This window comes from Bacteroides sp. 224, from assembly GCF_010500995.1.
Taxonomy (GTDB): domain Bacteria; phylum Bacteroidota; class Bacteroidia; order Bacteroidales; family Bacteroidaceae; genus Bacteroides.
The window spans coordinates 1-53,391 of sequence record NZ_QVMK01000040.1; the positions used below are offsets into that span (position 1 = coordinate 1).

Annotated in this window: 42 protein-coding genes and 1 tRNA gene; 22 read left to right on the forward strand and 21 right to left on the reverse strand. The window is 39.3% G+C overall.

The annotated features are described in order from the left end of the window. Window positions 1-337 precede the first annotated feature (337 nt). On the forward strand, window positions 338-2,566 hold the full coding sequence (gene pflB, locus D0T60_RS15690; RefSeq protein ID WP_163219080.1) for a formate C-acetyltransferase: 2,229 nt from the start codon (window positions 338-340) through the stop codon (window positions 2,564-2,566). A 9-nt stretch (window positions 2,567-2,575) separates the two neighbouring features. Next, a complete protein-coding gene (pflA, locus tag D0T60_RS15695) occupies window positions 2,576-3,304 on the forward strand; it encodes a pyruvate formate-lyase-activating protein (protein WP_163219081.1) in 729 nt (242 codons plus the stop codon). Here the strand turns inward: pflA and D0T60_RS15700 are convergent. After that, window positions 3,301-3,627, reverse strand: coding sequence for an RNA polymerase sigma factor (locus D0T60_RS15700; protein ID WP_239059584.1), 327 nt, complete (start codon window positions 3,625-3,627; stop codon window positions 3,301-3,303). The genes pflA and D0T60_RS15700 overlap by 4 nt on opposite strands. Before the next feature lie 222 nt (window positions 3,628-3,849). Here D0T60_RS15700 and D0T60_RS15705 point away from each other — a divergent pair, with 222 nt between their 5' ends. Then, the gene (locus D0T60_RS15705) at window positions 3,850-4,353 is read left to right on the forward strand and encodes a DUF4251 domain-containing protein (protein ID WP_163219083.1); all 504 of its coding nucleotides are present in this window, start codon (window positions 3,850-3,852) and stop codon (window positions 4,351-4,353) included. 24 nt (window positions 4,354-4,377) lie between these two features. On the opposite strand, the gene D0T60_RS15710 is transcribed toward D0T60_RS15705, so the two are convergent. Then, the gene (locus tag D0T60_RS15710) at window positions 4,378-4,986 is read right to left on the reverse strand and encodes a trimeric intracellular cation channel family protein (protein WP_163219084.1); all 609 of its coding nucleotides are present in this window, start codon (window positions 4,984-4,986) and stop codon (window positions 4,378-4,380) included. An 86-nt stretch (window positions 4,987-5,072) separates the two neighbouring features. Between D0T60_RS15710 and D0T60_RS15715 the strand changes: the two genes are divergently transcribed. The 4 genes from D0T60_RS15715 (at window position 5,073) to D0T60_RS15730 (ending at window position 11,073) form a co-directional block, all read left to right on the forward strand. Continuing rightward, window positions 5,073-6,170, forward strand: coding sequence for a UDP-N-acetyl glucosamine 2-epimerase (locus tag D0T60_RS15715; RefSeq protein WP_163219085.1), 1,098 nt, complete (start codon window positions 5,073-5,075; stop codon window positions 6,168-6,170). A 96-nt stretch (window positions 6,171-6,266) separates the two neighbouring features. Then, on the forward strand, window positions 6,267-8,831 hold the full coding sequence (locus D0T60_RS15720; protein WP_163219086.1) for a DUF5686 and carboxypeptidase-like regulatory domain-containing protein: 2,565 nt from the start codon (window positions 6,267-6,269) through the stop codon (window positions 8,829-8,831). A gap of 26 nt (window positions 8,832-8,857) precedes the next feature. Continuing rightward, window positions 8,858-10,120, forward strand: coding sequence for a replication-associated recombination protein A (locus tag D0T60_RS15725; RefSeq protein ID WP_163219087.1), 1,263 nt, complete (start codon window positions 8,858-8,860; stop codon window positions 10,118-10,120). Further along, window positions 10,117-11,073, forward strand: a complete 957-nt coding sequence (locus tag D0T60_RS15730; RefSeq protein ID WP_163219125.1) for a D-2-hydroxyacid dehydrogenase — start codon at window positions 10,117-10,119, stop codon at window positions 11,071-11,073. Before D0T60_RS15725 ends, D0T60_RS15730 begins: the two co-directional genes overlap by 4 nt. Before the next feature lie 67 nt (window positions 11,074-11,140). Here the strand turns inward: D0T60_RS15730 and cydB are convergent, their stop codons facing one another. The 3 genes from cydB to D0T60_RS15745 all read right to left on the reverse strand — a co-directional run bounded on the left by cydB (window position 11,141) and on the right by D0T60_RS15745 (window position 14,194). After that, a complete protein-coding gene (gene cydB, locus D0T60_RS15735; protein ID WP_163219088.1) occupies window positions 11,141-12,286 on the reverse strand; it encodes a cytochrome d ubiquinol oxidase subunit II in 1,146 nt (381 codons plus the stop codon). Between the two features lie 93 nt (window positions 12,287-12,379). After that, window positions 12,380-13,933, reverse strand: a complete 1,554-nt coding sequence (locus tag D0T60_RS15740; RefSeq protein ID WP_163219089.1) for a cytochrome ubiquinol oxidase subunit I — start codon at window positions 13,931-13,933, stop codon at window positions 12,380-12,382. 21 nt (window positions 13,934-13,954) lie between these two features. Then, the gene (locus tag D0T60_RS15745; protein ID WP_163219090.1) at window positions 13,955-14,194 is read right to left on the reverse strand and encodes a DUF4492 domain-containing protein; all 240 of its coding nucleotides are present in this window, start codon (window positions 14,192-14,194) and stop codon (window positions 13,955-13,957) included. A gap of 233 nt (window positions 14,195-14,427) precedes the next feature. On the opposite strand from D0T60_RS15745, the gene D0T60_RS15750 reads away from it, so the two are divergent. Genes D0T60_RS15750 through D0T60_RS15775 form a run of 6 tightly spaced genes read left to right on the forward strand, consistent with a single transcriptional unit; the run spans window position 14,428 to window position 20,810 of the window. Continuing rightward, entirely contained in the window at window positions 14,428-15,768 is a 1,341-nt protein-coding gene (locus tag D0T60_RS15750; RefSeq protein ID WP_163219091.1) for a TolC family protein, read from the forward strand. Between the two features lie 36 nt (window positions 15,769-15,804). Further along, on the forward strand, window positions 15,805-16,998 hold the full coding sequence (locus tag D0T60_RS15755) for an efflux RND transporter periplasmic adaptor subunit (RefSeq protein WP_163219092.1): 1,194 nt from the start codon (window positions 15,805-15,807) through the stop codon (window positions 16,996-16,998). Window positions 16,999-17,027: 29 nt separating this feature from the next. Continuing rightward, entirely contained in the window at window positions 17,028-17,774 is a 747-nt protein-coding gene (locus tag D0T60_RS15760) for an ABC transporter ATP-binding protein (RefSeq protein ID WP_163219093.1), read from the forward strand. Window positions 17,775-17,792: 18 nt separating this feature from the next. Further along, the gene (locus D0T60_RS15765; protein WP_163219094.1) at window positions 17,793-19,013 is read left to right on the forward strand and encodes an ABC transporter permease; all 1,221 of its coding nucleotides are present in this window, start codon (window positions 17,793-17,795) and stop codon (window positions 19,011-19,013) included. An 18-nt stretch (window positions 19,014-19,031) separates the two neighbouring features. After that, the gene (locus D0T60_RS15770; RefSeq protein WP_163219095.1) at window positions 19,032-20,093 is read left to right on the forward strand and encodes a sensor histidine kinase; all 1,062 of its coding nucleotides are present in this window, start codon (window positions 19,032-19,034) and stop codon (window positions 20,091-20,093) included. Window positions 20,094-20,111: 18 nt separating this feature from the next. After that, window positions 20,112-20,810: a LytTR family DNA-binding domain-containing protein gene (locus D0T60_RS15775; RefSeq protein WP_163219096.1), complete on the forward strand. Its 699-nt coding sequence runs from the start codon at window positions 20,112-20,114 to the stop codon at window positions 20,808-20,810. A 185-nt stretch (window positions 20,811-20,995) separates the two neighbouring features. Here the strand turns inward: D0T60_RS15775 and pgl are convergent, their stop codons facing one another. Genes pgl through gnd form a run of 3 tightly spaced genes read right to left on the reverse strand, consistent with a single transcriptional unit; the run spans window position 20,996 to window position 24,733 of the window. After that, on the reverse strand, window positions 20,996-21,721 hold the full coding sequence (gene pgl / locus D0T60_RS15780) for a 6-phosphogluconolactonase (RefSeq protein ID WP_163219097.1): 726 nt from the start codon (window positions 21,719-21,721) through the stop codon (window positions 20,996-20,998). Beyond that, window positions 21,718-23,232 (reverse strand): glucose-6-phosphate dehydrogenase, encoded by a 1,515-nt coding sequence (gene zwf, locus D0T60_RS15785; protein WP_163219098.1) that lies wholly within the window; start codon window positions 23,230-23,232, stop codon window positions 21,718-21,720. Before zwf ends, pgl begins: the two co-directional genes overlap by 4 nt. A 28-nt stretch (window positions 23,233-23,260) precedes the next feature. Next, window positions 23,261-24,733, reverse strand: coding sequence for a decarboxylating NADP(+)-dependent phosphogluconate dehydrogenase (gene gnd, locus D0T60_RS15790; protein ID WP_163219099.1), 1,473 nt, complete (start codon window positions 24,731-24,733; stop codon window positions 23,261-23,263). Between the two features lie 290 nt (window positions 24,734-25,023). Here gnd and D0T60_RS15795 point away from each other — a divergent pair, with 290 nt between their 5' ends. Together D0T60_RS15795 and D0T60_RS15800 are read left to right on the forward strand one after the other, a co-directional pair. Next, the gene (locus D0T60_RS15795; RefSeq protein WP_163219100.1) at window positions 25,024-26,190 is read left to right on the forward strand and encodes a dicarboxylate/amino acid:cation symporter; all 1,167 of its coding nucleotides are present in this window, start codon (window positions 25,024-25,026) and stop codon (window positions 26,188-26,190) included. 25 nt (window positions 26,191-26,215) lie between these two features. Beyond that, window positions 26,216-26,953 (forward strand): prohibitin family protein, encoded by a 738-nt coding sequence (locus tag D0T60_RS15800; RefSeq protein WP_163219101.1) that lies wholly within the window; start codon window positions 26,216-26,218, stop codon window positions 26,951-26,953. Window positions 26,954-27,031: 78 nt separating this feature from the next. Here D0T60_RS15800 and ettA read toward each other — a convergent pair whose 3' ends face one another. Then, the gene (gene ettA, locus D0T60_RS15805) at window positions 27,032-28,717 is read right to left on the reverse strand and encodes an energy-dependent translational throttle protein EttA (protein WP_163219102.1); all 1,686 of its coding nucleotides are present in this window, start codon (window positions 28,715-28,717) and stop codon (window positions 27,032-27,034) included. A 113-nt stretch (window positions 28,718-28,830) separates the two neighbouring features. On the opposite strand from ettA, the gene D0T60_RS15810 reads away from it, so the two are divergent. The 3 genes from D0T60_RS15810 (at window position 28,831) to D0T60_RS15820 (ending at window position 32,995) form a co-directional block, all read left to right on the forward strand. Next, window positions 28,831-28,903: transfer RNA gene (locus tag D0T60_RS15810), tRNA-Lys, on the forward strand. 190 nt (window positions 28,904-29,093) lie between these two features. Continuing rightward, window positions 29,094-32,486: an AsmA-like C-terminal region-containing protein gene (locus tag D0T60_RS15815; protein ID WP_163219103.1), complete on the forward strand. Its 3,393-nt coding sequence runs from the start codon at window positions 29,094-29,096 to the stop codon at window positions 32,484-32,486. Between the two features lie 68 nt (window positions 32,487-32,554). Continuing rightward, a complete protein-coding gene (locus D0T60_RS15820; protein WP_163219104.1) occupies window positions 32,555-32,995 on the forward strand; it encodes a DUF937 domain-containing protein in 441 nt (146 codons plus the stop codon). Window positions 32,996-33,092: 97 nt separating this feature from the next. On the opposite strand, the gene D0T60_RS15825 is transcribed toward D0T60_RS15820, so the two are convergent. Together D0T60_RS15825 and D0T60_RS15830 are read right to left on the reverse strand one after the other, a co-directional pair. After that, window positions 33,093-36,194, reverse strand: a complete 3,102-nt coding sequence (locus tag D0T60_RS15825; RefSeq protein WP_163219105.1) for a glycoside hydrolase family 2 TIM barrel-domain containing protein — start codon at window positions 36,192-36,194, stop codon at window positions 33,093-33,095. 146 nt (window positions 36,195-36,340) lie between these two features. Then, window positions 36,341-36,607 carry a GNAT family N-acetyltransferase gene (locus D0T60_RS15830; protein WP_163219106.1) on the reverse strand — a complete coding sequence of 89 codons (267 nt, stop codon included), beginning with the start codon at window positions 36,605-36,607 and terminating at the stop codon, window positions 36,341-36,343. Between the two features lie 149 nt (window positions 36,608-36,756). Between D0T60_RS15830 and D0T60_RS15835 the strand changes: the two genes are divergently transcribed. After that, window positions 36,757-37,740 (forward strand): lytic transglycosylase domain-containing protein, encoded by a 984-nt coding sequence (locus tag D0T60_RS15835; protein ID WP_163219107.1) that lies wholly within the window; start codon window positions 36,757-36,759, stop codon window positions 37,738-37,740. On the opposite strand, the gene D0T60_RS15840 is transcribed toward D0T60_RS15835, so the two are convergent. Beyond that, window positions 37,737-38,504, reverse strand: a complete 768-nt coding sequence (locus D0T60_RS15840) for a TIGR03915 family putative DNA repair protein (protein ID WP_163219108.1) — start codon at window positions 38,502-38,504, stop codon at window positions 37,737-37,739. The two genes, D0T60_RS15835 and D0T60_RS15840, sit on opposite strands and share 4 nt — an antisense overlap. Further along, a complete protein-coding gene (locus D0T60_RS15845) occupies window positions 38,501-39,766 on the reverse strand; it encodes a putative DNA modification/repair radical SAM protein (RefSeq protein WP_163219109.1) in 1,266 nt (421 codons plus the stop codon). Before D0T60_RS15845 ends, D0T60_RS15840 begins: the two co-directional genes overlap by 4 nt. 243 nt (window positions 39,767-40,009) lie before the next feature. Here D0T60_RS15845 and D0T60_RS15850 point away from each other — a divergent pair, with 243 nt between their 5' ends. Both D0T60_RS15850 and D0T60_RS15855 read left to right on the forward strand, forming a co-directional pair. Continuing rightward, window positions 40,010-42,697 carry a YkgJ family cysteine cluster protein gene (locus tag D0T60_RS15850; protein WP_163219110.1) on the forward strand — a complete coding sequence of 896 codons (2,688 nt, stop codon included), beginning with the start codon at window positions 40,010-40,012 and terminating at the stop codon, window positions 42,695-42,697. A 12-nt stretch (window positions 42,698-42,709) separates the two neighbouring features. Then, window positions 42,710-43,414 carry a hypothetical protein gene (locus tag D0T60_RS15855; protein ID WP_163219111.1) on the forward strand — a complete coding sequence of 235 codons (705 nt, stop codon included), beginning with the start codon at window positions 42,710-42,712 and terminating at the stop codon, window positions 43,412-43,414. Window positions 43,415-43,479: 65 nt separating this feature from the next. On the opposite strand, the gene D0T60_RS15860 is transcribed toward D0T60_RS15855, so the two are convergent. The 7 genes from D0T60_RS15860 to D0T60_RS15885 form a co-directional block, all read right to left on the reverse strand. Then, entirely contained in the window at window positions 43,480-45,036 is a 1,557-nt protein-coding gene (locus tag D0T60_RS15860) for a sodium:solute symporter (RefSeq protein WP_163219112.1), read from the reverse strand. Further along, the gene (locus D0T60_RS18865) at window positions 45,036-45,158 is read right to left on the reverse strand and encodes a symporter small accessory protein (RefSeq protein WP_239059585.1); all 123 of its coding nucleotides are present in this window, start codon (window positions 45,156-45,158) and stop codon (window positions 45,036-45,038) included. The genes D0T60_RS15860 and D0T60_RS18865 overlap by 1 nt, the downstream gene beginning before the upstream one ends. 132 nt (window positions 45,159-45,290) lie before the next feature. Continuing rightward, the gene (metH, locus tag D0T60_RS15865; protein WP_163219113.1) at window positions 45,291-48,026 is read right to left on the reverse strand and encodes a methionine synthase; all 2,736 of its coding nucleotides are present in this window, start codon (window positions 48,024-48,026) and stop codon (window positions 45,291-45,293) included. Window positions 48,027-48,328: 302 nt separating this feature from the next. Then, on the reverse strand, window positions 48,329-48,787 hold the full coding sequence (gene smpB / locus D0T60_RS15870) for an SsrA-binding protein (RefSeq protein WP_163219114.1): 459 nt from the start codon (window positions 48,785-48,787) through the stop codon (window positions 48,329-48,331). 16 nt (window positions 48,788-48,803) lie between these two features. Further along, window positions 48,804-49,379 (reverse strand): Yip1 family protein, encoded by a 576-nt coding sequence (locus D0T60_RS15875; protein WP_163219115.1) that lies wholly within the window; start codon window positions 49,377-49,379, stop codon window positions 48,804-48,806. Between the two features lie 3 nt (window positions 49,380-49,382). Next, the gene (locus D0T60_RS15880; RefSeq protein ID WP_163219116.1) at window positions 49,383-50,099 is read right to left on the reverse strand and encodes a NigD-like C-terminal domain-containing protein; all 717 of its coding nucleotides are present in this window, start codon (window positions 50,097-50,099) and stop codon (window positions 49,383-49,385) included. Between the two features lie 79 nt (window positions 50,100-50,178). Next, window positions 50,179-50,679: a DMP19 family protein gene (locus D0T60_RS15885; RefSeq protein WP_163219117.1), complete on the reverse strand. Its 501-nt coding sequence runs from the start codon at window positions 50,677-50,679 to the stop codon at window positions 50,179-50,181. An 823-nt stretch (window positions 50,680-51,502) separates the two neighbouring features. Between D0T60_RS15885 and D0T60_RS15890 the strand changes: the two genes are divergently transcribed. Further along, a complete protein-coding gene (locus D0T60_RS15890; RefSeq protein ID WP_163219118.1) occupies window positions 51,503-52,537 on the forward strand; it encodes a site-specific integrase in 1,035 nt (344 codons plus the stop codon). A 304-nt stretch (window positions 52,538-52,841) separates the two neighbouring features. Here the strand turns inward: D0T60_RS15890 and D0T60_RS15895 are convergent, their stop codons facing one another. After that, on the reverse strand, window positions 52,842-53,084 hold the full coding sequence (locus D0T60_RS15895; RefSeq protein ID WP_163219119.1) for a DUF4248 domain-containing protein: 243 nt from the start codon (window positions 53,082-53,084) through the stop codon (window positions 52,842-52,844). Between the last annotated feature and the right edge of the window lie 307 nt (window positions 53,085-53,391).

Below are 53,391 nucleotides of genomic sequence, written 5' to 3' on the forward strand. Positions count from 1 at the left end.
AAAAAGGTCAACCTAGTTTATAACTAAGTATAAACCGAGGCAACCAATTCTATTAATAAGACTGAAAGTAGTCAACTAAAAACGTTAACATACAGATTGTATAGTTGTGCCACGCCTGTGGCACAAGCGTGCCATGCCTGTGGCACAACTGTGCCATGCCCGTGGCACTGTTGTGACACAAGCGTGACACTGTTGTGACACAAGACTAAAGCCCATACATACGAACAAGTATTTTATGTTTTAAAACATGAAATATTGGTAATTTATGACTGTTATATGGAAAAAAGACAGTAATTTTGCAGTGCAAATGAGATAACTAACCCAAAAAATAAACATTATGGAATTAAATCAAGCCTTTAAAGATGGCCTTTGGAGTAAAGAGATTAACGTCAGAGATTTTGTAAGCAACAATATAACCCCTTATGACGGAGATGCTTCTTTCTTACAAGGACCAACTGAAAGAACAAAGAAGATCTGGGACATCTGTTTGAAAGCCATCGAAGAAGAAAGAGCTAACAACGGAGTAAGATCATTAGATAACAAAACCGTTTCAACCATCACCTCACACAAAGCCGGATACATTGATAAAGAAAACGAACTAATCGTAGGTTTGCAGACCGACGAATTGCTTCGTCGTGCCATTAAACCTTTTGGTGGAATCAACGTAGTGGCTCGCGCTTGTAGCGAAGCAGGCGTAGAACTCGACGAAAGAGTAGTAGATATTTTCAAAAACTACCGCAAAACTCACAATGATGGTGTTTTTGATGCTTATACCGACGAAATTCGTTCTTTCCGCTCATTAGGATTTATCACCGGATTGCCCGACAATTACGCTCGTGGACGTATCATTGGTGACTATCGCCGTTTGGCTCTTTATGGAACAGACAGATTGATTCAAGCTAAAAAAGAAGATTTAAAAACTCTTACAGGTCCTATGACTGATGCTCGCATCCGTCTTCGCGAAGAAGTAACAGAGCAAATCAAAGCCTTGAACGAAATCAAAACAATGGGCGAATATTACGGAATAGATTTAAGTCGTCCTGCATATACCGCTCAAGAAGCTGTTCAATGGGTATATATGGCCTATCTGGCTGCTGTAAAAGAACAAGACGGTGCTGCTATGTCATTGGGTAATGTTTCTTCATTCCTCGATATCTATATTCAATATGAATTAGAAAAAGGAACAATCGATGAAGTTTTTGCTCAGGAATTGATCGACCAGTTTGTTATTAAACTACGTATGGTACGCCACCTGCGCATGCAAACATACAACGACATCTTTGCCGGAGACCCAACATGGGTAACCGAAGCAATTGGTGGACGTTTCAATGATGGTCGTCATAAAGTAACCAAAACTTCATTCCGTTTCTTACAGACATTATATAACCTTGGTGCTTCTCCGGAACCAAATATGACTGTACTTTGGTCGCCCGAACTTCCTGAAGGATTCAAAGACTTCTGCGCTAAAGTTTCTATCGACACCTCTTCTATTCAATACGAAAACGATACACTGATGCGCGAAGTTCGTAATTCAGATGATTACGGTATTGCTTGCTGTGTGTCTTACCAAGATATAGGTCGTCAGATACAGTTCTTCGGAGCCCGTGCCAACTTGGCAAAAGCTTTATTGCTTGCCATCAACGGTGGACGTTGCGAAAACACCGGTACTGTAATGGTTAAAGACATCCCGGTACTTAGCGGCGACGAACTGAAGTTTGAAGAAGTGATGGATAACTACAAGAAGGTATTAGTGGAAATTGCTCGCGTATACAACGAAGCGATGAACGTTATCCACTATATGCACGATAAGTATTATTACGAAAAAGCTCAAATGGCTCTAATCGATACCGATCCTCGCATTAACCTTGCTTATGGTGTAGCCGGACTTTCTATTGCTATCGACTCTTTATCGGCTATTCAATATGCTAAAGTAAAAGCTCGCCGCAACGACATCGGTTTGACCGAAGGTTTCGATATCGAAGGCGAATTCCCTTGCTTCGGTAACGACATCGACAAAGTAGATAAATTGGGTATCGACCTTGTATACTTCTTCAACGAAGAACTTAAGAAATTACCTGTTTATAAGAATGCTCGTCCTACATTATCTCTTCTTACCATTACATCGAACGTAATGTATGGTAAAAAGACCGGTGCTACTCCCGACGGACGCGCCAAAGGTGTGGCCTTTGCTCCGGGTGCAAACCCAATGCATGGTCGTGATAAGAACGGTGCTATTGCTTCACTTAACTCAGTAGCTAAATTGCGTTACCGCGACTCTCAAGATGGTATCAGTAATACATTCTCTATCGTTCCTAAGTCATTAGGCCCTACTGCCGAAGATCGCGTAGAGAACTTAGTAACAATGATGGATGGTTACTTCACCAAAGGAGCTCACCACCTGAACGTGAACGTATTGAACCGCGAAATGCTTGAAGATGCCATGGAACATCCTGAAAAGTATCCGCAGTTAACCATCCGTGTATCGGGATATGCTGTAAACTTTGTTAAATTAAGTCGTGAGCATCAGCTTGAGGTTCTCAGCCGTAGCTTCCACGAAAAATTCTAAATCATATAAATGGATATCAGAGTACACTCTTACGAATCCATGGGAACATTCGACGGGCCGGGTCTTCGGCTCGTCGTTTTCCTTCAAGGATGCAATTTCCGTTGTTTATATTGTGCTAATCCGGATACGATTGCCATTAAAGAGGGCAACATTACCCAACCGGATGAAATAGTGCGCATGGCCGTTAATCAGAAAGCTTTCTTTGGTAAACGAGGAGGAATCACATTCTCGGGAGGAGAACCGACAATGCAGGCAAAGGCCTTGATCCCTCTATTCAAAGAGCTAAAAGAGAATGGTATACATATTTGTGTAGACACCAACGGAAGCATCTGGAACGATGACGTAAAAGAACTCTTTCAACTTACAGACCTTGTATTGCTTGATGTTAAGGAGTTTAATAACCAGCACCATCAAGAGCTAACCAAACACAACAATCAGCAAACGCTGCTCACAGCCGAATGGTTGGAAAAACAACAAAAGCCTTTCTGGATACGTTATGTATTAGTGCCCGGATACAGCGACTTCGAAGAAGACATACAAGCTATGGGAGAACACTTCCGGAACTACCAAATGATAGAACGAGTAGAGATACTTCCTTATCATTCTTTGGGAGTTCACAAATACGAAGCCATGGGACAGGAATATTTATTGAAAGGAGTAAAAGAAAACACGCCCGAACAATTAGAGCAAGCAGCCCAATTATTCAGACGTTATTTCAAAACCGTTTATATTAACTAAGAAGTTTGCAAATAACTTTTAGCAAAAGAAATACGAATCTTTACTATGCGTAACGGCAAATTGAGTTTCCGTGCTATTTCTTTATAGTCGAATCCGGCTATATGCATAGAATAAAGTTCTTTGTAGGCCGAAGGTAATGTATTTACCTTCCTACGTATTTCTGTAATATCCTCTGTATAAGTATAATCTACATAAGCTTGTTCTTGAACAGCACTAAAGAAGTTGTTGATAAATAGAATACGCATAATGGAATATACCCAACCTTTGATGTTAAGGTCAACCGCCATTGAATTATTCTTCTCGAAACTTACACTTGTTTTCATAATCATTCTTCTTTTAGTTTATATGCCGTTTTACTTTCTCTTCACTAATCACATTGCAATATTAAGGCTTATTCCGAAAGTAGATGGGGCAATAACCGTCAGATAAAGGGGTAAAAACCATCAATTGACAGTTTTTAGGTGCTTTTTGACAGTTTTTGGGTGTTCTAACTTTGTAGTAAATAAAAGAATAACTACATTTATAAAAATAAGGAGGACATTATTATGAAACTAAACAAACGTACCCTGCTCTTAGGTATATTTGCTTTCGTAGGCATTTGTACCATTTCTGCTCAAACCAAGAAAGAAAAGGAAGAACAGCAGAAACAACAATTAAAAGAAATTATTAATTCCGGAGATTATACCATCGACGTGAATATGGCACATCCGCAAAGTGGAAAAACCATTAATCTTACTTCGCGCTATTCGGTAAAGGTGAAAAACGATTCTGTGTTTTCCTATCTTCCCTACTTTGGGAGAGCTTACTCTATTCCAATTGGAAGTGGTAGCGGTAGCGCACTGATATTCGATTCCCCCATAAAAGAGTACAAAGTAGAATATATAAAGAAAGGTGCAGCCCGAATAAAGTTCTCTGCCCAAACCAGCGAAGATACATACAACTTTATACTGACTGTTCACCCTAACGGATCATCAAGTGTTGCCGTCAATATGAACAAAAGGCAATCTATTGACTTTATGGGAGAACTGAACAGAGAAGAAGAAGAATAAACTATCAACAGAAAGGGTGATTTTCTATTCACCCTTTAATATCGGTAAACAAATCTGGTACTTCACCGCCAAGAAGCGAACGATAAATACTACGCCTCCGCTTATCAGTTGAGTTATGATAAGAGTGAACCCGGCTAAATCGCAAAGCCAGTAAGCAATACCACCAATCACGCAGGCCATTGCATAAATCTCTTTGCGAAAGATCAAAGGAATCTCATTGATGAAAACATCACGAAGTACTCCGCCGGCTGCACCGGTGATTCCTCCCATAATAATAGCTACCCAAAATGGAAAGCCTAAACCAACAGTCTTCCCTACTCCCACCACAGTGAAGAGTGCCAAACCAATGCTGTCGAAAACGAAAAAGGTATTATTCAGATGGATAAGATATTTGCCAAAGAAAATAACCCAAAACAGAGCTAAACCGGAACAAACGAGGTAAATAGGATTCGTCATCCAAAAGGGAGTTACATCTAACAATAGATCCCGAATGGTACCTCCACCGATGGCTGTTACCAATCCTACCACATAAGCTCCAAACCAATCAAATTGTTTAGCCGAAGCCAGTCGAATACCACTAATTGCAAAGGCAAACGTACCAATAAACTCTATAATTTGCACAAATGTTGGCATAATGATTTTTATTTTTCTGCAAAGAAACAAATAAATTCTAAAAGAAACAGTACTTTTGTTATCTAAACCTCTATACAATGTAGCGTATGAAAATTACAATTGTTGCCGGTGCCCGTCCTAACTTCATGAAGATAGCACCCATTACCAGAGCCATCGAAAAAGCACGGAAAGAAGGAAAAAACATCTCCTATAGATTAATATATACAGGAAAGCAAGATGACAGTAGCCTGGATGCATCTCTCTTTTCAGATCTGGATATGAAAGCTCCTGATGTTTACCTGAATATAGATGATAAAAACCCTATAAAAACGGCAGCACAGATAATGATGGCTTTCGATGATGAGTTATCTGCTAACCCCGCACAGATTGTTTTAGTGGTAGATGATTTAACGCCCACTATGGCTTGTACTATTGTAGCCAAGAAACGCCACATCAAAGTAGCCCATTTAGTGGCCGGTACCCGTTCTTTCGATATAGATATGCCCAAAGAAGCCAACGTGATTATTGCAGATGGTTTGTCTGACTATTTATTCACCGCCGGCATGGTGGCCAACCGTAATCTCAATCAATCAGGAACAGAAAGCGAACATGTATACCATGTGGGGAACATATTGATTGACACCATACGGTATAATCGCAGTCGTTTAATTCAGCCTGTTTGGTTTTCCATACTTGGTTTAAAGGAGAAAGAATATATACTGCTAACTCTTAACAGACGTTCATTGCTTAATGACGAAAAGAATCTTCGTGAATTGATAAATGTAATCATCAAAAGTTCTCGGGGAATGCCGATTATTGTGCCCGTTCATACTTATGTGCGCGAGGCCATCAAATCCCTGAATATACAAGCAGATAACCTTCATATATTGCCTACACAAAGTTATTTATCTTTCGGTTATCTAATGAATAAAGCTCAGGCAGTAATAACCGATTCCGGTAACATAGCCGAAGAAGCTACCTTTTTAGGAATTCCCTGTATTACGCTTAATACATACGCCGAACACCCCGAAACCTACCGGATTGGTACCAATGAGCTTGTAGGCGAAGACCCGGCATTATTACTGGAAGCCATGCAAACTCTAATGGATGGAAAATGGAAAAAAGGTGAATTGCCAGACAGGTGGGATGGAAAAACAGCAGAAAGGATTGTGCAAATACTATTGGAAGGGAATTCTGATAAGTAAACAACCTCAGAGAAACAGTCTCTTAGATTAGGTTATGTTAAATTAGCAATTTATATGACAGTTATTTGCTAAATTTGCGCTCTTATATATAGCAAAATGGATAGACTCTATAAAAGACTAATTATAGTATTGCTGCTAATTTTCACTGTTCCTCAGGTATTTGCGCAAATCAGAGGACTTATAACCGACTCCCTGACCAATGAACCACTCATGTATATTTCTGTATATTATGAAGGTAAAGGAGTAGGAACCACTTCCAGCGAAAAGGGAGAATATAGCGTGGAAGTTCGTTCCGGATGGAATGAACTAACATTCTCTGCTATCGGATACAATACCAAAGTAGTAAAAATAAAACCAGGTACAAGGAGACTTGACGTTAAATTATCCTCCTCTGATGTTTTGTTGAGTGAGGTAGTTGTGAAACCGGGAAGAGAAAGATATTCCCGAAAGAATAACCCCGCAGTAGACTTCATGCGGAAAGTGATAGAAAACAAGTCCACCTTCAAACTGGAAGAAAATGATTTCTATCAAAATGATAAGTATCAGAAAATTAAAATGTCGTTGAACGACATGACTCCGGAAAAGGCCAAAGAAGGTATCTACAAGAAGATTCCATTTTTAGAAAAACAACTCGAACCCTCTCCTAACTCAGATAAGTTCATTCTTCCTATATCTGTACAGGAAACCGCATCTCAAACCATTTACCGGAAAGATCCTAAAAGCGAGAAAACAATTATCCGGGGAATGACTTCCAATGGAATAGAGGACTTTCTCTCCACAGGAGATATGGTAGGAACCGTTCTGAAAGATATTTTCTCCGATATTAATATCTACGATAATGACATTCGTTTACTTCAGGAACGCTTTGTGAGTCCTATTTCAAATTCAGCCATTTCTTTCTATAAGTTCTACCTGATGGACACAATTATGGTCGATAAGCATCAGTGCGTTCATTTATCCTTTGTTCCGCAAAACTCGCAGGACTTTGGATTTACCGGTCACCTTTATGTAGTCAATGATTCCAGCTATGCCGTTAAGAAATGTACTATGAATCTTCCTAAAAAGACAGGAGTCAACTTTGTGGAGAACATGGATATTGTGCAGGAATTTACTCAGCTGCCCGACGGAAACTGGGTACTTACGGATGATGATATGATTGTAGATTTGTATGCAATTAAGGCATTACAGGGGCTTCAGGTGCAGCGTACAACCAAATACAGCAATTACTCTTTCAATTCCATTGAGAGTCCTTTATTCCGGGCAAAAGGAAGTGTCATCAAGGAAACAGACATGTTGATTAAAAGCGATGAGTTTTGGGCAGATGTACGACAGGTTCCACTTACCAAAACGGAAAGCAACATGGATTTGTTTGTGAATCAGTTGGCGCAGATACCCGGCTTTAAGTATGTAATTTTCGTTGCGAAAGCGTTTATTGAAAACCATGTGGAAACAGGTGGTCCCAACAATCCAAGCAAATTCGATTTAGGTCCTATCAATACCATTATCACAAGTAATTATGTAGATGGGTTGCGTCTTCGTGCAAGTGGACGTACTACAGGTAAATTACATCCCCAATGGTTTCTTAGCGGATATGGAGCTTACGGATTTAAAGACAAGAAGTTTAAATATGAAGGAACAGTTACCCACGCTTTTAAAAAGAAAGAGTTCTTTCCCTGGGAGTTCCCTAAACACAACATTTCGGCTTCGTACAAATATGATGTTATGTCTCCGATGGATAAGTTTCTTACTACCGACAAAGACAATGTGTTTGTTTCGTGGAAAATTACTACTGTAGACCAAATGTCGTATGTAAAAGATGCGACCTTAAAATATGAATTAGAAACCATGAATGGGCTTGGCTTCACTGTTACAGCTAAGCACCGCAATGACGAACCAACGGGCAACCTACATTATTTTAAGAATGATGCAAACGCTACTCTCATTAAAGATATGACTACTGCCGAAGTGGGAATAACTATGGAGTATGCCCCCGGAAGAACGTATGTAAATACCAAGCAGCGTCGTATAGCCGTATCCAGAGATATGCCGGTATATACTTTATCTCACACCACCGGTTTTAAGGGTGTTTTAGGAGGAGATTATGATTTTAACTTCACCGAGGCAAGTATCTGGAAACGTTTCTGGTTATCCTCTTGGGGAAATATGGACATGACTGTGAAAGCCGGAGCTCAATGGAATAAAGTTCCTTTCCCGCTATTAATTTTGCCCGCAGCCAATTTATCGTATATCACTCAACAGGAAACATTTACATTGATTAATAACATGGAGTTTTTCAATGATAGATATGCCTCGCTGGCGCTCACTTATGAGATGAACGGAAAATTATTCAACCGTATTCCGCTCATTAAGAAACTGAAATGGAGAGAAGCTTTTCGTTTCCGTATGCTTTGGGGAGACTTAACAGATAAGAACAATCCATATCTAAATCCGGATGATACCGACTTATTTAGATTTCCCACCCGCAATGGCGAATATACCAGCTTTACTATGGACCCCAAAGTTCCCTACATGGAACTTAGCGTCGGCGTATACAATATATTCAAGCTTCTCCATGTAGAATATGTGCGTCGTTTAAACTATCTTGATAATCCGAATGTCAAGAAACATGGTATTCGCTTCATGATTTTAATGAGATTCTAAACTGAGAATCTAAACAAGGTATTATTATGGCACAACCTTTAGCAGAAAGATTACGTCCTAAAACGTTGGATGAATACATTGGACAAAAACATTTGGTAGGTCCGAATGCAGTATTACGCAAGATGATTGATTCCGGACGCATCTCTTCTTTTATTCTTTGGGGACCTCCGGGAGTAGGAAAAACCACACTGGCACAAATTATCGCCAATAAATTGGAAACTCCGTTTTATTCTTTAAGTGCCGTAACTTCCGGTGTGAAGGATGTTCGGGACGTGATTGAACGTGCGCAGAGTAATCGTTTCTTTTCTCAATCGAGCCCTATACTTTTTATAGATGAAATTCATCGGTTTAGTAAATCCCAACAAGATTCACTATTGGGAGCAGTAGAGAAAGGCATTGTAACACTTATCGGAGCCACTACCGAGAATCCTTCTTTTGAAGTGATCCGTCCTCTCCTATCCCGCAGTCAGCTATATGTGCTTAAATCTCTTGAAAAAGACGATTTGCTGGAATTACTGCAAAGAGCCATCACCACAGATGTAATCCTGAAAGAGCGTAAAATAGAATTAAAAGAAACAACCGCTCTACTCCGCTTTTCGGGGGGAGATGCCCGCAAGCTATTGAATATACTGGAGCTGGTAGTAGAATCCGAATCGGAAGATAAGGTTATTATTACAGACGCAATGGTAACGGAACGTCTGCAAGAAAACCCGCTGGCTTATGATAAAGACGGCGAAATGCATTATGACATTATCTCTGCTTTCATCAAATCCATTCGTGGAAGCGATCCGGATGGAGCCATATATTGGCTGGCACGTATGGTAGAAGGTGGCGAAGATCCTGCATTTATTGCCCGGCGATTAGTAATTTCTGCTGCCGAAGATATCGGTTTAGCCAATCCCAATGCTTTACTACTGGCTAATGCATGTTTTGACGGACTTATGAAAATAGGTTGGCCCGAGGGAAGAATACTACTGGCAGAAGCAACCGTATATTTGGCCACCAGTCCGAAGAGTAACTCAGCCTACATGTCTATTGATAACGCCGTAGCTGCGGTTCGGGAAACAGGCAATTTACCGGTTCCTCTACACTTGCGTAATTCTCCCACCAAACTGATGAAACAACTGGGATACGGACAGGATTATAAATACGCTCACAGTTACGAAGGAAATTTCGTTCAGCAGCAATATCTACCGGATGAATTAAAAGATCGTCATTTCTGGGAGGCTCAAAACAATCCGGCAGAGAATTCAATCAAAGAAAGAATGAACAAATTATGGAAAAAATGAAAATAATAGTATTAGACGGCTACACGCTGAATCCCGGTGATCTTTCCTGGGAGGGTTTAAAGGAATTAGGAGAATGTACCATCTATGATCGTACTACTCCCGAACAAGTACTTGAACGATCTGCTCATGCGGAAATACTGCTAACGAACAAAACGGTTATCACCGCCGAACATATAAATGCACTTCCGGAATTAAAATACATCGGAGTATTAGCTACCGGATATAATGTGGTAGATATTGAAGCAGCCAAAGAACGTGGTGTCATTGTTACTAATATACCTGCATACAGCACTACTTCCGTTGCTCAAATGGTATTTGCTCATATTCTGAACATTAGCTCTCAGGTTCAACACCATTCGGAAGAGGTTAGAAAAGGAAAGTGGACAAACAGTAAGGATTTCTGCTTTGCAGATACACCACTGATAGAATTATTAGGAAAAAAGATCGGTTTAATAGGTTTAGGTGCTACCGGTTATACAACAGCCCGTATTGCACTGGGCTTCGGAATGAAAGTATGGGCACACACCTCCAAATCACGTTTGCAACTTCCTCCCGAAATTAAAAAGATGGAGTTAGATCAGATATTCAAAGAGTGTGATATTGTAAGTCTTCATTGTCCGCTAACAGAGGCAACCAGAGGAATGGTAAATGCAGAGCGTCTTGCTATGATGAAACCAACCTCTATCTTAATCAATACCAGCCGTGGTCCCATTATAGATGAGCAGGCATTAGCCGATGCTTTAAATAAGGAACAAATTTATGCGGCAGGATTGGATGTATTAAGTAGTGAGCCTCCTCATGCTGATAATCCGCTGTTAACTGCTCGTAATTGTTATATTACTCCGCACATTGCCTGGGCTACTTTGGCAGCACGTCAAAGATTAATGAGTATTATGATTGAGAACATACGTGCGTTTCAAACGGGGAAGCCGGAAAATAATGTGGCAAAATAGTAATACAGGCTTGAATTACCTATCTTCTGTGGTAGGAAGACATGTAATTCAAGTCTACATTACCTGATTAATAGGCATGCTTATCTTCACTAATCTCTTTTGAATCAATAGGTTTCCTGTCAATGCTCCGCCATGCATAAAATATATAGGCTATAACAAAAGGAACCAACAATGATACATACGCCATCACTTTCAGAGTAAACTCACTGGAGCAACTATTAGCCAATGTTAACGAGCTTTGTAAATCCAGATTTGAAGGATAATATGCAGTATGGTTATATCCGGCCACCAATAATAAAGCCAACACTGTTAATACGGTTCCGAAACCGGCAAACCAAATACCTTTCTTATATGTATTTCTAAAAATAGTAGCTCCAATTCCAAACAACACAAAAACCACTCCTATTAAAAATACAATCAACACTACAGGCATTTCTTTAAAATTGATAAAGTATTTATAGGGTTGCTTGAATACTTCCAGCGTATCCGGATTCACAGCAAAACCATCGGCCAATAATGTACGAATAACAAACGCCAGAAAGAATAGCAAAAATAGAATAGTATAAACAGGCAATGCTTTACGACATCTGGAAATCAAAGTATCATCATTGATATTATTAATAAAATAAAGGATACCTAATATACGTGCCAAAAGAAATACGGCCAACCCCAATACCACGTTCCAAATATCGGCCAATGCATCCAAACCATGCCAGTTATTTCCCCAACTACTGATAACAGGCATAGCCATATCCATCATATTTTCTTTATTAATCAGGAAGTTAGATCCTGTAAAGAATGTAGCTACTGCTCCTCCTAAAAGTACAGGACCAACCACACCATTGATGACCAAAAACGTTTGATATGTTTTTTTTCCTAACAAGTTACCTGCTTTACTCTGAAATTCATAACTTACAGCTTGTAGTACAAAACTAAAGAGAATAATCATCCATAACCAATATGCACCTCCAAAACTGGTACTGTAAAAGAGAGGAAATGAAGCAAAAAAAGCACCTCCAAAAGTCACTAAGGTGGTAAACGTAAACTCCCATTTTCGCCCGGTTGAATTCACCATCATTTTACGCTCTTCATCTGTTTTTCCCAACGTGAATAAAAGCGAGTTCCCTCCTTGCACAAAAAGCAGAAAAACCAGGATAGCTGCCAGCAATGATACTACCAACCACCAATATTGTTGTAAGAATTCGTATGTCATAACTCTTTTAATTTAGAATTTTGAATTAATAATTAAGATCAGATGTTTATGTTATGCACTCTGGGCTAACTCTCAATTATTAATTCTCAATTATTAATTGTTTATCATTGGACCTTTCTTTATCTCGCGCAATAGTATACTAACCTCCGCAACAAGCATCACTGTAAACAAAACTACAAAGATAAAGAAGGTGGTTTGTACAGAGCCAGTCTGCAAACGGGATATGGCTGCATTAACCGGCAATAAATCCTGAATAGCCCAAGGCTGACGACCACATTCGGCAACAATCCATCCGGCTTGCCCCGCAATATATCCTAACGGAATGGTTAATAACGCAATCCATTGCATCCACTTCATTTTAGTCAGATCTTTCTTATATATAAAGAAGATCATCAGCATAAAGAATAAGATAAAATACCCACCCAATATCACCATGACACGAAAAGCATAAAAATTGAGTGGCACATTAGGAACCAAATCATTTACATCATTGATATAACCATAACCAAAATACTTCACGTTTTCCATGAGAACCGTCAATGCTGCATCTGCTTCTTCACTTCTTCCTGCTTTTTTAGCTTCCCGGTAGATGCCTAACGAAGAAACCGCCAATTTGCCCATCTCCATCTTTTCTTGGGCAGAAAGCGCTTTAGTACCGTCTTCCAGCGTATATCCTCCTTCAATAATATCACTAATACCGGGCACAAAAGCATTTACATCTCGTTTGGCTAAAAAAGAAAGTGCGTAAGGTATTTCCATGCGAAAAATAAACGGATCTACTCCATCATTGTATGTTTTCTTAGAAGGATCCAGCATACCAATTGCTACTAATCCAGCTTCGTCACGTCCTTCATAAAAGCCTTCGACTGCGGCTAATTTCATGGGTTGGGTTTTTGCAACCAAATAGCCGGATTGGTCGCCCGTTACAGCTATTAATACAGAAGAAACCAGACCGAATATAGCTGCAATTTTAATACTTGCTAATGCAAATCTCTTTTCGCGGTTTTTCAGTAAGAACCAACAACTAACTCCTACCACAAAAATGGCTCCCAATACCCATCCTGAAAGAATGGAGTGAAAGAATTTCTGTACCGCCATTGGAGAAGTAGCAACCGCCCAGAAATCTACCATTTCATTACGCATAGTGTCAGGGTTAAACTCCATTCCTATTGGATATTGCATCCAACCATTTGCAACCAAAATCCACCAAGCCGATATGGTTGCTCCCAACCCGGTAAGCCAGGTAGAAGCCAGATGATAACCTTTGCTCACTTTATTCCAACCAAAAAACATCACAGCAATGAAAGTTGCCTCCATAAAGAACGCCAGAATACCTTCTATTGCCAACGGAGCACCGAATATATCACCCACAAACCATGAGTAGTTGCTCCAGTTTGTACCGAACTGAAATTCCAGAATCAATCCTGTAGCTACACCTACGGCAAAATTAATACCGAATAATTTCATCCAGAACTTAGCTGTATTTTTCCAAAACTCATCACCTGTTTTATAATAAAGAGTCTCCATGATCCCCATCACCACAGCCAATCCGAGGGTAAGAGGAACAAAAACCCAATGATACATGGCGGTCAAAGCAAATTGTGCCCTCGACCAATCAATTAAAGAGGAATCAATACTTTCTACCATAGTTTTTTTATATTAGTAAGGTTAACGATTATCTTCTGTTACTTTGTTTTGAGAACGTTGTAGCAATTCTCCTGCTACAAAGTCTTCTTTAGTAGTACCTTCCGGTCGGTTACTCAAGAAATTGGGGAAGAAAAACACTTTTAAAACGGCAAACATAATGAAAAGCTTTACGAGAATTATAAGCCACAGAGTGCGCCCAAGCGTCATACTCCGGAATCCCTCTGCATAAAAATTCCATATACGTGAAACGGGGTTTCTCATTGTAACATCTTAAAAATGATAATTATTACAAATCTATTAAAACAATTGAACGAATACAATGATTAGCATTATTTAATGAATAACACTTTCAGTTTGTATAAAGTTCACCTCTATAAATAATCGACAAATTCACCTTATTGGAAGATGAATAAAACGGAGTAGTCTATCTATTTTGCACACGAACTAAATAGGAAATACCTTTGTTTTAGTAAAATTAATAAAAGACAGATATTATGATACAGGTAAAAAGATGGATAACGATTACCTTATGTACAGCGGCGACTTGTGTTGGAAATAACTTATCGGCACAAGAACGACCCGCTGTATGGGACTTGGAATCCTGCATTAATTATGCAATGGAGCAAAACATTACCATTCGCCAGAACAAAATTGCAGCAGAAAGCGCTTATGTTGATGTAAAGACATCACAAGCTGCGCTATTCCCTAACCTTTCTTTTAGTACATCGCATAATTTCGCTAACAGGCCATGGCCACAGGGCAATAACAATTCTAAAAAGAATACATACAATGGCAATTACGGCCTAAATGCTTCCTGGACAGTATACAATGGCGGGAAAAACACCAAAACCATTGAACAACAAAAACTGAATAATCGCGTTTCCGAATTAAACGTAGAACAAAGCGAAGATGATATAGAAATAAGCATCACTCAGCTTTATGTACAAATACTATATGCAGATGAATCGGTAAAAATCAATCAAAACACGTTGGAAGTATCCGAAGCACAGGTGAACAGGGCAAAAGAACTACTGAAAGCCGGCTACATTGCACAAAGCGATTATGCACAGTTGGAAGCGCAATATAGTAACGATAAATACTCTTTGGTTAATTCTCAAGCCGCCTTACAAAACTATAAGCTCCAATTGAAACAGTTGCTCGAACTGGATGGAGAAGAAGAAATGAATCTTTTATTAGCCGAAATCAGTAATGAAAGTGTAGTTACCATACTTCCGGGGAAATCTGATGTTTACCGAACCGCTCTTTCCATACGTCCGGAAATAGAGGCAAGCAAACTGAATATTGAAGCTTCTGATTTAGGTATCAGCATAGCCAAAGCGGGATATATGCCTTCATTGAGTCTTACGGCAGGTATCGGAACCGGACATTCAAACAATTCGGGGAAAGATTTTACTTTCAATGAACAAATAAAAGACAGTTGGAGCAATAGCGTAGGAGTCACTTTATCTGTTCCTATCTTTAATAACAGACAAACTAAAAGTACTGTTCAAAAAGCCCGATTACAATACGAAAGCAGTAAGCTCAATATGATGAATGAAGAAAAAGCACTCTACAGCACCATTGAAAGCATCTGGTTGGATGCCAATACTGCCCAACAAAAATATGTAGCCGCCAGCGAAAAGCTACGTAGCTCACAAACCAGCTATGAGTTGGTAAGCGAACAATTCAATGTAGGTATGAAGAATACGGTAGAATTACTTACCGAAAAGAATAATCTGCTTTCTGCCCAACAAGAAGTAATTCAGGCTAAATACATGGCTGTGCTGAATATACAATTGTTACGTTTTTATCAAGGCGAAAATATTACCCTCTAAATTCAAATTCTCGAAACAAATCATAAAAACTAATATATGAACAAGAAGAAACTAATCATCATTGCTGTCATAGTACTTATTGCAGCAGTGGGTATATGGATGTTCAAAGGAGTAACTCCCAAACATAAAGTTACTTACGAAACAGCAAAGGTAGTTAAAGGAAATATAAGCAATTCTTTTACAGCCACCGGAACAGTAGAGCCTGTAACACAGGTAGAAGTAGGTACACAGGTATCGGGTATTGTAAGCAAACTGTATGTTGACTATAATAGCGAAGTAAAAAAAGGAGAGATTATAGCCGAACTCGACAAAACAAACTTATTGAATGAGTTAGCCAGTAAAAAAAGCTCTGTAGCCAATTCAAAAACAGAATATGAATATCAGCTCAAGAACTATACAAGAATTAAAACCTTGTTCGAAAAGAAACTAATAGCCGATACCGACTATGAAACCGCACTTTATAACTATGAAAAAGCTAAAAACTCGTATGATATCAGCAAGAACGATTTAGCCAAAGCAGAAACAAACTTAGGGTATGCCACCATCTATTCTCCTATCGACGGAGTAGTATTAAGCCGTGCCGTAGAAGAGGGACAAACTGTAGCAGCATCATTCAGTACTCCTACGCTTTTCACCATTGCCAACGACCTGACAGATATGCAGGTAATAGTTAATGTAGATGAAGCCGATATAGGTGATGTGCGCGATGGTTTACGCGCAAACTTTAAAGTAGATGCTCATCAGGGAGTAGTATTCGAAGGACATATAACCCAAGTGCGCCAGCAAGCTACCACCACCAATAATGTGGTAACATACGAAGTAGTTATTTCGGCACCTAACCCGGAACTCAAGTTAAAACCCGGATTAACAGCCGAAGTTACCATCTATACATTAGAAAAAAATAATGTACTATGTGTACCGACCAAAGCTTTTCGGTTTATTCCCGAAGTTCCTTTTATCGGGCCGGAAGATAAAGTAATCGATGCAGAAAGCAAAAACAAACTGTGGACTCGCGAAGGAACAACTTTCACCGCACATCCGGTTCAAAGAGGCATCAGCAACGGTGTTCTTACCGAAATCACAAGTGGTATTGAGGAAGGTGCTGTTATTATAACAGATGTTAGCATTGGACAAATGCCTGGAACTTCCGTACAAGGTCCCCCAAGTGGTGGACAGTCCGAATCATCTCCTTTCATGCCTCAACGTCCGGGTGGTAACAAAAAGAGATAATACATTCAACTAAAGGTAAAAGATGAACAATGAGTAAATCAATAATTGAAATTCAGAATCTCAAACGAGACTTTCAGGTTGGTGAAGAGACAGTACATGCGTTGCGAGGCATCTCCTTCACCATCAAGGAAGGAGAATTTGTAACCATCATGGGTACATCCGGTTCGGGGAAATCTACTTTACTCAACACTTTAGGTTGCCTCGATACACCTACCTCCGGAGAGTACATACTGGACGGCATTCCTGTAAAAAGTATGAGCAAGAGCGAACGGGCTGTATTACGCAATCGGAAGATCGGTTTTGTATTTCAAAGTTACAATTTGCTGGCAAAAACAACAGCGATAGAGAATGTAGAGCTTCCGCTAATGTATAATCCGTCTGTAGGGGCAGCAGAACGTAGGCAAAGAGCCATAGAGGCTTTACAAGCTGTAGGACTTGGAGATCGTTTAATGCACAAAAGCAACCAAATGAGTGGCGGACAGATGCAACGCGTTGCCATTGCCCGTGCATTGGTAAATAACCCGGCCGTTATACTTGCCGACGAGGCAACGGGTAATCTCGACAGTCGCACTTCTTTCGAAATCCTGGTTCTATTCCAGAAGTTACATGCAGAAGGCAGAACGATTATCTTTGTTACTCACAACCCCGAAATAGCTCAATACAGTAGCAGAAATATTATTTTAAGAGACGGACAGATAAAGGAGGATACGGTAAATAACAACATTCACTCTGCTGCCGAAGCATTAGCAGCTCTACCACCTCCAGAAGAACTTTAAGTAAGAAAGAAGAATGATATGAACGGAACTAATTTATTTAAAATAGCTTTGCGCGCTTTAGTCAATAATAAGATGCGGGCATTCCTAACCATGTTAGGAATTATCATTGGAGTTGCTTCGGTGATTACCATGCTTGCCATCGGCCAGGGCTCGAAGCGAAGCATCCAAAAGCAAGTATCCGAAATGGGGTCTAATATGATTATGATACATCCCGGAGCCGACATGAGGGGAGGCGTTCGACAAGACCCAAGTGCTATGCAGACGCTAAAACTTACCGATTACGCCAGCCTACAAGAAGAAACCCGTTATTTGTCGGCAGTTAGTCCGAATGTATCAAAATCGGGACAACTTATAAATGGTGCTAATAATTATCCGGCCAGTGTTAATGGCGTTTCCATAGATTATCTAACCATTCGCCAACTCAGTGTGGAAAGTGGGGAAATATTTACCGAAGCAGATATTCAGACCAGTGCCAAAGTATGCGTAATTGGTAAAACCATTGTAGACAATCTTTTCACAAACGGAGAAGATCCCGTAGGACGGGTAATTCGATTCGGAACAATCCCTTTTCGTGTAGTGGGTGTTCTTAAATCCAAAGGCTATAACTCTATGGGGCAAGACCAGGATGCTGTGGTATTAGCTCCCTATACCACGGTAATGAAACGTTTGTCGGCTGTTACATATCTTCAAAGTATTTTTGCTTCAGCACTTACCGAAGATATGACCGAAGAAGCAATGGAAGAGATAACCACCATACTCCGAAGCAATCATAAACTAAAAGAAGGAGATGACGACGATTTTAATATCCGTTCTCAACAGGAATTAAGCTCCATGTTAAGCTCCACAACAAACCTTATGACTACCCTTCTTGCTTGCATCGCAGGTATCAGCTTAATTGTTGGGGGTATTGGTATCATGAATATTATGTATGTAAGTGTTACCGAACGTACTCGCGAAATCGGTTTAAGAATGTCGGTAGGTGCACGAGGCATAGATATTTTAAGTCAATTCTTAATTGAAGCCGTACTTATAAGTATCACCGGAGGTATTATTGGGGTGCTTATTGGCGTAGGAGCCTCATTTGCAGTAAAGTCCATCGCAAACTGGCCGGTATATATACAATTGTGGAGTGTGATATTAAGTTTCCTTGTCTGTACCATTACAGGAATCTTTTTCGGATGGTATCCTGCCAAAAAAGCAGCAGATCTTGACCCAATAGAAGCAATTAGATACGAATAATTTGTTATATTTGTAATTATGAAGAAGTTACTTGCCAGACATCATAAGACATTGGAGGTATTGATACACGTTATCAGTTGGATCATTTTTTTCACCTTTCCGCTTCTGATGACCGATCGTACCAACGAAGACTTTAACTGGACAAAATATCTGCATCATACCATGGTGCCCATTACTTTCATTATTGTATTTTATATCAATTACTTCTTCTTAATTCCTCGCTATTTGTTTCGTGAGCGAACTTATACATACATTTTGTATAATTTGCTCTTGATAATCATAACGTCTTCGTTTCTACATTTATGGCATACTACCATGGCTCCTTCCTTTAAAGTGATTAACAATCCCGGACCTCGTTTTCCGGGATGGTTCTTCTTTGTACGGGATATTGTTAGCTTAGGATTTGCCATAGGCCTTAGTGCCATTATTCGTATAAGCCGAAGGTGGACCAAAATAGAAGCAGCACGGCGTGAGGCAGAAAAAAGCCGCACAGAAGCAGAGTTAAAGAATTTACGCAATCAGCTTAATCCGCACTTTCTGCTTAACACACTGAACAACATATATGCGCTTATCTCTTTCGACACGGATAAAGCGCAACAAGCTGTTCAGGAATTAAGCAAACTATTACGCTACATGCTTTATGATAATCAGCAGAACTATGTTCCTTTATCTAAAGAGGCAGATTTTATACGTAATTATATTGAATTAATGCGTATCCGGTTATCATCTAATGTAACGTTAAAGACTGAAATTGGTATCAACAAGAACAGTCGCACATTGGTGGCTCCGCTTTTATTCATTTCGCTTATAGAGAATGCATTTAAGCATGGTATCTCTCCCACAGAACCAAGTTATATACACATTTCCCTCTTTGAGGAAGGAGAGAAAGTGACCTGTGAGATTATAAACAGCAACTTCCCCAAAAGCTATCAGGATAAAAGCGGTTCGGGCATTGGTTTGCCACAGGTTAGCAAACGTTTGGAGTTATTATATCCCAATCAATACACTTGGGAGAAATATGTATCCGAGGAAGGAAAGAAATACATTTCAAGATTACAGATAAAAACAACAGATACTTAACCTCTAAAATATACTACTATGATACTACATTGCGCAATAGTAGATGATGAACCTTTAGCCCTTGACTTATTAGAGAGCTATGTAAACAAAACCCCGTTCTTACAACTGGAAGGAAAATACTCCAGTGCCGTACAAGCCATTAAAGAATTGCCTGATAAACAGATAGATCTGTTATTCCTGGACATACAAATGCCTGAACTTAACGGATTGGAATTCTCTAAAATGGTTTCTCCGCAAACTCGTATTGTTTTTACCACTGCTTTTGATCAGTATGCCATTGATGGTTACCGGGTAAACGCATTAGATTATTTATTAAAGCCTATCTCTTATGTAGAATTTCTGCAAGCAGCCAATAAAGCCGTACAATGGTTTGAACGTGGCAAAAAAACAGAAGAGATTGAAAGCATCTATGTAAAGAGCGATTATAAATTGGTACAGATAGAATTAAAAAAGATTCTGTATATAGAGGGTTTAAAAGATTATATCAAGATTTATTTAGAGGAGTTGCCTCGCCCCGTTTTATCGCTTATGAGTATGAAAGCTATGGAAGAGCTCCTACCGTCTATCCGATTTATGCGTGTACATAGATCATACATCGTACAAAAAGAAAAAATCAGAATTATAGACCGGGGACGTATTGTTTTCGATAAAGTGTACATTCCTGTTAGCGATAGCTATAAACAATCTTTTCAGGAATTTCTGGATGAACGAAGCTAAGAGCCTGTTTATCCATAAAAACAAGACTTTTGTCGATTCCGCTTGTTAGAATTGCATAATCTTTATATATTTGCATTGAACAGATAGAGAGTTGCGATAACTCTTTTTTTAGAATAGTTTAGTTAAGTCTAGTTTAGTTTTTGTGAAAGCACTCTCCGGCGGCGGTCGATCAGAGAGTGCTTTTTTTATTTAAATAGTGAATTATCTTTTTCGCCTGCTGCTGCCTCATCCAAAAAGAACTCCACATTATTGGCACGGTGAGCAATATAGGCAGCCGGATTTATATCGCCGGATAAATACAATTCGCAAACCACTTTTTGCTTTTCTGCTCCTGTTACAAAGAAGATGGTTTGTTCTGCATTAATAATAGAAGCACCAGTCAGCGCAACTCGTTTCTGCTTAGTAACAGGATGAGTACTCACTGCGTATATTTCAGGAGAAGAAAGTAACTCTTCCTGCCCAATGAAGATAGATGAAGTATGCCCATCTTCTCCTATTCCTAACAAAACCAAGTCAAAGAGCGGGCATTTATTTCTAATGGGTAAGAACTTTTTTACTAAATCAGAATAACGCTTAGCTTCTTTCTTCGGGTCATCTTCTCCATAAATCCGAAAGATGTGTTCTTCGGGAATACCTACCTGATCCAAAAGTACTCGTTTCATCTGTCCGTAATTACTTTCCGGACTGCGGGGCTCCACACAGCGTTCATCTACCCACCAAAATCTGATGCGCTCCCAAGGGGTAATGTCTGCATATTCATTAGCCCATAGATCGAACATTTTTAATGGTGTGCTTCCTCCACTAAAAGCTATATTAAAAACCTTCTCCGGAGCATCCGACAGTTTTTGAACAAGATAGCGAATCAACGCACGCGATGCTTCCATTGAGCACGGATAAATATTCATTTTCATAATTCACAATATAAGTCTTTGTTAGTTAAGTTTTTACATGGATTTGTCCAGGAAGCATTGTGTTCATTCATCATCGCTTCGCTTTCAAGGGGTCCCCAAGTGTCGGCCGGATATCCATGAAGTGGAGCAGCTGCATTGTTTTTCCAATATTTAAGTATCGGATCAAAGAAACGCCAAGAAGCCTCTACTGCATCGCCTCGGGTAAACAAAGTAGGGTCGCCTGCTATACAGTCCTCAATAAGGCGCGCATAAGCATCACCGAAGGGCAAGCCGCCTAACTTGTCGTAAGAGAAATCGAGATCGGTAAGTTTTACTTCAAAGCCCGAACCGGGCACTTTCATACTTACCCTCAACAAGACTCCCTCATTAGGTTGAATCCTTAATATCAAGGTATTGGCATGGGGACAATTTCCTTGGGCACAATGAAACATCTGATGGGGAGCCGCCTTAAAGTGCACCACAATCTCGGTTACTTTGGTAGGCATTTGCTTACCTGTCCGGATATAAAAAGGCACTCCACTCCATCGCCAGTTGCTAATGCCCAGCTTCATGGCTATGTATGTTTCAGTGCGTGAATCGGCCGGAACATTCTTTTCTTCCCGATATCCTTTTTTAGTTTCGGATGCCATGTATTGCCCACGAACAATATGTTCATCCAAATCGGTTTGATTTAAAGGAGATAAAGAGTTATAGACCTTCACTATTTCGTTTCTGAAATCAGTTTCGTTAAAAGCCAGAGGAGGTTCCATAGCCATCAGGGCGGTTAACTGAATCAGATGATTTTGCACCATATCGCGCAAAGCCCCCGAAGTATCGTAGTATCCTCCACGCTGCTCTATTCCAAGATTTTCTACCGCAGTAATTTCTACATAATCAATATAATTGCGGTTCCATAATGGTTCGAAGATGCCATTGGCAAAGCGAAATGCCAGAATATTCTGGGCTGTTTCCTTACCTAAGAAATGATCTATACGATATACTTGGTTTTCATCAAAAACAGAAGTATATACTTCATTCAATTTAAGTGCAGATTCCAGATCATAACCAAAAGGTTTTTCTACAATAATGCGTGTTTCCTTACCATTCAGGTTATACTTTTTTAGATGCAAAGGCACTACCCCATACAAAGAAGGAGGCGTAGCAAGATAATACAATAAATTTGACGGTTGCTCTTCGCCCGTCAATTCTTTTAAACGATTTAGCAAGGTTTCATAATCGCTCTCAACAGAAGGGTCCATAGAAAGATAATGAAGTTGGGACATGAATGAATCCATCCAATCTTTATCCTGATCTTCTTTGGCTACAAATTCCGCCAATTCCTTCTGCATATAAGAACGATAATTGCTGTCTGTATATTGAGTTCTGCCTATTCCAAGTATGAAAAAAGATTGTGTGATTCTTTTTCCTTTATACAAAGAATAAAGTGCCGGCATTAATTTTCGTTTTGTTAAGTCGCCCGAGGCACCAAATATTACGATTCCTAAAGGATGCTTAGTCTTATTATTTGCCATAAATATTTTCTTTCAAACTTTAGTTACGTTACACATTATAGGTGCCAGATTGGGTGTTTCCCCCATGTCCGGTCCAGTTCTCATGAAAGTATTTTCCTCGTGGCTGATCGGTTCTCTCGAAGGTATGAGCTCCGAAGTAATCGCGTTGCGCCTGAATAAGATTAGCAGGTAGCGTTTCGGATGTCAACGAGTAGAAATAATTCAACGCCGACGAGAATGCAGGTACAGGCATTCCTTCTTGTGCACAATGAGCTACCAATCGCTTCCAGCCAATAAACACTTGTTTAATTTCTGTTTTGAAGAAAGGAGCCAAAAGCAAATGTTTAGGTTTATCCGGAGCTTCATAAGCAGCAGCAATATCATTGAGGAAGACACTGCGAATAATGCAACCTGCCCTCCACATACGAGCTATGGAAGCCAGATTCAAATCCCATTTGAAAGCATCGGATGCCTGTTGCAATACCGCAAAACCTTGGGCATAAGAAATTATTTTTGAAGCATATAATGCCGAATGTACATCAATCACCAATTCCGGTTTATTAAATATCACTTGCCGTTCGCGATGATGATAATCCGAAGAAGCTTCTTTGCGTAGCTCTTTTTGAGCAGATAAACTACGTTCGAATACAGCCGTAGCAATCAATCCCAAAGGCATTCCAAGTTCCATGGCATTAATTACAGACCATTTTCCTGTGCCTTTTTGTCCGGCTGCATCCAGAATATGATCCACCAGATAGCCACTGTATTTATCTTTATGCTTTAATATTTTAGCAGTGATTTCAATCAGGTAACTTTTAAGGTTTCCTTCATTCCAATAAGCAAAGATGGTAGATAATTCTTCATTATTCACCTTCAATAGGTTTTTCATGGTCCAATATGCCTCAGCTATCAACTGCATATCACCATATTCAATGCCATTATGGATCATTTTCACAAAATGTCCCGAACCGCCGGGACCTACCCAATCGCAACAAGGTGTACCGTCACTGGCTTTTGCTGCAATACTCTGCAGAATTGGCTTCACTTCAGGCCATGCTGCTTCCGATCCTCCCGGCATAATAGATGCTCCATTTAAAGCACCTTCTTCGCCACCGGAAACTCCGGCTCCTACAAATAAAAACCCTTTTGATTCTGCCAGTTGTACACGACGATTGGTATCTTCGTAGTTGGAATTTCCACCATCTATCAAAATATCACCGGGAGAAAGATGAGGAAACAATTGCTCCATCAGTTCATCTACAGGGCTTCCGGCACGTACCATCATCATTATTTTTCGGGGCGCCGCAATTGAATCTACAAAAGCAGCAATATCTGTATATCCTTCAATATTCTTATTTTTACCTCTACCATTTACAAAACGTTCCACAACTCCTTCTTCAACACCCGGCACCGTACGATTATAAACCGATACCTTCCAATTGTTTTTTTCCATATTGAGGGCAAGGTTCTCTCCCATTACAGCAAGACCGATCAGCCCTACATTCGATTTATTCTGTTTCATCTTTTTCTCTTATTTATATATAGTTTATATCATTAGTAAATAACGATATAGACCTAACAATTGTTCTGTAAGCAACAACGCTGATGAAGGATTTGTTTTTTGCTACCGGCAATTGAAAAAAATGCTACCGGCAATTGAAGAAAGTGCTACTGGCAGTTCAGGTAAATGCTACTGGCAGTTGGTTGGTATGAATAATTCAAACTAAATAGAAGAACGAGCAAAATTTAAAGAGACTCTGATTTCTATCATCTATTTATTTGATTATTTTTGTCCTAACTAATAAATCGCTTATGAAAAAACTACGAATCGGGTTATTGGCCCGAATTATTATTGCTATTATAATAGGAGTATTATTAGGACAGGTTCTTCCTGCTCCTTTTGTTCGTGTATTTATAACTTTCAATTCGCTGTTTAGTGAGTTTCTAAATTTTGTTATTCCATTAATCATATTGGGTTTGGTTACTGTAGCTATTGCCAATATAGGCAACAAAGCCGGGAAGCTTCTTCTTATTACAGTGGCCATTGCATACGGTTCTACACTATTTGCCGGATTTCTATCTTATTTTACGGGAGCAAGCTTGTTTCCTTTAATGATAGAACCGGGAACTTCTCTGGAAGAAATAGCAGGTTCAGATAGTTTATTACCTTACTTTACAGTAAGCATTCCTCCATTAATGGGAGTAATGACCTCACTCGTACTCGCATTTATGTTGGGATTAGGGTTAGCCCATTTAAATGGGCAAACACTTAAAAAGGCAGCACAAGATTTTCAAGAGATTATTGTGAAAGTGATAGAGAAAGTTATTATCCCTGTTCTTCCTTTATATATTTTCGGCATTTTCTTAAATATGACTTATTCAGGACAGGCGTTTTCTATATTATTGGTCTTTATTCAAATTATAGGAGTTATATTTGGGATTCACTTATTTGTGTTGATTCTCCAATATTCCATTGCCGGTTTATTAGTGAAACAAAATCCGTTTAAACTCCTGGCTCGTATGCTACCGGCGTACTTCACGGCTTTAGGTACACAATCTTCTGCAGCTACTATTCCTGTTACTTTGGCACAAACAGTCAAAAACGGAGTTTCCCCACAAATTGCAGGTTTCGTTGTTCCTCTTTGTGCCACCATACATCTATCCGGCAGTACTTTAAAAATTGTGGCTTGTGCCCTCGCCTTAATGATTATGCAGGGAATGCCTTATGACTTTCCGCTCTTTGCAGGGTTTATTTGCCTGTTGGGCATTGCTATGGTTGCTGCTCCGGGTGTACCGGGCGGTGCTATAATGGCTTCTTTGGGAGTATTACAATCTGTTCTTGGATTTGGAGAAGATACCCAAGCACTTATGATAGCACTCTACATTGCTATGGATAGTTTTGGTACAGCTTGTAATGTAACAGGCGATGGGGCTATAGCTTTAGCAGTAGATCAGCTAACCAAACATTCCAGAAAATAAAATATCATCATTAAATAATAACTATATGAATATCAAATCATCACACATTGTCATTGGGTTAATAATCATTCTGTTGGCTATATTCTCTTTTGGAGCTTTCTATACTGTAAATACAGGCGAAAGAGGAGTCATTCTCCGATTTGGTCGATTAACCGGTATAGCCAGCGAAGGCTTGAACATGAAAATGCCTTTTGTAGATCAGGTTGAGCTTATGTCTGTTCGCGATTATAATCTTACCATGAAATCGGAAGTATCTTCCAGCGATATCCAAACAATTGCCGTAGAAGTGGGGCTTGTTTACTCCCTTGATCCTATGAAGGTTGATTACATTTACCAAACTTATGGAAAGAGTATTGAAAACACATTATTAAGACCCACTCTATCAGAAAAGATCAATGCAATCATAGCCGAATATCCTATTGAAGCGTTTGTAGAAAAACGAGCTGAAATTTCCAGTCGCATCAGCACTGCATTTTCCAACCAGGTAGGTGGAAGTGGCATTATTGTAAAAAGCTTACTGATTACCAATCATGATTTCAGCGATGAGTTCAACAAAGCAATTGAAGATAAGAAGATAGCCGAGCAAGGTGCTCTTGCTGCTAAATTTACATTGGAAAGAATGAAATTGGAAGCAGAAGCTCAGACAGTTAAACAAGCTTCATTATCGCCTATGGTGCTTCAGGAAATGGCTATTAATAAATGGGATGGAAAAATGCCACAATATTTTAGTGGAGATAAGTTGCCCTTTATTACGATAAAGTAGTAGTCAGTAGTTAAGAGCCAGTAGTTAGAATAAATGAAGTATCTATTTACCTAACTACTGGCTACCGACTATTAAATTTTATTCCATCAATTTTCTATATCTCACCCTCTTCGGTTCCACATCTCCCATTCGTTTCATCTTATTCTCTTCGTATTCCGAATAAGAACCTTCGAAATAGAATACATTCGAATCGCCTTCAAAAGCAAGGATATGTGTACAGATTCTATCTAAGAACCAACGGTCGTGCGAGATAACCACAGCACATCCGGCAAATTCTTCCAAACCTTCTTCCAACGCACGCAGGGTATTAACGTCGATATCATTGGTAGGCTCATCGAGCAACAATACGTTACCTTCTTCTTTCAGTGCCATTGCCAGATGCAGACGGTTGCGCTCACCACCGGAAAGCACTCCGCAAAGCTTTTCCTGATCACCACCGGAGAAGTTGAAACGAGATAAGTAAGCACGCGCATTTACATCGCGACCACCCATACGAATTAACTCGTTGCCACCGGAAATAACCTGATAAACGCTCTTATTAGGATCAATGTCACTATGTTGCTGATCTACATAAGCTACTTTCACAGTCTCTCCTACTTCGAATGTTCCATTGTCGGGTGTTTCCAATCCCATAATGAGACGGAATAAAGTGGTTTTACCAGCACCATTAGGTCCAATTACCCCCACAATACCATTGGGAGGAAGCATAAAGTTCAGATCATCAAATAATAATTTATCTCCATAAGCTTTTGCTACATGAATGGCTTCAATAACCTTGTTACCCAAACGAGGACCATTCGGGATGAAGATTTCCAGTTTCTCTTCCTTCGCTTTCACATCCTCATTCAACAGTTTATCGTAAGAGTTCAAACGAGCCTTTCCTTTTGCCTGACGCGCTTTCGGAGCCATACGAACCCATTCTAACTCGCGTTCCAATGTTTTACGACGCTTGCTGACTGTTTTCTCCTCCATTTCCATGCGCTTGGTTTTCTGTTCCAACCACGAAGAATAGTTTCCTTTCCATGGAATACCTTCACCACGATCCAGTTCAAGAATCCAACCTGCTACATGATCAAGGAAATAACGGTCGTGAGTTACGGCAATTACTGTACCTTCATATTGTTGTAGATGTTGTTCCAACCAGTCAATAGATTCTGCGTCCAAGTGGTTGGTAGGCTCATCGAGCAATAGTATATCCGGTTTTTGAAGCAACAAACGGCACAAAGCTACACGACGACGCTCTCCTCCGGAAAGGTTTTGCACCAACTGATCTTCGGGTGGACAACGAAGGGCATCCATAGCGCGTTCCAAAGTACTGTCCAGATTCCATGCATCTGTTGCATCGATAATATCCTGAAGTTCTGCCTGGCGGGCAAAGAGTTTATCCATTTTATCCGAATCTTCGTAGTATTCGGGTTCTCCAAATTTCAGGTTTATTTCTTCGTATTCGGTCAATGCATCCACAATAGGTTGCACACCTTCCATCACTACTTCTTTTACAGTCTTGGTATCATCCAGTTTAGGTTCTTGTTCCAAATATCCCACAGAATATCCGGGAGAAAACACAACCTCACCTTGATATGATTTTTCAAGTCCGGCGATAATTTTCATTAAGGTTGACTTACCGGAACCGTTTAAACCGATAATACCAATCTTTGCACCATAGAAGAAAGACAGATAGATATCTTTCAGTACATACTTATTCGGTTGGAATGCTTTACTTACACCAACCATCGAAAAAATAATTTTCTTATCGTCAGCCATATTAATAATGTATATATTGTTAATTGGCGCAAAGATAGGAAAAAGTGTGGAATATTTTTGGAGTTTAAGAAAATAGTTATACCTTTGCACCCGCTTAACCGCAATAAAGGATTGATTCGCTAGCTCAGCAGGTAGAGCACAACACTTTTAATGTTGGGGTCCTGGGTTCGAGCCCCAGGCGGATCACAGAAAGAAAACGCAAGTAGCTCATCATCAAGCTCTTGCGTTTTTTTCTTTTATAGATTTGCACCACTGTTACATAGTGGAAAAGTCTTTTTATAATCAATTAATCTTAAAATTAAAAGAAATGAAGAAGACTTGCTTTTCGGTTTGCTGCTTTTATTCTATACTTGCAAAAAATCTGATAAAGTAAAGCATGACGCAAGATATTTTGGAAAAAAGAAAGAAGAAAAGGATCCTGCTTAAAATTGGGATTGGAATTTTATCACTCATCATTTTAATTAATATTGCTATTGGTATCATTTTGAATACCATAGTTACTCCTCAAAAAATTACTCCTTTCATTTTAGGAGTAGCTCACGAATATATAGATGCTCAGGTAAATTGCGAATCCATTGATATTACCTTCTTCAGTACCTTTCCTAATTTAGGGGTCAAGCTTCAACAAGGGAGCGTCATTCATCATTCTCAAACAACAGCATCCACCGACAGTACATTACAAACATACGCATTACCCCAGGACACACTTATCACTTTCCAACATTGCATAGTTTCGCTAAACCCCATTGCTTTCCTTATAAAAAAACAGATTATCATTAATCAGCTGGAGATTAAGGATGCAGATATTTATGCTTTTGTAGATGTTGAAGGAAAGAAAAATTGGGATATCTTCACTGCTACTACTGAGGAAGAAAAGAAAGAAGAGAACAAAAAGACATCACAAGCTCCTGAGCTAAATATCAACAACATCCGCTTACAAAACATCAACCTTGTTTATGATGACTTGCAACAGGATCTTTTCTTAATGGTCGACAGCCTGCGTATGAGGTTAAACGGAAATCTCTCCAAAGCGAAAGCCGACTTGGATCTGAGGTTGCGAACCAGCGGATTTTCTTGCTATCACCAAGAGAAAACTTATGCCAAAAGTATTCCATTCAGCATCCAAACTCAACTGCATAGAGATCGAAAAGTGAAAAACCTATCAATAGAGAAAGGGTCTGTCTCAGTAGGCATCCTAAAGCTAAACATGAAAGGCATGCTTACAAGGGGAGAAGAACCTTTGACTACAGATGTAGATATTGACTTCGATCTGAATGCTTCGTCCTTAAACGATTTAATTCGTATGATTCCTGAACATATTTCAGACATACCTTCTAAACTGAAAGGAAATGGAAAGATACTTTCCAGCGGAAAGATCATCGGTAAGTTAGGAAAAGAGCAGTATCCGCCTGTTTCCGTATCTTTTAAATTAGCAGATGGCTCTTTGAGGTCGGTAAAGCACCCAGACAAGCCTTTGTTGGAGAAAATAGATATTGATTTTTATACACTACTGGATTTCTCTGATAAAGAAAAGTCTTCTCTTACACTGAACAACCTGTACCTCCAATCCAGCTCTTCACAGATAACTCTTAAAGGAGCATTCAACCATTTACTAACCAATCCGGTTATAGATGCACATGCAAAGGCAAATATCAATTTAACTCAATTGTCCAAAGACCTTCCTTTTACCAAAAACAAATTCAATATGGGCGGAACCATCAATTTTAATCTCTCCGGAAATTGCACGTTGGAAGATATACAGTCAACTAATTTAGGAAAGATAAACATCAATGGTAATACGCATATTAAGAATGTGACTTTCAACAGCGTGGAAGAGGATCTTTCTTTTTATGCTTCTTTGGCAAATATGGCTTTTGGAAGTAACACCTCCGATAGCATACGAGGCAGACTGCAAGAAAGTTTATTAAGAGGAAACATCACTTTAGATAGTTTAAACCTAAACTGGAAAAAGGAACTGATGGCCAATGCCGGAAAACTAACTACCAGATTTAGTACCTCCGAGCCACAAGATACAGGAAGCATTGCGCCAGTAATGGTTTACGCAAAAGCTGAAAACTTACGTCTTACCATGGGAGACTCTATCCGGATGCGAGCTTTTAAAACAAGTGCGGCCATCCGCATGTCATCCAACAAAGAGAATCCCCGACTGCCCGAAGTAAGCACCCGTCTTTCCTTAGACAGCCTGAGAGGAAGATTTCTGACCATGGGCGGTCGGATGAGTAATGCAGTTCTAACCCTTAAAGCAGTAAAAGCAGCACCTCGACAACCACGAACCAATATTGCCGGAAGGGATACTACCCTAACCCGTGTTCAAAGAGATTCTATCCGAAAAAGTCGTACTGATGTAGAAACAAACCTCTCTTTCAGATTGGAATCTAAAGAAACACGAGATCTTTTACGCAAATGGGAAGTATCCGGAAGTTTAATAAGCAAAGACATCAGTTTCCGAACCCCCTTATTTCCACTCCCGCTACGCATGAGTGAATCGGAAATGAGTTTCACTACCAATACCCTTTCATTGGCTAAGGCTCAGGTGAAGATTGGGGCATCTGATCTTTCTTTAAACGGAGAGATAGAAGGTATACGCGGTGCTTTACTATACAACGGAAAAGTAGCTGCCCGCTTAAATCTTCTTGCCGACTCTATCGATTTTAATCAATTAATAAAAGCAGCCATTGCCGGGGGCGAATATACCCGAAAGAACACACAGGAAAAAGATTCGATCTCCGAGAAGGTACTCGACGATAACAATTTGGTTACCACAGAGTTAGACACCATACAATCAGGCATCTTTGTCATTCCCAGAAACCTGAACATTGAGTTCAATTCTATTATTAAACATGCCAAATACTCCGACTTGAACCTGCAAAACATCCGGGGGAATATTATTCTACGCGATCAAGCCATACAGTTACCTCGCCTACACCTTAACTCGAATGTAGGAAGTGTCAACTTAAATATGGTTTATAAAGCACCCAACCGAAAAGGTGCTCATCTGGGATTGGATTTGAATATGGATAAGGTAGACGTAAAGGAGCTTATCAAAACTTTCCCGATGATGGACGATCTTACACCAATGCTGCGCTCCTTCGAAGGAGTAGTGAATTGTAAAATGACTGCGGTAACGGAACTTGATTCCTTAATGAATGTTCAACTCCCTCAAACCACTGCTTCTTGCGTGCTAAATGGTAAAAACATGATTCTGCTGGATGGGGAAACCTTTTCCGAGATTTCTAAAACACTGATGTTTAAAAACAAACACAAGAATATTATCGACAGTCTTTCTGTAGAAATGATTCTGGAAGAAGAAAAACTAATGATTTTCCCTTTCCAAATCTCCATAGACCGATATGAAGTAGCCGTAGGAGGTATTCAAAATCTTGATTTATCGTTCGACTATCATATTACTGTATTAAAATCGCCTGTTCCCTTTAAGTTAGGTCTTAACATTACAGGCAGTCCTGATAAAATGAAAATACGTTTGGCCAAGCCAAAATACAAAAACCTATTCACCACCACCCGGGAAGAAACGCTGAACAATACTACCATCAACCTCCGGCAAGAAATGGAGAATAAATTGCAGAGAAGTATTCAGGAAATTATCGGGGCAGACGCCTTACGACCTGTTCGTAGGCCAACAATAGCCCTGCCGGATAGTTTACGACAAACCTTCTTCTTGTTAGACACAACCTCTGTTTCGCAAGAAGCAGTGGAGCCGGATAGTATTATTTCTATGAAAACACCTTAGAAACATAAACATTCAAACCTGTCGATTGTTAATCTACAGGTCATTAACCACTAAAAACTATTATAATTATGTTAGACGGAATTTTGAATTTAGTAAAAGAGACTGTAATTAAATCTATCAGTAATAATGAAAATGTGCCCGAAGCTAAAAGAGCAGATGCAGTAAATGTAACCACAGAGGCAGTAACCAATGGATTGAAAGAAAACCTGACGTTAGGAAACCTTTCCAACATCACTGATCTGTTTAAGAAAGGTTCTTCTGCTACAAAAAACCCTATTACGAACAACATTATCGAAATGGTAACCAGTTCACTGATTCAGAAAATAGGCTTATCGCAGTCGGTAGCCAATATGATTTCTACTACAGTTGTTCCGATGGTAATGAAAGCCATTTCAGGCAAAGTAAACGATCCGAACGAAAAGGGATTCAGCATAGAATCTATCCTTGAAAGCGTTTCCGGAGGTAAAGCTGATGGTCTTTTAGGCAAATTAGGTAAGCTTTTCGGTTAAGAAAAAAAGACTGCCAACAGAAGAATAACACAACTATTGGCAGTCTATTTTTAAATGCTGTTTAGAATTTTATTCAAAGATAATAACGTTGAAATTTCTACCTCACTTGATTTCTCACCGGAGTCATAATGAACGTAAATTCATAATCACCATAAGGCAAACGATATTGAGGTAACGGAAGTGTTCCCCAACTATTCACACAACCCAACCCCATCTGTACCTTATCAATACACAAATTCGTGTAATCAACCAATTTAACCTCGGAAGAATGACGCTGAACTTTACGAAGGCCTTCATCTAACGATTCGATAGAATAATTCAGAGCAGAAGCAGAGAAAGGAGCCTCTCCGACAAACTGCAAGCCAAAACCACCTGTATTCAGCTGGCGCCAATAACGAATATCAGTCTTAGTTCCTGTTTCTTGTGGACGGATGTAAGCATAGAACTGGTCGGCAACTTTCTGAGAATAAATTCCCAAATTCGTTACATGATTACGGTCTGAATAGTTCTCAAGAGGACCACGTCCATAATATTCAATTCTATCGTAAGAGTTTGGCATCTGTAGCTGCATTCCAAAACGGAAAAGATCGGAGACTTTAGCGTTCTTATCAGCTGTCATTTTCTGAGTAACTTTCATACTACCTTTATTATTGATCGTATAAGTTAAAGATAACTTAGCAGAAACTGAAGGCATATCATACTCAGCAAATACAACTACTTGATCATTAGCAGATTCATGCTTTAAGGATGTCAGTTTCATTTCCGGATTCAACCAAACGCGGTATTTATTTTGAAGATTGGCTCCCATATCATTATCGGTAGGGGCACGCCAGAAGTTCGGAGTAAGCTGGCCACCATCATTTATAAATTCACGACCTTCTACTTTATATTTGCATAAAAAGCCATTCCATCTATTAAAGTCAAGAACAAAGTCCTCTCCTCGAACTATCAGATAATTTCTGTCATAGTCCTTCACAACCGGAGCTACTACTGCAACGTTAGTTTGAGTTACATTCTTCAAATTCATAGAAGGGGCAGTGTAAGCTTTCACTGAAAGTTGATCTTTAGCAACCGAATAACCGGCAGGCAACAATGTTTCGGCCGATTTTAGTTTATAGCACACATTTAGCAATACTTCATTATATGCATTGATATCCGATAAAGAATAATCTAATTTCAGTTTTGCTGTTTGTTGCGGAGCTACTTTCAAATCATTGACAATACCATTTTGTATTACTTCTCCATCGCCCAGAAGTTGCCACTCCATATAATAACCGGAAAGATCGCGGAAGAAGTTTTCATTATAAACATTTACTTCTCCACTCTGCAAATTAGCCGGAGTCGTCCAAATAGACTGATAAATATAGCCTACTTCATATATATGAGGATTAGGAACACGATCGGGACTAATTAATCCATTATCACAGAAATTCTGATCGGAAGCATCATAAGGGTTGAAATCACCACCGTATCCGTAAATCTCAATGCCATCTTTATTCTTCCAACGGATAGACTGATCTACAAAGTCCCAGATAAAACCACCCTGATAAGCAGGATATTTACGTGTCAAATCCCAATATTCTTTAAACCCACCCTGAGAGTTACCCATTGCATGCGCATATTCACATTGAATCAACGGTTTCTTCGGGTTCTCGCTTACATATTTTTCGCTTCTGCCATAATCCAGATACATAGGGCAGTACACATCTGTAAAATCATTCCCATGTCCTTGTTCATATTGAACCGGACGGGTTTTATCTTCATTTTTTATCCAGGTATAACATGCTTCGAAGTTAGGACCGAAACCTGCTTCATTACCCAACGACCAAAATATAACAGAAGGATGATTATAGCTACGTTGTACATTGCGTTGATTGCGCTCTATATGAGCTTTCGCATAAGAAGCATTTTTAGCTAATGTTTTATCGCCATATCCCATACCATGCGATTCTATGTTTGCTTCTGCTACCACATACAAACCATATTCATCGCAAAGGTCATACCAAAGATTATTATCCGGATAATGACAGGTACGCACCGCATTGATATTAAATTCTTTCATCACACGAATATCTTGCAACATCCGTTCGCACGAAATAACATATCCCATATCCGGATCCATTTCATGGCGATTGGCTCCTTTAAAAAGAACAGGTTGCCCGTTGACAAGGATCTGTGCGTTCTTCATCTCTATTTTACGGAGTCCTACTTTCTGAGGAATTACTTCCAATACCTTATTACCACTCTTTAGAGTAGCCGTCAACGAATAAAGATGGGGAGTTTCTGCTGTCCACTTAGCCGGATTGGCTACTTTCATATCAGCACTCAGTTTGCCCGATCCTTTTACTTGAGTAGAAGCTACTGTATTTCCTTTGCAATCTTTCAATTCCAAATCGACCACTGCACTTCCTTTTAATTGTAAAGCAATATTCAATGAGCCGTCTTTATATTGTGCATCCAGATCGGGAGTAATGCGAATATCCTGAATATAAGTCTTATTACGTGCATATAAATAGCAATCGCGACCTACCCCCGAGAAACGGAAGAAGTCCTGATCTTCCAAATAAGTTCCATCACACCAACGAAACACCTGAAAGGCAATCAGATTCTTACCGGGTTTTAAATAATTAGTAAGATTAAATTCTGCTTCAAGTTTGCTATCTTCACTATATCCTACATATTTACCGTTTACCCATAAATACATATTGGAAGTAACCGAACCAAAATGAGCAAAAATCTCCTTCCCTCTCCAATCGGCAGGAACAACTATTTCTTTTCTATAAGAACCCACATGATTATTTTCCACCGGAATATGAGGAGGATTACTGTTGAATTGATGTCTCCACGGATAGCCAATGTTTACATACAAAGGATCTCCATATCCATTCAGTTCCCACATAGCAGGTACTTTTAAATCGTTCCATCCTTTATCATTAAAGCCTGTTTGGAAAAAATCCATTGGTCGCTGATCCGAATTACGTACCCAGTTAAACTTCCAGGTTCCGTTCAGCGTCATAAAATTGGTTGATAACTCTTTACTGTTTTTTGCAGCAAGTTCACTCGATTCGTACGCAAAGTAATTGGTATGCATCGGCGCACGGTTCACTGCATTTACTTCGGGGTTTTGCCACTCATTTTTCTGGGCATTCGCCATAAGCCCAACCATAGCAAGACCACACATAAGAAGTTGTTTTTTCATGCTTAAATCGTCTATTTAGTAAATTAGAATTTATTATGGAGACGAATATACGCTGAAAAGTTGAAGAAGAGGGTATAAAAAAAGATCAAAAAAGGTATATAAAACAGTCAAAGTACAATATATACCTTTTTTTGAGACTACCTGACTTACTTTAAAAACTCCGGATGCCTCCTTAACCACAGCACCGCATAAGAACAGGTGGCCTGAGGTACCATACCATTTTCTTTTGCATACGTATAAGCAGCTTCCACTAAAGCAGCTGCTACACCTCTACCTCCTATAGAAGTAGGTACATAAGTATATATGATATCCAGGTATTTGTCGAATAACTTGTATACTACTGTAGCAGTTTCACCCTCTACTTCGGTCACAAATTTATGCTCATCTGGAAAATGTTTGATTTCGTAGTTCATAAGAATATCGTTATTGGTTTTATGTATAAAACAAATTGGTATATGTTTTGTTTTATTAAAAATAAAGTCTGCAGCATCTCTTTACTTTTTATATCTTGCATATCTATCAATAAAAGAATACTTTTGCAGACAATAATTAAACTATTCCGATGAAAAAGAATAAAATCAGCATATTAGTAACCGCAACCTTAACATTAATTGCAGGAGCAAGTATCCCTTTCTTACTTAGTAATGAACAACTGGAAGAGCACCAACGCCACTCCATCAAATCCGAAGTGCCTTATATGGTTACCTCTCCCGAAGTTCCTGAGCATGTTACTTTTGCCGGAAAAAAGATTGATTTAACCCGCTACGACCGTAGAGAAAGAATGGACAGAGAACAAATGTCTTTCACCTACATGCATTCTACCACCATGCTCACTATCAAGAGAGCCAACCGTTTCTTTCCGATAGTAGAACCTATTTTAAAGGCGAATGACATTCCTGATGATTTCAAATACCTGATGGTTATTGAAAGCAATCTCAATAAATTGGCTAAATCTCCGGCCGGTGCGGCAGGTATGTGGCAATTTATGCAAGGTACCGGCAAAGAATATGGCTTGGAAATAAACACTAATATTGACGAACGCTATAATCTGGTGAAAGCAACCAACGCTGCTTGCAAATACCTGAAAGAGTCTTATGCGCGTTATGGCGACTGGATAACCGTAGCAGCCGCATACAATGCCGGCAACGGAAGAATTACAAGTGAATTAAGCAAACAACTGGTTGAAAATGCCATGGACTTATGGTTAGTGGAAGAAACCTCGCGCTACATGTTTCGCATATTGGCAGCCAAACAAGTTTTTGAAAATCCGCAGCGTTTCGGTTTCTTGTTGAAAAAAGAACAATTATATCCGGTTATTTCTTACGATGAAGTTACAGTTACAACAGGCATTGAAAACCTGGCCGAATATGCCAAACAAAAAGGAATTACATACGCTCAACTGAAAGACGCCAATCCGTGGCTTCGAGATCGCTCTTTAGAGAATAAGAGCAAGCGCACATACATTCTCTCCATTCCACAACTGGAAGATATGTACTACAATCCGAAGAAAACCAAAGTACATTCCAAAGCCTGGGTCATTGATTAAGGTTGTTTCTCTGTTAGATACTTCCAATAACGCACAGGCATATCCTGTCTGTGCTTTCTGGGGTTCATACGCTCTTTAATGGCTATGGCTTTAAAATAAGTTTTCCACATTTGCTGGAATAGTTTTTCATCTTTAGCCATCAGGCTCTCATCCAGCATCCCTGTAATTAAATGAGTTTCTTTGCTATTGAAAGAGACTTCAGTCACCGTCTGCAAATCATAATAAAACCCGTACCCTCGTTTCAGGTCATAGATAATCCACTTCTGATCGGCAAAGCGATCCTTAAAGTGCTCTATGGAAAGCGGAAGACTGTTGTATATCGGTTCTATGGGTGCAAAGAAAGTTCCGTCTTCTGCTTTTTGGAAGCGTACGAATTGAATTAAACGATGAGCCTCCCCATTTACTTTTCTCCATATTTTGGATAATTCCAACACATCCGGATCACCGAAGTTCAATTCAATAGACTTAGGGGCATCTATTGCTTTTCGGATATAACGAAAAATAAGTATATCTATCTCTGCAAGCTCCGAGAACCAACAAGTAGTCAGCATAGAAAGAGCTGAATCCGATATTTTCTTTTGAAGTCCTTTCCACACACGATCTGCTTTTTCCGCATCGGCTATTACAGTTAGAGCCTCCTCATAAAATAAAGGCAAGGGCTCTCCTTCTGCTAATAATACATCCGGGAAAGTTTTACGAAAGTAAGCATCAAACACAACAGTCAGCAAACCCTCAAAGGTCTTATCATATTGAAATACTATCATTCGTCGGCAAACTGAAAACTTAATTGATTTTCATCTATTCTCTTTTTAAGCTTGGGCAACAATAAAGCGCGAACATTTTCCGGTTTAAGTTCATTCACGGTTTTGGTTGGCAACTCATGACAGGTTATAAAATACTGTGCTTTCTTAAGTACCACCCCAATCTTTTTGAGTTGATAAATACCCAAACGCGAATATCGGCGAGAAGTCACAATCAACTGAGCCGATTTTACCCCAATACCGGGTATACGCAATAACATTTCATAATCTGCTTTATTAATATCCACGGGGAAGTGCTCCGGATGGCGCAACGCCCATGCCAGCTTCGGGTCTATTTCCAAGTCGAGATGCGGAAAAGCATCATCTACAATTTCATCTACTTTAAACTGATAAAAACGCAATAACCAGTCGGCCTGATACAACCTGTTTTCGCGTACTAAAGGAGGTTGTTTTAAAGTCGGAAGGCGGGTATCATAATGATTTACAGATATATAGCCCGAATAATAAACACGTTTCATAGTAGGTCGTTGGTATAGGGCAGACGACAAACCAAGAATATCCTTATCGGTATCTCCGGTAGCTCCCACAATCATTTGGGTACTTTGTCCGGCAGGAGCAAAACGGGGAGCATGTCTAAACTTCTGCCTTTCCTCTTTGCTTTCCAACACACCTTGCTGAATGTACTTCATAGGAAGGAAAACGCTTTGAAAGTCTTTTTCCGGAGCAAGCCGCTTTAAACTGTCTTCATTCGGAATCTCTACATTTACACTCAAACGATCGGCATATAATCCTGCCTCATTCACCAGTTCTCTACTGGCTCCCGGAATACTTTTCAGGTGAATATACCCGTTAAAACGATGTACCAAACGCAGGTCTTTTGCCACTCGCACCAATCGCTCCATGGTATAATCCGGACTTCGAACCACACCCGAACTCAAGAAAAGTCCTTCAATATAATTACGGCGATAAAATTCGATTGTTATATCCACAAGTTCAGACACAGAAAGTGTTGCCCTCCGAATGTCATTACTCTGGCGATTAATGCAATAAGCACAATCATAAATGCAGTAATTGGTCAGCATAACTTTGAGTAGTGAAATACAACGTCCGTCTTCGGCAAAACTATGACATACACCTATCCCTCCTACCGTATTTCCCAACGTACCGGCTTTGTTCTTACGAACCGTTCCGCTGGAGGCACAGGACACATCATATTTTGCCGATTCGGCAAGCACTTTCAACTTCTCAATAACATCTGCATTCATAGTTCAAAACTACAGATAATTTCGAGAAAGAAAAAGAGTTGGAAGCAGAGATTTCTGAATTTAACATGTGCATTTCGATGATTGTGCCACAGGCGTGGCACAGTTGTGACACGGGCAAGGCACGACAGTGTCACTGGCAAGACACAAACATAGATCCACGTACACTCTTACATCGTGGAAAAAAGCTGTGATTTATCTATTTAAATACAGAATGTTTTAACTTTGCAGATTCAAATTTCAACCATGCCCATTAAAATAGATATTCAAACATTAAAAGAACGAGCTCTTAGAGTAGAAAAGGAAAGTAAAGCGTTCTTTAAAGCCATCAAAAAAAGTAGGCTACGAGAGTTAGATGATACCATTCATGCCCTTCATGAAGAAGTATTCGATGAAATTGATTGTTTGGAGTGTGGCAACTGTTGCCGTTCATTAGGTCCTCGAATTACCGATAAAGATATTGAACGCATGGCTAAAAGTATGCGTCTAAAACCAACGGAAGTTATCGAGAAATATCTTCGCATCGACGAAGATGGTGATTATGTATTCAAGTCCATGCCTTGCCCCTTTCTGGGAGAAGATAACTACTGCTTTATTTACGAAGATCGCCCCAAAGCTTGTAGGGAATATCCTCATACCGACAGAAAAAAGTTTCATCAAATTTACGCGTTAACTGTGATGAATGCCCGCACATGTCCGGCTGTTTATGAAATTATAGAAAGGTTGAAAAAAACCACTCTCTCTCTTTTATTTCTCTTTTTGTTTATCCACTCTTTACAAAGCCAAACCCACGAGATTGTTTCTAAATTGTATCAGGAAGCTCAAAAAAGTCCCACATCTACCAATTACCTAAAAGTATGTCGCTATCTTTCGGATCTTGAAATTGCTTCGGATACATTCGGTATTTGTTTGGAAAAAGGATATCAGGCAGCTATTCAAGAAAAGAACAAACAAAGTATAGGAAGCTATTACCTATTGAAATCAGAATATGATTTTATGCGTGGAATCACAGAAAATCATACGGAAGACAAGAGAAAAGCCATTGAGGTATTTACTGAAATAAACTACAGAGACGGAATTATGGGAGTTTATAACTCCATGATTTATTACTTCAACCTGAACAAACAAGCAGATTCGGCTCGTTATTACAGCAAAAAGTCATTAGAGTTATTAGGAGATGAGAAAATACCTCACTACTCGTCGACATTACTTCATGGGCAAGCCATTTCTTTTTTAGAAGAAAACAAATATGATTCGGCCATGCATTACCAAAAACAAGCGCTGGAAACAGCCTTAGAGATGAACGACACAATCGTAATCTTTGAGGGATACAATGCGCTTGGAGTTCTACATCGCAAAATAGGAGATATAGACAAAGCTATTTATTATTACGAAAAGGCTATTGAATATAACCGCGAGATGAAATTGAATCGCGGCGTTTCTGCTCTTTATGCCAACATCGCTATCTTATTCACCAATACTCACGAGGCCGATCGTCTTGAAGAAGGTATCAGGTATGCTCGAAAAGCTTTAGAAGTAGCTATTGAAGAAAAAAATGATTTCCTGACAGCCAATGCCTATTCATATTTATCGCGTTTTCTGTTAGAAACAAAGAAATCCGAAGATAGAGAGGAAGCTTTAAACTATGCTCATAAGTGTTTGAGTCTGAGTACACGCCTCAACACCCCTCGTTTTATACTGTCTGCCATCACTCGATTGGTTATGATACACAACCAAATGCATCATACAGATTCTACTGTGTACTATCTTCAAAAGGGCGATGAAGTTATTAAACAAATGCCCCCATACAGTTCTGAGATTACCGGTTTTTACGAGGCTCAACTATCTACCTATAATCAAAATAAAAGATATCGCGAAGCAGTAGCCATAGGTGCCAAGTTGGAAAAAACGTATAAAGAGCAAACTACGCCTTTTCTCCATGTCAAGCTATATGAGAGTTTGGCCACTGCTCACAATGGTTTGGGAGAGTATCAGAAAGCATACGAATACCTCCAAAGGGCTTTACAAGCTAAAGATTCTATTTTTAAGGCCGATCACAACAAAAAGATGGCTGAGTTTACAATAAAATATCAAACTACAGAAAAAGAACTCGAAATAGCACATCTCAAACGGCAACAGTTGGAAGAAGAAGCAACGGTAATGAAGCAGCGCTTGGTGTATGTAGGTATATTCACCGGGTTAGCAATGTTTATTTTGTTGCTTCTCTTCAATCGTCAACGGTTAAAAGCTAAAACAGCCAAGCTTGCGCAATATGCGGAAGAAAAAGAAAAAGAATTTGTTATGCTTCAGAAGGAATCGGAATTACGACTTACCAGAAAGTATATTGATGGCTTGGAAGCAGAAAGAACCCGTCTGGCCAAAGAGCTTCATGATGGTGTTTGCAATAATTTGCTGGCTGTAGAAATGAATATGAAAGAAATACCCGGAAGCAACGAAAAACTACAAAAGGCATTGAAACTGCTAAACGATACGAATGCAAACATCCGGAATGTATCTCACGAATTAATGCCTCCCCCACTCCAGTATGCCAACATTGATGAAATGTTGGAAGATATGATTTATCATTTCAAATTACCTCAAGGAGTAACAATGAATTATACATCGACCGAGGAAATGGACTGGAATCTTATTCCGCAACAAACCGGATATGAGATATACCGTATTGCACAAGAGGCAATAAACAATAGTCTGAAGCATGCCAAAGCAACCTATATTCATGTTTCGCTAAACATAGAAAACAGACTGCTTCAACTGAGTGTGGCAGACAACGGAAAAGGCTTCGACAACATTCACCCAACAGCTTCGGGCATAGGGTTAAGAACGATGAAGGACAGAGCAGAAAGCATACATGGAGAGTTGCGAATTGACAGTAACTCCGAAGGAACAAATATTCGATTACAATTAAATCTCTAATTATTCTAAAACATGAAACAAAAAATCATCTATTTCGTACTACTATTCCTCCTGATACAACCTATCAGCCTAAAAGCCCAAGAGTTTTATATCGATGCCGATTTAACAAGCAGCTATGTCTGGCGTGGAATGAAAAACGCCAATGTCAGCTTCCAGCCAACTGTTGGAGTCGATTTCAAAGGATTCTCTTTCTATGCCTGGGGTTCCACAGACCTTAAATCTTTTAGTCAGGAGCTTGATTTTTACCTGGCCTATCAATACAAAAGATTTCAAATAGAAGTGGCCGATTACTTTTTATTCCCCGGAGATGAGGATGAATATGCAAACAGTAAATATTTTGATTACAGTGCCCGCACCACAGGCCATTCTTTTGATGCGATATTAAGTTATACACTCAGCGAAAGATTACCCCTTACCTTAATGTGGAGTACTATTTTTGCCGGAGAGGATTATTATAATGAGAATGGTAAGCGTTCTTATTCTTCTTACTTTGAGTTATCTTACCCTTTTAGTTTCAAAGAATTTGATTTCAACGTAGAAGCCGGATTTACTCCCTGGGAGGGTTTATATGCTAATAAATTCAATTTAGTAAATGTAGGACTCTCTATCGGAAAGGAAGTGAAAATCACGGATCGGATAACAATTCCGGTAACGGGGAAGGTTATTGTTAATCCGTATGAGGAGAAGACGCATTTGGTGGTGGCTGTAAGTTTTTGATAAATACCTGCGCAAGAGAGAAGCCTTCTTTTTTTTGTGTACGTAAAGAAGGCTTCTTTTATCTCCTATTTTCGTTTTATTTTCCTTGTCACCAAACTCCCCACCACCATCGCCATGATCGAAAGCGGAAGCGCAAATACTATCGGGTCAATCATTGGAAAAGGATAAGATTCAATCAACACATCTTTTCCAAACACAGCCTTGCAGATTCCCATGGCTGCTGCTTCTTTCTCGTGCAAAAACACTAATGCAAAGATAGTACTCAAAGCACCTACCCATAGGCTGGCCAATGCTCCCTGGCGGGTAGCTCCTTTCCAATAAAGGGCAGAGAAATAAGCAGGTAAAAAAGAAGAGGCACAGATACCCATAAACATGGCGGTTCCCCGGGCAATTATATCATTAGGAAGCATATAACAAATAACATAACTAACTAAAATAGCAAAAAGTATTCCTATGCGAATAATATTGGTTAGCTTATTGCGGGAACGCGGCCTATAAGTTCCATAAATATCAGACCCAACCGAAGCTCCCATAGTATGGAACTGCGAACTAAGTGTAGACATACTTGCCGAAAGTATGCAAAGCATAAAGACAGCTCCAAACCAATCGGGCATGGCATTATCTATAAAATAAGGAATAATCTTATCGATGTCTTTAACAACTTCTGTGGCTACTCCTCCTTGCGTCTGCAAAAAATAAAGATTACTCAATGGGCCTACATGATAAATGGAACCCACCGTCACCAGTATAAATAAGCTGCCAACAAAAACTCCTCTATTTAATTGCTTGCTGCTCTTTACTGTCATAAAACGAACAACGAGCTGTGGCTGAGCCAAACACCCAAGACCTACCCCCATTATTAAAGAAGTAACAAGAGTAAACCATTGCGGAGATCCCACAACCGGCATGCGCGTCCAGCCCTGATGCCCTAATTCTCTGAATTTCTCGGGAACCAATGGCGCAATATCGCTTAATGCTTCATTCGCTTCTGTAAATCCCATTCCAAGTACCTTATAGAACCAGAAAAGAAGAAATAGCATACAGGCAAACATTATACATGCTTGCATTGCATCTGTATACATTACCCCTTTCATACCTCCTGCAATTACATAAGCAGCAATCACTAAAGTAAAAATCAACAAGGCTATATTAAAATCTATTTGGAAAATTTGCTCAATAAATACCGCTCCCCCTTTCATTACCACAGCAGCATATAGTGGCATTCCTAAGAAGATAACAGCAGCAACAAATACCTGTATGGAACGGGAGCGATAATAACGCCCCAAGAATTGCGGAAATGTACTCACATTTAATTTAGCCCCTATCCGCCTGGTTCGTAGGCCAAAGAATATGAAAGCTATAATGACCCCCACAAACATATTCAGAAAGCAGAGCCATTGAATACCCATTCCGAACGCTGCGGAAAATCCTCCAAACCCTACAATAGCAGAAGCAGAAATAAAAGCTGCTCCATAAGAAAGTGCCATTACAATGGGATTCATTTCACGACCACCCACCAGATAATCGTTGGAAGAGGTTGTTTTTCTATATCCCAAAAAGCCTAAAAAGGCAATCAGTAGCAAATAAGCCACCACTATTAGTCCAAGAACAAATGTACTCATCAGGCTTCGTCTTTATCATTGTTCTTATTCCAATACTTAATGCCGTACCAGGCAGCGAAGAGTACACATATCACCGAAAAGAGATATGGCAGATAGATTAGCGGATCTTCAATTCCAAACATTTCGTTACTATTTTAGGGATACAGGTTGCAAAAGTAACGAATTTATTGAATAATTAAAATAAATGTTTCGTTTTGAATAAACAAATATAAACTTTAGTTATAAATATTCATTAGGTATACAATATGGTTAACTTAAAACAGTTTCAACTTATTTTCCTGTGCCTCTTCCAAAGACACTAAATCAGACTGTGGCGTTCCTTTTTTCTGTATGTTCTTATATTCCTCTTCCAACTCTCTTACAAACTGCTCTTTAGAATCGGCATGCATTAATTTAGAAGCAACAACTGCATTCTGCGAAGCATCCTTCAGATACACCACAGGCGCATTATATGCCGGGGCAATCTTTAAAGCTGTATGAAGCTTGGAAGTTGTAGCACCACCTATTAATAGGGGAACACTTAATCCAGCTCTCTTTAATTCAACAGCTACATGCACCATCTCTTCTAAAGATGGAGTAATTAATCCGCTTAGCCCAATCATGTCCACTTTTTCCTCGATAGCACGCTGAACGATGGTTTCTGCCGGTACCATAACTCCCAGGTCTATTATCTCGTAACCGTTACAAGCCATCACAACCGAAACGATGTTCTTACCAATATCATGAACATCACCTTTCACTGTAGCTAACAACACTTTTCCTGCTGATATTGTTCCTTCCTGTTTCTCCGATTCAATTACCGGCTGTAGAATACTCACCGCTTTCTTCATGGTACGGGCAGTTTTCACTACTTGAGGAAGAAACATTTTACCTTCGCCAAAAAGTTCTCCCACCTTATTCATTCCGGCCATCAATGGTCCTTCAATAATATCAACTGCTTTGTTGTAGAGAGGCAATGCTTCAGCTATATCATTCTCCAAATAATCGCCTATTCCTTTTACCAAAGCATATTTCAATCGTTCTTCCACATTCTCGGTACGCCATGCATCTTGCTTCACTGCCTGATTGGTATCCGCGGTTGTTGTTTTCAAAGATTCAGCAAGTTCAATCAAACGCTCGGCAGCATCCGAACGCCGATTTAATACCACATCTTCTATCTTAACCAATACATCTTCAGGAATATCTGTATACAATACAGCAGTGGCGGGATTTACAATTCCCATGTCGAGCCCTTGCTGAATAGCATGATACAGAAATACCGCATGCATGGCCTCCCGGATATAATTGTTGCCCCGGAATGAAAATGAAAGATTACTGATACCTCCGCTGATTCTTGCACCCGGAAGATTCTTTTTAATCCAACCTACTGTTTGTATAAAATCTACGGCATAGTTGTTATGCTCTTCTATGCCGGTAGCCACAGCAAGTACATTCGGATCGAAAATAATATCATTGGGGTTAAAAGCTACTTTATCAACTAATAGCCGGTAGGCTCTGCCACAAATCTCTATCTTTCTGTCAAAAGTATCGGCTTGCCCTTTTTCATCAAACGCCATTACTACTACAGCAGCCCCATATTGCTTAATGGCACGTGCATAAGACAAGAATTTCTCTTCTCCTTCCTTTAAGGATATTGAATTTACGATGGATTTTCCCTGCAAGCATTCCAATCCGGCGGTGATAACTTCCCATTTGGAGGAGTCGATCATAACAGGTACACGGGCAATATCGGGTTCGGAAGCTATCAGATTGAGGAAAGTGGTCATTTCTTCCTTAGCATCGAGTAGACCATCGTCCATATTTACATCAATAATCAAAGCTCCATCTTCTACTTGCTTTCGAGCAATAGAAAGGGCTTCCTCGTATTTCTTTTCCTGTATCAACCGAAGGAATTTGCGAGAACCGGCCACATTACATCGTTCGCCAATATTCACAAAATTCATTTCGGGTTTTACTTCCAGCAATTCTAACCCGGAAAGCCATAAACTATCCGGTTTACCAACCGGAATATGAGGAACTGCATCTTTAACTAAAGCCGGATATTCAGCAATATAAGCATCGGTGGTTCCACAACATCCTCCAATAATATTAATAAGACCTTCCGTTATATATTCTTTCACTTGCAAAGCCATTTCTTGTGGAGTCTGATCATACAGTCCTAAACTGTTGGGAAGTCCGGCATTTGGATATGCACTTATATAATAAGGTGCTCTTGCCGCTAATTGTTCCAGAAATGGTTTGAGTTGTCTGGCTCCGAAAGAGCAGTTCAAGCCGATTGAAAAGATATTGGCATGTTGAACAGAAGCCAGAAAAGCATCTAAAGTCTGTCCGGAAAGTGTTCGCCCTCCTACATCCGACACAGTTACCGAAAGCATTAAGGGCACTTTTATTCCGGTTTCTTCCATTGCTTGTTCGGCTGCAAAGATAGCGGCTTTAGCATTCAAGGTATCGAAGATGGTTTCAATCAGAATGGCATCTACCCCACCCTGCAATAACACTCTCATTTGCTGATAATACGCCTCAACCAACTCATTATATGTAACTCCACGCAACGCAGGATTATTCACATCGGGAGAGATGGAAGCTGTTTTATTTGTAGGTCCTACCGAACCAGCCACGAAACGAGGTTTATCCGGAGTCTTTGCTGTGTATTCATCAGCCACTTCACGAGCCAGTTTAACGGCTGCCCTATTTATTTCATCCACATACTCCTCTACATGATAGTCGGCCATCGAAATAATAGTAGAACTGAATGTATTGGTTTCAATGATATCTGCCCCGGCTTCCAGGTATTTCCGATGAATATCTTGTATAACATCAGGACGAGTCAGACAAAGCAAATCATTGTTTCCTTTCATCTGACCGGGTATATCTGTAAATCGATTCCCTCTAAAGTCTTCCTCTGTCAGGTTATATTGTTGAATCATGGTACCCATGGCACCATCTAATATCAAAATTCGCTCGGTAATGAGTTGAGGTATTGTTTTCATACTAACTGAAATAATAAACCACAGATTAACGCAGATTCTCGCAGATTAGAGCCTGTTTAAATTTTGCTCGTTCTTTTATTTAGTGCTATTTTTAGGCTGTTTGTTTTCTTTTTAAGGTGAGAATAGCGGGCTATTTGAACCGCANTTGAACCGCAAAAAGAGAAGAAACAGACAAAAAGAGTACGAAAGAAAAAACGAAAGCATCCTATAATAATTATTCTGTGGAAAATTTAAACAGGCTCTAATAATTATCTTTTTTAATCCTCTGCGAAAATCTGCGTTAATCTGTGGTTCAAAATATATTAATAACTTATCTTTCTAATTCTATCCATGTCACGACGATCATCCTTTTCTTTCAATGATTCGCGCTTATCATACTGCTTTTTACCTTTGGCCAAAGCAATGACTACTTTAGCCAATCCTTTTTCGTTGATAAACATTCGGGATGGAATAATAGTGAACCCGGTTTCTTTGATTCCACGTTCCAGTTTCTTTAGTTCTTTCTTGCTTAGTAAGAGTTTACGATCCCGGCGAACGGTATGGTTATTATAAGATCCGTAAAAATATTCGGTAATGTGCATGTTCTTCACCCACAATTCGCCTTTGGAGAAAAAACAATAAGTATCTACCAAACTTGCCTTACCTAATCGGATTGATTTTATCTCTGTTCCGGTTAATACAATACCTGCGGTAAAGGTTTCTACAAACTCATAATCGAAGCTTGCTCGTTTGTTTTTTATATTAATTGCAGGTTGTTTCATTATTTAAAGTAATAAATTAATTTAGTACGAAAAGTAGCTTATTAAACACAAAACTGATTAACAACGGACAAGCTATCAGTAAGGCCGATGTTATAAGGGTGTATTTCAGCCGGGCTTTCTCTTTTACCTGCATCATAACAGGCACTCCCTCCCATACCACATAGATAATATAAAATTGAAGTAACAAGGCTATCAAGCCAAAAGTTGGCAGTAACCCGGTTATTATATATGCCAAAAACAATACCACTAACGAATAGCCTGCAAATTGAGAAACCAAAGCCATGTCCGATTTCAGTCCAAACATCCTGACTCCTATCTCATTGATACAATAAGCAGCCAAAAAGTATCCCCCAAACAATGCAACGATTGCCACACAGCATTGCGTCATAGCTACCTGAAAGCTTTCGGGACCTCCCCAACCGTTTGTAAATAACGATCCGAGGAATACAGACAGAGCACACAAACCAATCATAGGATAAACAAAAGCGGCTAATACCTTTCGTTTATCCTCTTGCAAACGAATTTCCTCCCAAGCCTTGGCCGGAGAGGAAATCAACAATAGTGATATTTTAAATATTTCCTGGTAGTTCAATGTTTAACGAAGTAATCTTATTTTAAATGGATTTGTTTTTATAATTGTATCTTCTCCCTCTTCTGCAGTAATAACAACCTGAATTTCATCATTATTATCTCCTGAGAATTCAAGCTCTTCAAACTTAGATTGTAAAGACGATTTCGTAGGAAGGAAGAAACTCATATAATAAGAGTAAGTACCGTTTGCCTTAGCAACTTCTTCTTTATGCACCAAACGAAAGTATAAAACATTGTCTTCTACTTTATCGGGGTATAAGGCAAAGTCTGTTTTGGTATTGGTATCTTCTCCATATTTTATGCTAACAGCTATATTCAAATAATTATTAGCAGCCCAACCTTCTTCAGCTAACTGATATATATATGTTTTTGACTCAACCGGTTCCGAAGAATAATCAGGAGCAGCTACTTCATTCATATAGCCCAGAAACTTAATATCGTATTTAGTTATGCCTTGTTGCATCTCCTGACCTTCTACCAAATTATATGCAATATATACTCGGTCGGGGTAATCTCCATTACTGTATTTCATATCCGTAGGATTCGCCGGAGTAAGTGTTAACCCGTCATCTGTTGTCAGCGTGATATAGCCAAGCATATTATTATTTACGGTAGCAAAAGCATAATAGGTTGCAGGACTATCATCCGAATCCAAACAAGAAGTAAACGTTGTACCAAGTAAAATAGTAAAGGCTAATACTAAAAATTTAATCTGTTTCATAATTTTCTAACCCTATTTTGAGTGTGCAAATATAAGTAATTAATGAGTAAATTCAATAATCTATTAAATACTGCATTCGTTACTTAACTATTTTTGCAAACAATTCAAGATGCTCATCCACATATTCGGCTATTTGCATGGTCACCAATTCTTCCATTTCCATAAACTCTTCTTCTAAATCGTCGAAAGCTTCGTAATCTTCGTACATCGCCATAAATTCATCTTCGGTGCGTTCGCGTTCCAAATCAACACGACTTGCATCAAAAATCTCTTTGGCTTTATAGATTAGTTTCGAGAAATCTTTCGTACCCCACAAGCGCATGGCTTTGGCAAAAGGATTGTCGAAGATATAAGAGCCGTATCCATTTTGAATAAGTTGACAAAAGCCACCCGTCATGATCTCGTCTAAAAAGATTTGATAAGAAAGCAACACATGTTGTTCTCCTGTAAGCAGATGCATATTATCGGCTGTAGGATCGCCTCCCAGCGCTTCTTTGTATTTATCTGTAAATACATGAATAAATTCATCCATGCCGGTTTCTGCAGCTTTTTGCAGAACAGATTCTTCGACTTCTATCATATTTTAGTAGTTAAGAGTTAGAAATAGTAGATAGGTAAATGGAAATACTACACTACCGGACAAAGATACACATTCTCTTTATAATACCGGCAGTTTAGCTAAGTAGATGTTTATAATTAGTTCATAATGGTTCGGAAATGATTGAAACCGGATTATTTTTTAAGCCACGGATGACACTGATTGCACGGATTTTAAGACACGGATAAATATCTTACTTGTTTGATATCACAAATTAAAATCTGTGCTTAAAAATCCGTTTAATCTGTGTAATCCGTGGCTAAATTAAAATTAAAGTAAACGAAGATAGATACGCTGAAAACACGGAATGAGCGGAAACACGCGGAATTATTTTTGTTGCGACATAAGGACGAAAATATATCTTCCGCGTTCATCCGCTCATTCCGTTTTTCCGCGTACCCATTTCAACTTAACTCATATCAGTTCGGAAAGGAGGGAATTTGAACCACAGAGTTACGCAGATTAACGCAGAGGATTAAGTTTTAGTTCTATGCAGCATTGTATTAAAAACTTCGCGTTAATCTGCGTAACTCTGCGGTTCAACTTAACTCAAAACGGTACCAAACTGATTATGAATATCTATACCCCGGACTACAAGCAAATCATTTATATATTACACCAACCATTTCTTATTTCTAAACATATATTCTTTATTTCCTCTTCCGCACCCCCTATTTTCTTTCCTCTTCTTCCTCCTCCCTCCTTTCTTTCCCGTTTTTCTCCCTATCTTTAAAATATTCTTAAAGGAAAAGGATTATTTTAATAATATTTGTTTTAATAAAAACCTAATTAAAATTCATAAATTATGAACTTATCAAATTTTGTAATGCCTTTAATCTTCGGGCTTCGTAACGAGGGGCGGCGTGGTACTGCCAAAGCTTACCGTAGTACCCTTAATAGTGTGTTGGAATATGGTGGAAAAGACTTAAAACTGTCTACCGTTTTCGAGAAGAGTTGGCTGAGTAACTATCAGTTGTGGATTTCCGGTCGGGGGTTAGAAAGTAATACCAGCTCCTTTTATCTCAGTATCCTCCAAAGGCTTTACCATCAAGCCTTAGAGATTGGCTTAGTGAAGCATATTCCCGACCTTTTCGCCAATATACTTATCAGGCACACCCCTACACAGAAACGTGCTTTGCCTGCTGCCATCATCTCCCTGATCAGCGAAGCCGATCTTTCCGGTAAAAAAGGATTAGAATTCAGTAGAGACATGTTTATGCTTAGCTTTTACCTGCAAGGTATCGCTTTTGTAGATTTGGCCTTTCTTCGCAAAGCCGATTGGAAAGGTGGTAGTATAAGATACTACCGTCGCAAATCCAAATCGTATATTAACACCCCTGTTAGCGAAGAGGCTAAGCGGATTTTATTAAAATACCGGGCTCTTACATCCAAAGAAAGTCCGTACCTACTTCCTATTATCACTGAAAAAGAGAGAGAGGCGTACGATCAGTATCAAAGCGCCCTGCGCAATCAAAACCGGAGGCTCAAACGAATCGCCACCTTTTTAGGGATCACAGAAAATCTCACCACTTACGTTTCTCGTCATTCCTGGGCCACCATTGCTCACCACGAGGGTGTGCCTGCATCTCATATTAGCCAGGCGTTAGGACATCAAACGGAGGTAGTTACCCATGTGTATTTGAAAAGCTTTGATGATAGCGTATTGAGAAACGCGAACAGTATAGTGATAGCGGCAGTCAATAGAGGTATGAAAGTAAATAATAATAAACCGAAATGGATTGATAGAAAGGGCGTTGGTACTGGGCGTGTAAACAGAAATGAAAATGTCCGTCACTGTATAAGTGACGGACATTTTCGTGATGCAAACATAGAGGTTTAGTTTGAATTACGCAAATATCTGGTAGATTCTTCTTGGTAATTGCTCTATTCTTCGGATTTTACGTATTAATCCATATCTTATACCTATTATATAGCGTAGTTATATTTTAGCATCTTAAAAAATTACAAACAGAATCACTTTAGCAAAATAGAATTAACTATAATTAACTTACAAAACTTATAAATATCGTTTTCCGCAGAGCTTGGTTTGCAAAAGGTCAGACCTAAAGCTTTGTTAGGTCTGACCTTTTAAGTGGTTAGGTCCGACCTTTTATGTCTTTAGGTCCGACCTTTTTTTGTGCCGCTTAATACGTGTGTGAAACGGGTACTCCCAGGTATTTCACAATAAGCTCCACCTGTTTAGGCGTATAATAATGATCGCGCGGGTTTCCTTGAATCCTGCTATATGCTTCTCTGAGCTCATCATTGTGCAGAATCCACTTCTTCATTTTATACATTGCTGCATCTTTACTTAGTGTTGGATGGTACATCATTGCCAACTCTGCCTTTAGGTAGGTTTTTACTACGAACATTTTTTCGTTGTCCATTTTTTCTGTTTTATGAGTTTATAAAATAAAGGCTCTCTACTCGTCCTTTCTTATAAACTAATATATTATTACATATACATCGTATTTATATTCCTAATTACATACAATGAACTGATTTTTAATAACCGATTCTACAGGATTCTACGTGAATCTGCGTATAAAGTGGTTTTTGGCGCATCGTAAGTTTGCATCACGATAGTCGACTACCCCCTGAGATTAGAAAAAACATTTATTTATTAAAAAAAAGAACGATGGCAATTGTATTTAAAAAGACTTTGCGTGAGAATCCTCGTGATCCTTCTAAAAA

What these genes read in the sequence shown, in the direction of transcription:
- D0T60_RS15720 (WP_163219086.1), top strand. Translation starts at nt 6,267, where the DNA reads ATGGATAGACTCTATAAAAGACTAATTATAGTATTGCTGCTAATTTTC.
- gnd (WP_163219099.1), bottom strand. Translation starts at nt 24,733, where the DNA reads ATGAAACAGAATAAATCGAATGTAGGGCTGATCGGTCTTGCTGTAATG.
- D0T60_RS15860 (WP_163219112.1), bottom strand. Translation starts at nt 45,036, where the DNA reads ATGAGTACATTTGTTCTTGGACTAATAGTGGTGGCTTATTTGCTACTG.
- cydB (WP_163219088.1), bottom strand. Translation starts at nt 12,286, where the DNA reads ATGACATACGAATTCTTACAACAATATTGGTGGTTGGTAGTATCATTG.
- D0T60_RS15700 (WP_239059584.1), bottom strand. Translation starts at nt 3,627, where the DNA reads ATGAAAACAAGTGTAAGTTTCGAGAAGAATAATTCAATGGCGGTTGAC.
- D0T60_RS15885 (WP_163219117.1), bottom strand. Translation starts at nt 50,679, where the DNA reads ATGATAGAAGTCGAAGAATCTGTTCTGCAAAAAGCTGCAGAAACCGGC.
- D0T60_RS15895 (WP_163219119.1), bottom strand. Translation starts at nt 53,084, where the DNA reads ATGGACAACGAAAAAATGTTCGTAGTAAAAACCTACCTAAAGGCAGAG.
- D0T60_RS15715 (WP_163219085.1), top strand. Translation starts at nt 5,073, where the DNA reads ATGAAAATTACAATTGTTGCCGGTGCCCGTCCTAACTTCATGAAGATA.
- pflB (WP_163219080.1), top strand. Translation starts at nt 338, where the DNA reads ATGGAATTAAATCAAGCCTTTAAAGATGGCCTTTGGAGTAAAGAGATT.
- D0T60_RS15705 (WP_163219083.1), top strand. Translation starts at nt 3,850, where the DNA reads ATGAAACTAAACAAACGTACCCTGCTCTTAGGTATATTTGCTTTCGTA.
- D0T60_RS15850 (WP_163219110.1), top strand. Translation starts at nt 40,010, where the DNA reads ATGCCCATTAAAATAGATATTCAAACATTAAAAGAACGAGCTCTTAGA.
- D0T60_RS15725 (WP_163219087.1), top strand. Translation starts at nt 8,858, where the DNA reads ATGGCACAACCTTTAGCAGAAAGATTACGTCCTAAAACGTTGGATGAA.
- ettA (WP_163219102.1), bottom strand. Translation starts at nt 28,717, where the DNA reads ATGGCTGACGATAAGAAAATTATTTTTTCGATGGTTGGTGTAAGTAAA.
- D0T60_RS18865 (WP_239059585.1), bottom strand. Translation starts at nt 45,158, where the DNA reads ATGTTTGGAATTGAAGATCCGCTAATCTATCTGCCATATCTCTTTTCG.
- metH (WP_163219113.1), bottom strand. Translation starts at nt 48,026, where the DNA reads ATGAAAACAATACCTCAACTCATTACCGAGCGAATTTTGATATTAGAT.
- D0T60_RS15710 (WP_163219084.1), bottom strand. Translation starts at nt 4,986, where the DNA reads ATGCCAACATTTGTGCAAATTATAGAGTTTATTGGTACGTTTGCCTTT.
- D0T60_RS15880 (WP_163219116.1), bottom strand. Translation starts at nt 50,099, where the DNA reads ATGAAACAGATTAAATTTTTAGTATTAGCCTTTACTATTTTACTTGGT.
- D0T60_RS15775 (WP_163219096.1), top strand. Translation starts at nt 20,112, where the DNA reads ATGATACTACATTGCGCAATAGTAGATGATGAACCTTTAGCCCTTGAC.
- D0T60_RS15760 (WP_163219093.1), top strand. Translation starts at nt 17,028, where the DNA reads ATGAGTAAATCAATAATTGAAATTCAGAATCTCAAACGAGACTTTCAG.
- D0T60_RS15755 (WP_163219092.1), top strand. Translation starts at nt 15,805, where the DNA reads ATGAACAAGAAGAAACTAATCATCATTGCTGTCATAGTACTTATTGCA.
- D0T60_RS15750 (WP_163219091.1), top strand. Translation starts at nt 14,428, where the DNA reads ATGATACAGGTAAAAAGATGGATAACGATTACCTTATGTACAGCGGCG.
- pflA (WP_163219081.1), top strand. Translation starts at nt 2,576, where the DNA reads ATGGATATCAGAGTACACTCTTACGAATCCATGGGAACATTCGACGGG.
- D0T60_RS15825 (WP_163219105.1), bottom strand. Translation starts at nt 36,194, where the DNA reads ATGAAAAAACAACTTCTTATGTGTGGTCTTGCTATGGTTGGGCTTATG.
- D0T60_RS15835 (WP_163219107.1), top strand. Translation starts at nt 36,757, where the DNA reads ATGAAAAAGAATAAAATCAGCATATTAGTAACCGCAACCTTAACATTA.
- D0T60_RS15745 (WP_163219090.1), bottom strand. Translation starts at nt 14,194, where the DNA reads ATGAGAAACCCCGTTTCACGTATATGGAATTTTTATGCAGAGGGATTC.
- D0T60_RS15855 (WP_163219111.1), top strand. Translation starts at nt 42,710, where the DNA reads ATGAAACAAAAAATCATCTATTTCGTACTACTATTCCTCCTGATACAA.
- D0T60_RS15840 (WP_163219108.1), bottom strand. Translation starts at nt 38,504, where the DNA reads ATGATAGTATTTCAATATGATAAGACCTTTGAGGGTTTGCTGACTGTT.
- zwf (WP_163219098.1), bottom strand. Translation starts at nt 23,232, where the DNA reads ATGGCAAATAATAAGACTAAGCATCCTTTAGGAATCGTAATATTTGGT.
- D0T60_RS15795 (WP_163219100.1), top strand. Translation starts at nt 25,024, where the DNA reads ATGAAAAAACTACGAATCGGGTTATTGGCCCGAATTATTATTGCTATT.
- D0T60_RS15730 (WP_163219125.1), top strand. Translation starts at nt 10,117, where the DNA reads ATGAAAATAATAGTATTAGACGGCTACACGCTGAATCCCGGTGATCTT.
- D0T60_RS15845 (WP_163219109.1), bottom strand. Translation starts at nt 39,766, where the DNA reads ATGAATGCAGATGTTATTGAGAAGTTGAAAGTGCTTGCCGAATCGGCA.
- pgl (WP_163219097.1), bottom strand. Translation starts at nt 21,721, where the DNA reads ATGAAAATGAATATTTATCCGTGCTCAATGGAAGCATCGCGTGCGTTG.
- D0T60_RS15820 (WP_163219104.1), top strand. Translation starts at nt 32,555, where the DNA reads ATGTTAGACGGAATTTTGAATTTAGTAAAAGAGACTGTAATTAAATCT.
- D0T60_RS15765 (WP_163219094.1), top strand. Translation starts at nt 17,793, where the DNA reads ATGAACGGAACTAATTTATTTAAAATAGCTTTGCGCGCTTTAGTCAAT.
- D0T60_RS15770 (WP_163219095.1), top strand. Translation starts at nt 19,032, where the DNA reads ATGAAGAAGTTACTTGCCAGACATCATAAGACATTGGAGGTATTGATA.
- smpB (WP_163219114.1), bottom strand. Translation starts at nt 48,787, where the DNA reads ATGAAACAACCTGCAATTAATATAAAAAACAAACGAGCAAGCTTCGAT.
- D0T60_RS15815 (WP_163219103.1), top strand. Translation starts at nt 29,094, where the DNA reads ATGACGCAAGATATTTTGGAAAAAAGAAAGAAGAAAAGGATCCTGCTT.
- D0T60_RS15740 (WP_163219089.1), bottom strand. Translation starts at nt 13,933, where the DNA reads ATGGTAGAAAGTATTGATTCCTCTTTAATTGATTGGTCGAGGGCACAA.
- D0T60_RS15800 (WP_163219101.1), top strand. Translation starts at nt 26,216, where the DNA reads ATGAATATCAAATCATCACACATTGTCATTGGGTTAATAATCATTCTG.
- D0T60_RS15890 (WP_163219118.1), top strand. Translation starts at nt 51,503, where the DNA reads ATGAACTTATCAAATTTTGTAATGCCTTTAATCTTCGGGCTTCGTAAC.
- D0T60_RS15830 (WP_163219106.1), bottom strand. Translation starts at nt 36,607, where the DNA reads ATGAACTACGAAATCAAACATTTTCCAGATGAGCATAAATTTGTGACC.